Origin of the sequence: Cytobacillus solani (assembly GCF_006704205.1) — a bacterium.
Taxonomy (GTDB): Bacteria; Bacillota; Bacilli; order Bacillales; family Cytobacillaceae; genus Cytobacillus; species Cytobacillus solani.
In genome coordinates, this window is sequence record NZ_CP041305.1 from 4,959,056 (window position 1) to 5,016,726 (window position 57,671).

The following is a 57,671-nucleotide window of genomic DNA, read 5'->3' on the forward strand; positions in this document are numbered from 1 at the left end:
TGTTCATAAGAAAGACCGATTGATTGGATTAAATGTTTGATCTGATCCTTTACTGCATGTGAGTTCTCCCACTGCATACCTGCTAATTTTATGTCATTTTTCATTTGATTTATAAGTGTTTGTTCCTCATTCGAAAGATTTGTCGATAATTCAGCCTGATCCATAAATAGCATGTTATCCAGTTTTGAAAGTGACTGGTGCGTTTGGTTTAATATAGGAAGAATTTGCTTCCATACTGCCGTACCATTGGGTAATTCCATCCTGTCCGTTTCTTGTGCTAACAGTTGAAAAATGGCTTGAGCTAAAGCTTTCATATCCCTTTCATTTAAAGGAAGAGCAATGTTAGAGTTTCTTATATCCGATAGTACTTTCTGGATTTCACTCAAAGCTTTCGAGTCCATCCCGCCGTTTGCATCATTTTTAATTATATTTTGAAGCTTAGTTAAAGTTAAAATAAGTTCCTCTCTGCTGCCAGTACGATTGATCTCTACTAATTCAGGAATAATATTTAACGCTGGACTGCTTTTGGTTTGCACCAAGTCTGCTTTTGCCCATTTTTCAAGACCTTGCTGAACCATACTCTCTTCACTTGCATTAGTGGAAATGAACCCTGTATTCTGCAGGAAATGAAAGGCTGTTTTAGATTTTAGTTGATCCGGCGAACTGAGCCAGTCTTTTACTAGCTTCATTAAGGCAATATTACTTATCTTTTCTTTTTCTGTTATTGTCATTTCTGTTAATATCGCTGAAAGCTTATTACTAGATTCAGTTGGAATTTCACCCTTTATTTGAGTTAATAGATTCTCCATTAACAAGGACATCGGTTCATTTTTTAGGATAGAAGTCAGGGAATGGAAGACATCCTTTGTAAAAGGGAGCTGCTTAGTCAGCAATAATCTTATCCCTTCTAACCCTTCCTGAAAAGAGTCGCTGCTTTTAAGCCATTCAGCTGCCATATGTATTGTATCCTTTGTAATTGGAAGCTGTTCTCTCAAGAAGAATTGGAGCAAGGAGACATATTCTTTTGTAACTGGAAGGTTCAGTTGCTTTAATAGATTCTCTACCGAGGGCTGCTTTCCGTTTAAACCAGGTGATTCCAATACTTTAAGCTGTACTTGTCCATCGATCGATTGAACCTGAAAAAAGTGGCGGTCATTGACGGAAAGACCCACCTCTAATTGTGCAATAACCTTTTGAGAACCCACTTGCACTTCAGCTATCTGATTCGGAAAGAGCTTTAAAACCTTCCCGCTAATAATCTGCCCTGGCCGAAAAGTAAGGGGTCTGTTCGTCGTTCGTTTATCTTGCGTGATTAGATCCTGAACAATATTCGAAGCTCGCATGCTATCACCTTCTTCCTATTTTTCCACATACTCCTTTATCGGAGAAAAGCTTTTTCGATGATAGGGAGTAATACCAAACTGTTGAATGGCTGCAAGATGCTCTTTCGTTCCATAGCCCATATGCTTAGCAAATCCATATTCAGGATACTCCTTTCCTATATCTGACATTAGCCGGTCACGTGTTACCTTAGCAATGATTGAGGCGGCTGCAATCGATATACTTTTGCCATCGCCTTTAATAATTACTTCAGATGGATAGGGAGTGTTGAGTTTAACTGCATCAATTAGCAGAAAATCCGGCTGGACATTTAAATGGATAATGGCTGATTTCATGGCCTTTTTCGTCGCTTCATAAATATTTATGCGATCGATCTCGTCGACGTCGATCATTCCAACTCCAATGGCAATTGCTGATGATTGAAGGATTTCAAAATACTCATCACGTTTTTGCTCTGAAAGTTTTTTTGAGTCATCAAGGCCTGGCAAATAAAAATCGGCTGGTAATATAACGGCAGCTGTTACAACTGGTCCTGCTAGCGGGCCTCTTCCCACTTCATCAATTCCAGCAATATGTTGAAAGCCAAGATTTCTATATTTCTTTTCATAATTAGTCATTAGCACATACTTTTCGTGCGCCTTCTTTTCTTCTTCCTTCCGCCTGTGCCACTTTTTTAATAGCTGTTGAACACCCTTTCGTTCATCTTTGGCTAGCAATTCAATAAAGGAATCATCTAAGCGATCCTCTGCAATTATTTTTTCTTCAATTTCACGAATACTTAACTTTCCCATGATTGTTCCCCTTCATTTTCTTATAACCTATGTATCGGCGTTTAGGAAAAAAAATGAAGGCCTTCTATAAGGAGAAGGCCTTAAGTACTAGATTGTATTTATTGCTCATTGGATAATTCTAATAAGTCCTCAGGGCGCTCCAAGGTAATGGCTCCTAATTTCTCTGAGCGAAATTCTCTAATCACCAGTTCTGTTACTTTATCATAATCGATTTCGCCGCGTCCCATGAGGCATCCCCTCGACTTTCCAATTGCATCGAACAATTCTACAATGTCTTCAGGAATGACTTCAATTTGAAATCGCTCTTTCAATCGATCAGGATATTTGTTTTCCAGAAAACGAAGAGCAAAAACAGCGATATCTTGTAGGTTTAAAATTGTATCCTTTATTGCACCCGTAAGGGCCAATTTTAAGCCGACTTCTTGATCTTCGAATTTCGGCCATAAAATTCCTGGTGTATCAAGTAATTCTAGTTCCTTCCCAACTTTAATCCACTGTTGTGCTTTTGTTACTCCAGGCATATTTCCTGTTTTAGCAATATTTTTCTTGGCTAGTCTGTTAATTAACGTGGATTTTCCTGCGTTTGGAATACCTACGATCATCGCCCGTATCGCTCTAGGTCTGACACCCTTCGCTCTCATGCGGTCAAATTTCTCCTGCAGTATCTCCTCAGATGCAGCAACAATTTCCTTCATCCCTTGTCCTGCTTGAGAGTTTATCGCAAGTGCCTTTATCCCTTTCTCTTTGAAATATTTAATCCATTGCTTTGTCGCTTCTTTATCAGCCATGTCCGCTTTATTAAGAAGAACTAATCTTGGTTTATGTTGAATGATTTCATCAATCATTGGATTTCGAGAGGAATATGGAATTCTAGCATCGACAAGTTCAAAGATGATGTCTACAAGCTTTAGTTTTTCTGTTACCTGTCTGCGGGCTTTCGCCATGTGACCCGGAAACCATTGAATGGTCAAGGCTGCCACCTCCATTTTTAAAATTTTGAAATTCTTAATGATGAATAATGATACTTATTGAGGAGAGAGATGAGAGGTTGATGAGAAGCAAACAGTCTTAAACTGATTGCTTTCTCATCGTTTATTTTACAATACGAATATCTTCTATTGGCCAATAAATAATCCCTGTATTCCCTAGTACTTTTTCCATTGGAACCGCCCCAATATGTCGGCTATCCTTACTGTATCTGCGATTATCACCCATAACGAAAAGATGACCTTCAGGAACAGTTTCCGATCCTATTTTTTCTTCAAGAGTAAATGGTTCAGTTAACGGTCCATCAATTACTTGTTTTTTGTATTCATCAAGGTATGGTTCTTCATATGCTTTTCCATTCACAAAAAGCGTGTCATCTTTATACTCGATTCGATCACCTGGGAGACCAATGACTCTCTTTATGTAATCTTTATTTTCGGGTGCATGAAAAACAATGATATCGAACCGTTCAGGCTTGCCGATTTTATAACTGAACTTATTCACAATCATTCGATCCTGATCATGCAACGTAGGCATCATCGACAATCCATCGACTACTATTGGTGCAAATAAAAAGTATCGGATTACTGCCGCTAACAATACCGCAATAATAAGTGCCTTTGTCCATTCCCACAGTTCATTTTTCTTCTTAGCCATTATTTCCCCACCATTCTCTTGTAAAAATATCCATCCAAAAACAATTCGCTTTTAATTGGATCGCTTTATTCCTCTATTATATATTACAAAAATCTCCCTGAAAAATCAGGATGGGAGCCTTATATATTTATTATTGATCAAATGTGTTAATTTATTTGCTAAGAAAAAGGAGCTTGTTGAACAAGCTCCTTTCCGCTTTTCTTATTATCGAATTTCTTTAATACGAGCTTTTTTACCACGTAGGTTACGTAGGTAGTAAAGTTTCGCACGGCGTACTTTACCGCGGCGGATAACTTCAAGCTTCGCAATCTTTGGTGTGTGTACAGGGAATGTACGCTCTACGCCTACACCGTAAGAAATCTTACGAACTGTGAAAGTTTCGCTGATTCCACCACCACGACGCTTAATCACAACTCCTTCATACACCTGAATACGCTCACGTGTTCCCTCAACAATACTTACGTGTACACGTACAGTATCACCAGGACGGAAAGCAGGAAGGTCCGTACGAAGTTGTTCTTTTGTGATCTCTTCGATTAATTTATGCATCGTTTTCAACTCCTTCCAACAGATGCTCTTGCACATCATTTCTTCCAATTGCAGCGGAACATCTTTATAAGACAAAAACTGAAGTCTTCAGCCTAAGTCACAAAAAGTATTGTACCATACTTGGCAATCAACTTCAATGCTATTTATTCTCTTTTTTGATTTCTTCCAGCCATTTTTTCTGTACCGGAGATAATTCTATATGTTCAAGTAAATCCGGCCTTCTTAGCACAGTCCTTCTTAATGATTCCTTCGTCCGCCATTCATCAATAAGGCGATGATTGCCAGAAATAAGAACGTCAGGAACCTTCATTCCTCTGAAGTCTGCTGGACGTGTATAATGAGGATGTTCTAACAGACCAGTACTAAACGAGTCACTTAAGTGAGATTCTTCCTTTCCTAGCACACCAGGCAGGAGGCGAACGACGCTATCAATGACGACCATTGCACCAAGTTCTCCCCCTGTTAGCACAAAATCGCCAATAGAAATTTCATCGGTCACAACATGCTCCCGAATTCTTTCATCATAACCCTCATAATGACCACAAACAAAAATAAGGTGATCTAAATCGGCGAGCTCTTCTGCTTTTTTTTGGGTATATTTCTCCCCTTGCGGACAAAGGAGAATCACCCGAGGGGCTGAAGCACTGTTTTCACGTAAATTGGCAACAGCATCAAAAATGGGCTGAGGCTTTAATACCATGCCAGCGCCCCCTCCGTATGGGTAGTCATCAACCGTCTGATGTTTATTATCAGCATACGCTCTAAAATTCACTACGTTATATTCTACCGCTTGATTTTCCGCCGCTCTTTTTAATATTGATGACCCAAGTACTCCATCGAACATTTCCGGAAAGAGGGTAAGGACGTCAATTTTCATCATGACAGCAGCCCATCAATCGGATCAATGATTACATTCTTTGCCTTTACATCTACTTTCTTCACTACATCTTCTATATAGGGAATTAAAATGTCTTTCCCGTCTTTGCCTTTAATCACCCATACATCATTAGCACCAGGCGAGAGAATTTCACGGATTTTTCCGAGTTCCTCCCCTTCAAGTGTTGAAACTGTACAGCCAATGATTTCATGGTAGTAAAATTCATCCTCATCAAGCTGACCGAGCTGGTCTTCCGATACCTTTAATAAGCCACCCTTCATTTTTTCAATATCATTCATATTTTCATATCCTTCAAAGGTAAGTAAATCAAATGACTTATGTGTTCGATGTGACTTGATTATTAGCTCTATGGGTGCATTCGAGTCAGGCATAAACAATGTTAATTTATTTCCAGGCTTATATCGCTCATCAGCAAAATCTGTTTTTGAAATTACGCGTGCTTCTCCTTTAATTCCATGGGTATTCACGATTTTACCAACATTAAACCATTTTTCCATTCCGTATTTCACCTCTAACGTATTTCGTCAATGATGCCATCTTTTATAATGATCGTCTTTTCACTTTGCACAGCTTCCCAGCGATCGCCTACTTCTATTTCGATAATTGCCTTTACTTCCTTTTCTTTCAACTCGCTACCCAATGGTAGTATATGTAATTGTTCAATTTGAAAATCCAGCAGCTTTACTTTTTCTTCACGTTTTTGGATTTCTTGTTCGAAGTGTAGTTTTATGTTGTTTGGCTGATATTTTTTCGTTTTTTCTAGTTTTTTTAATTCAAATCGAAGCTGTTCGCACTCTTTTTTCAGCTGTTGTTTATTTTTCTCATAGCCTTCTAGCAGCGCTAATTTGCTTTTCTCTGTAAGAACTTGCTTTACCACGACAGATTGAAGTATTTTCAACTCATCAACGCCTCCCAAGGGCTGTGATCGTGTTCTAGCTTTCGTTAATTGCAAATGAAAACCTTTGATAATTGGAAAAAAAGGAGGGTATGAACCCTCCTTTCTTTCGCATTTCTTATTGTCCAGCTACAGCGCCTAGCCTCTCGAGGTCATAAGCCAATCTGCCAAGAAGGTTAAAGTACAACCTTCTCGCCAGCTCGTCTTATGCTTGTCGGGGCTGACCAAGGCGCTTTCGCATTTCTTATTCACTAATCTCTAAGAAGATTTTCTTCTGTTGTGAAGATCCTGCTGCATAGACAACAGTTCGAATTGCTTTCGCAACGCGCCCTTGCTTCCCGATTACTTTCCCCATGTCAGTCTTGTTGACAGAAAGCTGATAGGTCACGCGATTTTCATCTTCTAGAACCTTTACTTGAACATCTTCTGGAAAATCAACAAGGGGCTTCACAATCATTTCGATAAGTTCTTTCATTTGTTTATGAATTACTTACCGTTTTTTGCGTTATGGAATTTTTCCATAATGCCTTGTTTAGAGAAAAGGTTACGAACTGTATCTGATGGCTTCGCACCAGTTTGAAGCCATTTAAGAGCTAACTCTTCATTGATTTCAACAATTGCTGGTTGTGCAACCGGATTGTAAGTTCCTACTGTTTCAATGAAACGTCCATCACGTGGTGAACGAGAATCAGCTACTACGATACGATAGAAAGGAGATTTATTAGCTCCCATACGTTTTAAACGAATTTTTACTGCCATTATTAAAGCACCTCCGAATAGTTTCACACAAGATAGTATATTATCAGATTCCTAAATAGTTTGTAAAGGTTTTTTTCTTTACAGTTCAAAAAAATTTTTCTTTTTCACCTAAAAAGGATTAAATGGCAGCTTAAATCCGCCTTTTTTCTTTCCTTTTGGTGAGCCGCCTGTCATTTGTTTCATCATTTTTTTCATATCTTCAAATTGTTTAAGTAAACGATTTACTTCAGGAACGGTTGTACCGCTTCCCTTAGCAATCCGTTTACGGCGGCTAGCATTAATCGTTTCCGGATGTATTTTTTCATCCTTTGTCATCGATTTAATGATCGCTTCCACATGTGTAATTTGCTTTTCATCAACTTGGAGATTGTTCAAGCCTTTAATTTTGTTCGCCCCTGGCATCATTTTCAAGAGCTCATCAAGCGGTCCCATACTGCGAACCTGACCTAATTGTTCTAAGAAATCATCAAATGTGAAGGAAGCAGTTCGAAACTTTTGCTGCATTTCCTTTGCTTTTTCTTCATCCACATTTGCCTGAGCCTTCTCAATTAATGTCAGAACATCGCCCATCCCTAATATGCGTGAGGCCATCCGTTCTGGATGAAAGGCTTCAAGTGCATCTAGCTTTTCCCCAAGACCGACAAATTTTATCGGTGTTTCTGTTACGGCACGGATTGATAGCGCTGCTCCTCCGCGGGTATCACCATCAAGTTTTGTCAGCACAACACCTGTCAATCCAAGCTGTTCATTGAAGCTTTTTGCCACATTAACAGCATCTTGACCAGTCATTGCATCAACAACAAGAAAGATTTCATCCGGCTTAGAAAGCTCTTTAATTTGCTTAAGCTCGTCCATTAATGCTTCATCCACATGTAAACGGCCAGCCGTATCAATAAGGACATAATCATTATGATCTTCTTTTGCTTTTGCAATTGCTTGTTTTGCAATTTCAACTGGGCTTACCTGGTCACCAAGTGAGAAAACTGGCATACTCAGTTGTTTCCCTAGCGTTTCAAGCTGTTTAATCGCAGCCGGACGATAGATATCTGCTGCAACTAGCATAGGATTACGGTTGTATTTTTTTCTAAGCAAATTAGCTAGCTTACCGGTTGTTGTTGTTTTACCAGCACCTTGTAAACCAACCATCATAATCACGGTTGGCGGTCGGTTAGAAACAGCAATTTTACTTTGCTCTCCACCCATTAACTCGGTAAGTTCTTCCTTAACAACCTTAATAACCTGCTGCCCAGGCGTTAAGCTCTTGAGAACTTCTTGGCCGACAGCTCGTTCACTGACCTTTTTAACAAACTCTTTGACGACCTTAAAGTTAACATCCGCCTCTAATAGTGCAAGTCGAACTTCACGCATCATGTCTTTTACATCTGATTCATTAATCTTTCCCTTGCCGCGGATCTTCTGGATTGTATTCTGCAGTCGGTCGGCTAATCCTTCAAATGCCATCTTGCCGCCTCCTAATCTAATTTCTCAAGCTCAGCTACAGTCTCAATAATCGTTTCGTTTATAGGATTGTCTCCCTTAAGCATTTCCTTCATTTTGACAAGCAGCTTGCTCCGCTCTTGAAATTTCTGAAATAATAACAGCTTTTCTTCATACTCTTCAAGCATTGCTTCAGTTCGTTTAATATTGTCATAAACCGCTTGTCTACTTACATCATATTCCTCAGCAATCTCTCCAAGTGAAAAATCATCCAAGTAATAAAGGGACATATAGCTTCGCTGCTTTGGAGTCAACAACGATTGATAAAAATCGTAAAGATAATTCATTCTCGTTGTCTTTTCTAACATCCCTACTCCCCCTTGTTAAGTGAAAAGCCTTTACAATAGTAAGTTTACCCAGAAGCACTACACATGTCAACTAGAAAAGCGGAAGCGACTTGCTTACCCCAAACAATCATCAGACGAATAGGTGGAGAGAAGTTCTTTTCTTCCCATCAAATACTTGGGTTATGACCTATAGCCCTAGGTGCCGCAGCTATTCAAATAGAAATATATAGGAGACAGTTCTTATGATTTCTTGCTTCCAATAGTCATTTTGGCCGTTCTTCAAGTGTAATCATTTTCTCTGTCTTTGCCTTTTTTCTTTTACCTTCTATGAGAAGCTTCTTAACTAGCCCATTTTAATAAAATTAAAAACAGTCATTGAAAATTAATGCTTCATAGTCCCCGCCTGGCTATTAGTAATCAGTCAATAAATAATATGCTTTCGTTTTAAGGTTCGTTCTCGATTTCCTCCTAGGAAAGTTCAAGTGAGACGTAGATCTATTCCCATCCCCCTACTTTTGTGAATATAAAAGCAGCTGGACCATCGGTCCAGCTGCTTACATTTCTTTATTTTTTATGCTTCCTCTTCAACTAAGTCTGCAAATAACCCATATACATATTGTTCCGCATTAAATTCCTGTAGATCATCCATTTTCTCACCGAGACCAACAAATTTTACTGGAATGTTTAGCTCATTTCTAATAGCAAGAACAATTCCACCTTTTGCTGTCCCATCTAGCTTTGTCAATACAATTCCGCTCACATCTGTTGCTTCCTTAAAGGTTTTGGCTTGGATCATTGCATTTTGACCTGTTGTTGCATCAAGAACCAATAATACCTCATGCGGTGCACCCGGAATTTCACGTTCAATGACGCGCTTCACTTTTTCTAGCTCTTTCATTAGGTTCACTTTGTTTTGCAATCGACCAGCTGTATCACAAATAAGGATATCTGCATGACGGGATTTGGCAGCTTGTACGGCATCAAACATAACAGCAGCAGGATCTGACCCGGCACCTTGTTTAATGACATCAACACCTACTCTTTCTCCCCATACCTCAAGCTGTTCGATCGCACCAGCACGGAACGTATCACCAGCAGCTAACAAAACCTTTTTTCCTTCATTCTTAAATTTATGGGCAAGCTTTCCAATTGTAGTTGTTTTTCCTACACCGTTCACACCAACAAATAGAATAACAGTTAAGGCGTCATCTTGCATATTTAATTCAGCAGAACCTTCCCCGCCTGCTTCATAAATTTCAACAAGCTTTTCTGAGATCACACTTTGAACCTCTTGCGGATCTTGGATGTTCTTGCGCTTTACTTCCATTTTTAATTCTTCCACAAGCTTCATAACAGTATCAAAGCCCACATCTGCCTGGATTAAGATTTCCTCTAGCTCTTCAAAGAAATCCTCATCTACTTTGCGATATCTCGCTACTAGATCATTTACCTTTCCAGAAAAGTTATCCCGTGTTTTCGCTAATCCATCTTTAAACTTTTCTGTTACACTATCTGTTTGCTTCGTAATTTTTTCTTTTAATTTCTTAAAAAAACTCATGTTTTCACTTCCTTTTATTGGGTAACTAACTCCTTCGTTTCTTCCAAACGAACAGAAACTAATTTAGAAACGCCTGATTCCTGCATCGTTACTCCATATAATACATCTGCCTCTTCCATCGTGCCTTTCCGATGAGTAATGACAATAAACTGTGTTTCTGTGCTGAATCTTTTTAAGTATTGGCTAAATCGGGATACATTCGCTTCATCAAGCGCTGCTTCTACCTCATCAAGAATGCAGAATGGTACAGGACGCACTTTCAAAATCGAAAAGAGCAGGGCGATAGCTGTTAATGCGCGTTCCCCACCCGACAAAAGTCCAAGATTTTGTAACTTTTTTCCTGGGGGCTGAGCAACAATCTCCACACCTGTATTCAATAAATCTTCTGGATTCGTTAATTTCAGGTCGGCTCTGCCTCCGCCAAATAATGAGCAAAAAACGGTCTCAAAATGATAGCGTATTCCCTCAAATGTTTCTTGGAAACGTTTTTTCATTTCCGTATCCATCTCGTCAATTACTTGAAATAATGTATCTTTTGCTTCTTGGAGATCATTTTTTTGCTCAAGAAGAAATTCATACCGTTCAGACACACGGTCATACTCTTCAATTGCGCCAAGATTCACAGTACCAAGCTCTTCGATAGCCAATTTAATCAGTTTTACTTTTTTCCTCGCTTCATCTGCTGGAATCGTCAATGGATATTCTTCCTTCGCAGCATCGAATGATAGCAAATATTCTTCGCGCAAATGTGTTAATCTATTTTCCAATTCAACGTCAAGTCTGTTCAGCTTTACCTCTTCATCCTTTAATGCTTCAGTCATCCCTTTATGCTGTCTCTTGAGCTCTTTTGTTTCTAGCTCTATATCTTCAAGTGCAGATTGCAGCTTTAAACGTTCTTCTCTTCTCGATGAAATTAGTTTAATTGTTTCTGTTTTATCCTGAAGCTTTCTTTGGGCTGCATCTTCAAGCTGCTGTTCTCCTGAAAAGCTATTTGTCATTTCTGAAGATAATAATTGTAAATCCTCTTTAATGGTTTCTAGCTTTTCTTTGTTTAATGACAATTCTGAGGAAAGAGCCTCGAATTTATCTTTCACATGGTTCAATTGCTCTGTTTTTGAAGCAAATTTTACTTTTAAATCATTTATTTCAGTATAAAGCGTTTCCTTGGAGGTTTGCTGCATGTTTTTCTGATTAGTAAGCCTATTAATTTCTAAATCATAGGAAATTATCTGATTTTCAATTTCCGACAGCAACATGTCGAGTTCAGACTTTCTTGTTATTAATCTTTCTTTGTCCTCGGAAAATTGTGTCTTATCAAGATCATACAGAGATAACCTCTCATTCAAGCTTTTTTCTTCAAATTCTACTTCACGAAGATCGCCCTTTACAGCTTGTTCCTTTAATCGAAGCTCTTCGCCTGTTTTTCTAAGCATTTCAAGATTTTCTTCAAGCTTTTGAATATCTGACTTTAACATTTTCACTTGCTCTTCCATGCTAAGCGTTTTCGTTTCCATGTCATTAATTCTTGTCTTTAATTCCTCTAGCTCGCCTTTTCTGCTAAGGATGGAGGAAGTCTTTTGTTTTAAGGCTCCCCCTGTCATCGACCCACCAGGATTAACCACATCCCCATCAAGTGTGACGAGTCGCACACGATACTGAAGGATCTTCGCCAGTTCATTTGCACCTGGTAAATCTTTCGTTATCACTACATTCCCAAGCAAATTATGAATGGTTTCATTGTACTTTGGATCCGTTTCAATTAATTTTGCGGCAACACCAATGTATGAAGGATGATGTTGAATAGACTGAAGTTGGCTAGGGTTTATGGTCTTTCCTTTTATTACATTAAGAGGAAGGAATGTGGCTCTTCCATAAGAATTTTTTTTCAAGTATTGGATTGCATCCCTGCCATCCTTTTCGGATTCAACAACGATGTGCTGTGTTGCTCCTCCTAAGGCTGTTTCAATGGCCGTTTCATAATCCTTCGGTACTTGAATTAATTCAGCAACGGCCCCTTCGATTCCGTTTAGTTTGCTACCGCGTGCCTTAAGAACCTCTTTTACACCTTGAAAGAAGCCTGAATATTCATCTTCCATTTCCGCAAGCATTTCTTGTCTGGATTTTGCCTTTTGTAAATATTGATAAGCCTGATAAAGAGTTGTTTCTTGTTTTTGGTAATTATTTTTTGCCGCTTCCAGCCTTCTTTGTACATCTCTATATTTCTTTACTTGCTCGTCCAATTCATTCTGAACATTTAAAAGGTGAGATTGAACAGTTTCCTTCTTTTCAATGATTGCTATCCGCGTTTGAATGAACGCTTCATTGTCTTTTTCAAGCCTGGATGTCCGATAACCCAATTGATCTTCCTGCTGTTCAATGTTTTGCAGTTCATTTTTAGCTGCCGCTTGTTTACTTAAAACTTCAATGTAGTCACTTTTAAGTGTTTCAATCTTTTCCTCTGTATTCTCGCTAAACAATTTAAGCTGATCCTGCTTTTTCTTTAATTCCTTTTGCAGCATAGAGGCAGCTTGTTCTATTTCTAATAATAAGTGTGATTGTTTTTCTTTTTCTTTCGTCAATTCCAAATCTTTATCTGTCAATTCTTCTAGACTTCGATGAAGCTGATCTTTATTCTGAGAGGCATTTTTCTTTCTTTCTTTAAGAACTTCTTTTCTTCCTTCAAGCTTTTCAAGCTCCTCACTTGCATGGAGCAGAACATTCTGTAAATCATTAATTGATTCATCAATTGCTAGTGCATGATCTCTTAATTCTTCAATTTTTGCTTCCTTGCTTTGCAGTGTTGCTGAATGCTTTATTTCATTTTGCTTGTGAAGTTCTAATTCCCTCGAAAGTTTCTCCCATTTTGAATGTAAATCCTCAATTTCGAAAACAGTAAGTGCCACTTCTATTTTTTCTAGTTCTTCCTTATGTTCTAAATAATCCTTTGCAATGGATGCCTGTATTTTCAATGGTTCTACTTGAGTTTCTAATTCATACACAATGTCATTCACACGGTTTAAATTCTCTTGCGTTTCAGAAAGCTTTCCCTCTGCTTTCTTCTTTCTTGTCTTATATTTAAGGACCCCAGCTGCTTCTTCAAAAATGGTTCTTCGCTCTTCGGCCTTACTGTTAAGAATCTCTTCCACTCTTCCTTGACTTATGATGGAAAAAGCTTCTCTTCCTAAACCAGAGTCCATAAATAAATCAACAATATCTTTTAACCGGCATGACTGTTTATTTATTAAAAAATCACTTTCTCCTGAACGATAAACTCTTCTTGTCACGCTCACTTCATTATAATCAATGGGCAGACGCTGATCCTCGTTATCTAAGGTGAGCGTAACTTCTGCAAAGTTCAGTGCTTTACGCGAATCGCTCCCAGAAAAAATAATATCTTCCATTTTTGCACCGCGCAAAGATTTGGCTGATTGCTCCCCCAATACCCAGCGGATCGCATCAGTAATATTGCTTTTCCCGCTTCCATTCGGTCCCACAACTGCTGTGACACCGGGAACAAAATCAACCATGATTCTCTCAGCAAACGACTTAAATCCGACAACATCTAACCGTTTTAAAAACAACTGCTGCTCCCCCTCACTCCAGGGCATTACCTCCCTAGTACTTTTGTTTTTACGTATGACTTTTTAACACCTCAAGTGCCATCTGGGCAGCGTGCTGCTCTGCTTCTTTCTTCGACCTGCCTGTACCAATCCCTAATTCTTTTCCATTCATTGATACTCTTGATACAAATTCACGATTATGTGCAGGGCCTTTTTCTTGTAAAATTTTATATTCAATCAAACCAGTGCCATCCCGTTGAATGAGCTCTTGAAGCTGGCTTTTAAAATCCATCACATGCGAAAATGCTCCCGAATCAATTTTCGGAAAGACAACTTTTTCGAGAAAACGAATAACAGTTTGCAGCCCTTGATCCAAATACAAAGCACCAATAAAGGCTTCAAATACATCAGCAAGCAGGGCAGGTCTTTCTCTCCCCCCAGTCATTTCCTCACCTTTCCCTAAAAGAATTAATGTCCCAAACGACAAGTCATGTGCAAATGCTACTAACGAAGGCTCACATACAACAGCAGCCCTTAATTTTGTTAATTCTCCTTCACTCATCATTGGATATTTAAGGAATAGAAAATGGGAAACAGTTAACTCAAGAACCGCATCACCTAAAAATTCTAGTCTTTCATTGTCTTCATGTGGTTTACGGCGATGCTCATTTACATACGATGAATGGGTGAACGCTTGCTTTAGCAGTTTTTCATTTCGAAATTGGATTCCTAGCTTATTCTGAAATTCTTTAAATTGCTTATCTGTTGAACGAAAAATGCGTTTTTCTTTGTCTTTCCCATTATTGTGCATATTGTTTCACCCTTGTTAGTTATTAAATTGTTTTCTATCAATAGCTATTCCCGTTTTCACAGAATAAAGCCCCGTTTCGAAACGGAGCTTTAAGAATACCGTATTTACTGTCCACAATTACCTAAAAAATAACCTAGGTAATAATGGACAGGAAATACGAATTTTTTAGTGCAGTGAGGGCATGTAGCCCTCACTGAAAAAGTTTAATTGTATCCCTAGATTATTGTTTCGCTTGTATGTAGTTAACAGCATCACCAACTGTTGCAATCTTTTCAGCGTCATCATCAGAGATTTCCATATCAAACTCATCTTCTAATTCCATTACTAATTCTACAACATCAAGGGAATCAGCGCCAAGATCATCTTTAAATGAAGCTTCAAGCTTAACCTCTGATTCTTCAACACCAAGACGGTCTACGATAATCTTCGTTACGCGTTCTAATACATCTGCCATACTTATTCACCTCCCCTCAAGACATTATAGAGTATTTTTAACAATTAATAAATGCTCCATAATCAATTTTATAAAGCAAATGTTTAACAAATTTGACCAGCATTTTAATTCTGTCCTTACATCACCATTCCGCCATCAACATGAAGGGTTTGCCCTGTCATATATTTGCTGTCTTCAGATGCTAGAAATACAACAACATTCGCAATATCTTCTGGCTCACCGAATCTAGCTAATGGAATTTGCTTTAGCATTTGATCCTTTACGTCCTCAGTTAGCTTATCTGTCATATCAGTCGTAATAAATCCTGGTGCAATTGCATTAACCGTTATTCCGCGTGATGAAAGTTCCTTCGCCGTAGTCTTTGTAAGTCCAATTACACCAGATTTTGCAGCAACATAATTCGCTTGACCCGGGTTCCCGCTTACGCCTACGATGGATGAAATATTAATAATTCGTCCACTGCGCTGCTTCATCATTTGTCTTGTAACTGCTTTTGTACAAAGAAAGACGCCTTTTAGGTTGATATTGATTACATCATCCCATTCTTCCTCTTTCATTCTCATAAGAAGATTGTCTTTCGTAATTCCAGCATTATTGACTAGAATATCAAGCTTTCCAAAAGTGTCTATTGTAGCCTTTACCATATTAGCTACAGACTCGCTATTCGAAACATCGCATTGAACAGCGATAGCATTTCTCCCTAGCTCTTTAATTTCAGCGACTACTTGATTTGCCCTATCCTCGCTGCCTGAATAATTAACAACAACGTCTGCTCCTTGCTTCGCAAGACCTAGTGCAATTTCTCTTCCAATTCCGCGAGAAGCACCAGTTACAAGAGCAATTTTCCTCTCTAGCTTCATTGACTTTCCTCCTTTAAAGACTCAATAACCTCAATACAGGTTTCTTTATCCGAAACAGCATAAATTCGCACCTTTTTATCGATTTTCTTTACTAAGCCAGAAAGAACCTTCCCTGGTCCAATTTCAATAAATGTATCGACACCTAGGGAAATCATTTTTTGAATAGAATCTTCCCATAAAACAGGGGAATATAATTGTTCAATTAATCGGCTTTTTATCTCAGCTGATGAAGACATTTCAGTAGCAGAAACGTTTGCAATTACTGGAATGTTTGCATCATTTACAGAAATTTCGTTAAGGATGCCTTTAAATTTTTCAGCAGCAGGCTTCATTAGCTCTGAATGAAAAGGACCACTTACAACCAAAGGCATTACCCGCTTGGCTCCTGCTTCCTTTGCTTTTACTGATGCAAATTCGACCCCTTTTTTTGAACCAGAGATAACAATCTGGCCAGGGCAATTTAAATTGGCTAATTGAACAGGGTGTCCCTCATTAGTAATTTCTGACGTAACACCAGCCAGATTGTCACGGTCAAGTCCTAAAACAGCCGCCATTGATCCTTCTCCATTTGGAACTGCCTCTTCCATAAATTCGCCTCTTTTTCGAACAGCATACACGCCATCCTCAAAAGAAAATGCCCCTGCAGCAACAAGTGCCGTATATTCACCAAGACTATGTCCTGCAACATAATCTGGTTGAATTCCAGATTGTTTAAAATACTCCAGGATCGCAATACTAGTCGTTAAAAGGGCTGGCTGCGCATTTGTTGTTAATGTCAGCTCTTCCTGCGGACCTTCAAAAATAAGGGCAGAGAGCGGAAATTTTAGTCTATCGTCTGCTTTATCGAAGATAGACTTAACCGTTTCATCCATTTCAGCTAAAGATTTGCCCATTCCAACAATTTGTGAACCTTGTCCCGGAAATAGAAATGCTATTTTTCCCATTTCAACTCTCCTTTTTCAAATTTATTTTGAAGCTTCCTTTTCTACTGCTTCTTTGATCGTTTGAGACACTGCGTTTTCAACCATGTTTCTTGTTTGTTTTACCGCACTATATAATGCATTCGCATCAGATGAACCATGTGCTTTAATAACTGGTGCCTTTAAGCCAAACAACCCTGCACCGCCATACTCTGAATAATCCATTTTTGATTTTAATTGAGCAAGATCTGGTTTCAGAACAGCTGCAGCCATTTTGCTTTTTAAGCTGCTAGTAAGTGCTGTTTTCATCATTTTAAAAACTGATAGTGCTGTCCCTTCGATCGTTTTAAGGACCATATTTCCAGTAAAGCCATCTGTCACTACGACATCTGCCACTCCATCCAGCAAATCACGTGCTTCCACATTGCCAATAAAATGAATATTTGCTTGCTTTAACAGTTCAAAGGTATCCTTAGCTAGCTCATTTCCCTTTTTCTCTTCCGTTCCGATGTTCAATAGACCAATTCTTGGATTAGATACCCCACGAACCTTTTCAGCATAAATGGAGCCCATAATCGCGTATTGCAGCAGATGCTCTGGCTTCGCATCCACGTTTGCACCTACATCAAGAAGTAAAAATCCCTCTCCACCGATTGTTGGTAATGTCGGTGATAATGCTGGCCGTTCAATTCCTTCTATCCGTCCGACGACAAAAAGACCTGCAGCCATTAAAGCTCCTGTATTCCCAGCTGAAATACATGCATCTGCTTTACCATCTGCTACCTGCTGAGCAGCAAGAACCATAGAAGCTGTCTTCTTTCGCCGTACTGCTCTAACAGGTTCATCCGTTGGCAAAATGACTTCATCTGTATGTAAAATTTCAATTCGTTCATCGGATGTTAAATATTGTTTTATTTTTGATTCGTCTCCAACAAGGGTAATGTGAATATCTTTATATTCACTTATCGCTTTCATTGCACCAAGAACAATTTCCATTGGTGCATGGTCACCGCCCATTGCATCAATTGCTATTTTCATATATCTATAACTTCCTTTGTTATTAATTTGAAGGAAAATCTAAGACCTGTGTCCTGCTTCAGAACGGAACATATCAAATTCACCTTTAAAGACAAGTTCATTATTAACAAAGCTAGTCACTTCTACAATCGTTCTTCCCTTTTCTGTATCTATGTTGACTACCCTTGCCTTCGCAATTACCCTTTCATTTTGTTTTACAGAGCGGGTAAATTGGATATTTGCTTTGGCAGTTAATGCAAGTTCATCATTCATTAGCGCAACCGCAAGCGAATTTGCCTGAGCAAATAAGTGATGACCTCTGGCAATCTTGTTTCTTCTAAAAACATGCTCTTCTTTAATATCCAGGATGGATATTGCTGTTTTATCTAGCTCTATATCTATAATTTCACCGATTATTTCTTCTATCGGCAATGCACGAACTTCATCATCAAATCTTTTTTCAGCGACATTTTTTATACGTTCGCGCAATTCAGGGATAGATAGCTCAAGCCGGTCTAAGCGAATGGTTTGGACACTAACCATAAACTTTTCCGCAAGCTCTTCGTCCGTAACAAAAGGATTCTCCTTTATTGTTGTGCTTAATAATGCCTGCCGTTCCTTTTTATTTCTTTTCATTTAACACACCGTCCGCGATATTAAGACTAGGTACTAATAGTAGTATATAATTAAGAATCGCTTTAATCAAGCTTTTCTCCTTCTAAAACACCTGATTCCTTCAAATAATTTCTTAAATACATATATTCAGAGGAATGCCAAAACTCATTTGACTGGATCATTTGAGCAGCATCATTCCTTGCCGTTTCTAAAGCGCGATAATCATGAACCATATCTGCCACTTTAAATTCAGGTAGACCACTTTGTTTTTTACCAAAAAAGTCTCCCGGGCCTCTTAGCTCAAGATCTTTTTCGCTAAGCAGAAATCCATCATTTGTATCTGTCATTATTTTCATCCGTTCCTTACCAACTTCTGATTTAGGATCAGCAAGTAAAATACAGTAGGACTGCTCACTCCCTCGTCCCACTCTCCCTCTTAGCTGGTGAAGCTGAGCAAGTCCGAATCTTTCCGCATCATAAATGACCATCATTGTTGCATTTGGGACGTTTACGCCTACCTCAACAACTGTAGTTGATACAAGCACTTGTTTTTCATTTTGACTAAACGCCTTCATAACCGCTTCTTTTTCATCTGGAGTAAGTCTGCCATGCATGAGTCCGATTGCATACCGTCCATTAAAATAATGTGTTAAGTTGCTGTGGACATCAATTGCATTTTGAACATCTAATTTATCTGACTCTTCAATAAGGGGGCAAATGACATAAGCTTGATGACCCGCACGCAGCTCTTTTTCCACAAAAGCAAGGACGCGATCCAGCATATCAGGCTTTGCCCAATACGTTTCAATAGTCTTTCTTCCAGCTGGCATCTCATCAATTATCGACACATCCATTTCACCAAAAACAGTGATCGAAAGTGTCCGTGGAATTGGCGTAGCAGTCATAAATAGTATATCAGGATTTTCGCCCTTTTCCCTTAAGACTCTTCGCTGCTCTACCCCGAATCGATGCTGCTCGTCCGTGATCACAAGTCCAAGATTGTAAAATTCGACTTCATCCTGAATTAATGCATGCGTTCCGATTAAAATATCGATTTCGCCTGCCTTTAATAGTTGCAATATTTCTTTTCGGCGTTTCCCTTTTACAGAGCTAGATAATAACTCACAACGAAGCTGGAACGGTTCAAGCATCGCCTTCAGTGATTCCATATGCTGTTCTGCGAGAATTTCCGTTGGCACCATCAATGCCCCTTGAAACCCAGCTGTTATACTTGCATACAGAGCTATTGCTGCAACAGCCGTTTTCCCTGAACCAACATCCCCCTGTAAAAGCCGATTCATCCTAAAAGGAGATTTCATATCAGTAAGAATTTCATTCACTACTCGCTTCTGAGCATCTGTTAGCGAGAATGGAAGAGACTGTAAGAATGACTGAAGCGATTCAAGGTTATAGTCTTGAGCAATTCCTTTTGTATGGTCTCTTTCAAATTTTCTTAATGCCTGCATTTTTAACTGAAAATAAAAAAATTCTTCATATACAATCCGGCGTCTTGCTTGCTTAAGCTCTTGCTGGTCAGTTGGAAAATGCATAATTCTTATGGCTGTTCTTCTATTTAAAAGCTTGTAGTTTTTTAAGAATTGCTCAGGCAAGGTTTCTACAATAAACTCACCAAATTGATTGAAAGCTAAATTAATAAATCGTCTTAATCCTTTAACCGTTAGCTTTCCCTTTACTGTATATACAGGTTCAAAATCCTTAGACTTGGTCTGTGAACCAATATGTATTTCACTTGCCGTTATCGTTTGTCGATGCTGATCCCATTTTCCTGTTATCGACACTGTTTCATTAATCGCAATCTTATTTTTCACATAAGGCTGATTAAATAGCACAACCTGCACAAGATATCTTCCGACAAGTACTCTTACGGTCAATCTTGATCGCTTTCTTCCATAATAGACGAGAGAAGGCTCGCTATGGACCTTCCCTTCAATAGTAATTCTTTCATCGTGCTTTACATCAGCTAAATCACGAAGGCGATAATCTTCATATCGATATGGGAAATATTCCAGCAAATCATTAACGGTCCGTATCTTCATTTCACCAAGAATTTCTTCTGTTTCTCCACCGATTCCTTTAATGGCTGTTATGGACTGATTTAAGATTTCATTCACGATCCTTTAGCGGAAAAGACCATATCCGCCATACCCTCCCTTTCATTTTTTTCATGACAAAAAAGAAGGGGATCCCCCTTCTTTTCACATCACTTATTCGATCGCAAAAATGAATGCATACAGCGGCTGCTTCCCATCATGCACTTCAATTTCTACATCTTCATATTCATCTTCCACGAAGCTAACTAGGGCTTGAATGTCTTCATCAGTGGAATCTTCCCCTTTTAAAATGGTTAAGATTTCTGAATCAGCATCAATCATGTTCATTAATAAATCTTTTGCCGATAGGACCTTATCTTTATTTTTAACAACAATTTTTCCTTCATTAATACCCATGAAATCATTCTTTTCTATTTCAAGTCCATCAATGCTCGTATCTCTAACAGCAAAAGTTACTTGACCTGTTTTCACATGCTGTAATGCTTCATTCATCACTTCTTCATTTTGTGATAATTCCGCTCCTGGATTGAAAGCAAGCAATGCTGACATTCCTTGTGGAACAGTCTTCGAAGGAATAACAATCACTTCTTGATCAGACACCTCAGCTGCCTGCTGTGCAGCCATAATAATGTTTTTATTATTAGGAAGAATAATCACTTTTTTAGCGTTAACTTCATTTATTGCTTTAACAATATCCTCTGTACTTGGATTCATTGTTTGGCCACCCTCGATAACAGCATGTGCACCAATACTGCGGAACAAATCAGCAATTCCACTTCCCATTGAGACGGTTACAATTCCATATTCTTGTTTTGCTTTTTTTAATTCATTTTCAGAAACAAGCGGTGTTTGTACTTCATCTACCAAATTAGAATGCTGTTGACGCATATTTTCAATTTTCATGTTAATCAGGCTGCCGTAACGCTGACCGTATGTTAAGCAATCTCCTGGCTGTTCAGAGTGAATATGTACTTTAACAAGTTCTTCATCAGCAATAACTAATAAAGAATCTCCATACTTGCTTAAATCCTGACGGAACTTTTCTTCAGTAAATGGATTATTTGCAAGCTTTCCACTTTCAAATTTCACCATAAACTCGGTACAGTAACCGAATTCAATATCCTCAGTATTCATAAAGCTATGGACATTTTTATGGTGCTCCGCACTAACTAGCTCATCCATTTTTGGAAGAGAGGCAGGTGTATCCGGCAATTCTTCTCCTTTTAATTCGGCAAGAAAACCTTCGTATACGAATACGAGTCCTTGACCTCCACTGTCAACTACTCCTACTTCCTTAAGGACAGGCAGTAAATCAGGTGTACGGTTTAAAGAAGCTTTTGCCTCTTTCACTACCTCATCCATAATAGCGATGATATTATCTTCATTTTTTGCTATTTGGACTGCCCTTTTAGCGGCATCCTTTGCGACTGTTAATATTGTCCCTTCAACAGGCTTCATTACTGCTTTATAGGCAGTTTCAACCCCATTTTGAAGTGCTGCAGCAAACTCTTTGCCGTCTATTTCTGATTTTTGTTCAATCGCTTTTGAGAATCCGCGAAATAACTGAGACAATATAACACCTGAATTTCCACGCGCTCCCATCAGCAAACCTTTCGAAAGCGCTGACCCTACTTTACCAATATGCGGCTGAACATTATTCTTTACTTCCTTAGCACCTGAAGTCATTGATAAATTCATATTTGTTCCTGTATCACCATCAGGAACAGGGAAAACGTTAAGTGCATCTACCAATTTCGCATGAACGGATAAATGGTTCGCACCGAGTATAACCATTTCGGCAAATCGTTTTCCGTCTAAAACTTTAATTGACACAAGTCTTTCCTCCTCATTACGGGTTCGTAACACGAACACCCTGAACGTAAATATTGACCGACTCGATGGCAAGGCCAACTGTTTGATTAAGCGTGTATTTTACTTTCGATTGAACATTATGAGCAATCTCGGAAATTTTTGTTCCGTAACTAACAATAATATACATGTCGATATGTACTTCATCGTTTTCTTGGCGAACAATTACACCGCGGGTAAAATTCTCTTTACGCAAAATTTCTGTTAAGCCATCTCTTATTTGTTGCTTAGAGGCCATACCAACTATACCATAGCAGTCAACAGCCGCTCCACCTGCAAGCGTAGCAATCACGTCATTTGAGATATCAATTTGGCCGAATTTCGTTTTAAGTTCGATTGACATATTTCTTTCCCCCTTTAAAATTGTTCTACCCCTATTTTTGCTCCAAGAGCTATAACTTTCGAAGCAGCTTATCCACACACCTTAAAATATTTTACTATAAGTACATTTATTTTGAAAGCTACAGTCTATCTTTTTATTATAGCTTATTCAATCATAGTGTATGTCAAGGTTTTTTTCTTGAAAGTCAAGTATTGCATTAAAAATGGTTGTATGATAAATTATTAAAGTATCTTTTAATGTCTAAAAATAAGTTTTGCTTTTTTTAACATTAAATCACTTTGGTCATCTAACATGGCAAATGATTCTTAAAAAAGCTTTTAGCTTATGTGTTAAGGAGGGAAATGAATATGCCACGCAAATGTGTTGTAACTGGTAGAAAAACAACTACAGGTAATGCACGTTCTCATGCTATGAATGCTAACAAACGTACATGGGGTGCTAACCTTCAAAAAGTACGTATCCTTGTAGACGGAAAACCGAAACGTGTTTGGGTTTCTGCAAGAGCGCTTAGATCTGGTAAAGTAGAACGCGTTTAATTACGTGTCGGGACATCCTTATGGGATGTCCTTTTTCTATAGTTAAGCGGAAGCGCCTTGGCCATCGCCGCACAAACGCAGAAGGGCCGGTTCTTTCGATAAAGGAAACACGAAGAGCGATAGCGAGTCGATGTTGACTTATCGTAGGGAGGGGACCTGAAGTTTGATAGGGGATAGGACGCTTAGGCTAGACAATTCTCAATTAAAAAAATAAAGCACCTTTAACAGGTGCTCTTTGCTTCATGTAATGGTTCAATTTTTCTTGAAGGTCCCTAACATTGCACGGACAATTCCGCCTAAAAACTTTGGCAATTTAATGGTATAAAATCTCATTACTCATGTCCCTCCTCGATCTCACACATCCATCTTCACCATTCATCATATTCAAAATAAATAGATAAGTACTAATCATTTTTTCAGACCTAATCATTACTTCTTACAACCATTAATATGCCTTTTGAAAATGAAAAATGACCACAATCGTGAATAAGTTCATTACTTATGCATAAAGTGGAGCCTAAAGGGATCTGGCGGTCTACTAATGGATATTTAAAGCCCTCAAGTGTCATACCGTTAACTTCCATTGTAATGGGCAAGAATGAAATGTATTTAAAGCCTGTAATTTTCTTTATTGGATACTTTCCTGGCATTCGAAGAAACACAATATTTTTTTTGTCGATTATTTCCACCTGTATTTGCTGATCTATTTGCAATGGTTTCATAAGTAGTTGAATGTTTGCGATAAAATGATCGACTCTGCCTCCTGTTGCTCCGAAAACTCTAATTAAGTCAGGTTTTTGTTCAATCGCCCAATCCATCGCCAGTTCCATATCTGTTTCATCTTTTTCAGGCATGAAGCGGTTCAATTCATCAACATTTTGCTCGATTGCATCCATTTCCTCAACTGTAACGGAGTCGAAATCACCAAAAGCAATCGTCGGTTTCATTCCAATAGATAGAAGTGTAAAGACTCCTCTATCGACTCCCACCCAAATATCTTCATCTGTTTGATATCTTTCTAGATTTGGCAGTAATTCATTCGGTCCACCAGCCAATATATTTATATTCATTATTTCGACCACCTTATAAAGACTATTAAAAAAACTAAGCATTCGCCAAGTCCTTCCGGCGAATACCTTAGTTTTTCTTATGCGTTACTATAAGCAGGAAATTTATTGAACGTAGAATATCACCTTAATACGTTAACAAATTTAAATTTTCCTACTAGCTAAAAAGAAGTCAGCTAGTGACAGCTGACTTCGAATTAATTAAGTATGGTACTGCCTTTAATTGCTGCAATTGCCTTCGCACGATCCTTTTGATTGTATACGGCGGAACCAGCCACAAGCACATTCGCACCTGCTTCAATACAAAGCTTTGCCGTCTCTTCATTTACCCCGCCATCTACTTCAATTTCAATATTCAATCCTTTATCATCTGCCATCTTCTTCACAGCAGCAATTTTTCGAAGGACAGATGGAATAAACTTTTGACCGCCAAAACCAGGATTTACTGTCATCAGCAAAACCATATCAACATCTTCAATAATATCTTCAATCATCTGAACAGGTGTTGCCGGATTTAATACTACTCCTGCTTTCACACCAAAAGACTTGATGTAATGAATCGTGCGATGAAGATGTCGACAAGCTTCAACATGAACGGTAATATAATCGGCTCCGGCCTTCGCGAAAGACTCAATATACTGGTCTGGATTCTCAATCATAAGATGCACATCAAGAGGAAGCTTCGTCGTGGGCCGAATCGCTTCAACAATTAAAGGTCCGATTGTAATATTCGGAACAAAATGCCCGTCCATAACATCGACATGAATATAATCGGCTCCTCCTCTTTCAACATCTTTAATTTCCTCCCCCAGCTTGGAAAAATCAGCAGATAGTATGGAAGGGGCTATCTTCACCATAGTTAGTACCTCGGCTTTCTGTCTTTTATTTCTTGCAAAAATGTCTTATAGTGTTCATACCTATAGGATGGGAGTTCCCCATTTTCAATAGCAGCCTTAACTGCGCATTTTGGTTCTGCCATGTGAAGACATCCCCTAAATTTACATTCCTCACTCAGCTTTTCAATATCTGGGAAACAAAAGTTAAGATCAGGAATCTCTATATCCATAAATTCAAGGGAGCTAAACCCTGGAGTATCAGCTACTAAGCCTTGTCCAACTTTAATTAGTTCCACATGTCTTGTCGTATGCTTCCCTCTCCCAAGATGGGAGGAAATATCATCCGTTCTTAAATCTAAATCTGGATTAAGCGCATTAAGGAGAGAAGATTTGCCAACACCTGACTGTCCTGCAAAAACTGAAATTTCCCCCTCCAAATAAGGGAATAGTTCCTTTACTCCTTCTTCTGTTTCAGAAGAAGTTAAGAGAACGTCATAGCCTGCCTTTCGATAGTCCTCTGCATAGTGCTGTATCTCCTTATTTTGTTTCGCATTTGTTAAATCCATTTTCGTTATACAAATTATCGGCTTAATATGATTAAACTCTACTAATACAAGAAAACGATCAAGAAGGGCAGTGCTGAAGTCAGGCTCGACAGCAGAAAAAACGAGAATTGCTTGGTCTACATTGGCAATTGGCGGCCGAACAAGTTCATTCTTCCGTTCTTTTACTTCTAAAATATATCCTTCTTTATCATTTTCAGCTTGGAAAACAACTTCATCACCGACTAGCGGGGTTATTTTATTCTTTCTAAAAACCCCTCTACCACGGCATTGCACGGTCTCACTCTCATTCAATACATAATAAAAACCGCTTAATGCCTTTATGATTTTGCCCTCAGGCATAGCAACACTTCTTTCTATTATTATTCAGGATATGGTACTTCCTGCTGGTCAATGACAGTATTATCTCTTCTAACTTGATATACTGCTTTCTGCCCGTGTTGAATCTCAAGCTCTAATCTAAATTTTCTCGTTTCAGTAATGTACTCTGTTATAAAAGGATCGGTTATGCTTTGATTCATATCATTAACATAAATCTGTACTTCCTGTGGCTGGCCCTCTATTACAGGCTCATATGGAACGGTTACCTCAATAAATACTGTTTTCGGAGGGATTTCCTTTTTTCCTTTAGATATAACCACTTTAACTTTGCTTCCCTTTGAAACTTGCGAACCTGCTCCAGGTTCTTGCCTGATAACAAGGCCTTCCGAAACAGTGTCATGGTATTCTTCCTTTCCATACTCAATAACTACACCTGTAGATTTTTCATATGCCTCCAGCCCTTTTTTATTATACTCTCTTAAATCTTCTAAAGTGATAGGCTTCGGTCCCTTACTAACAGTAAAAACCAATTCAGTATCCTCTGGGACAACAAGCTCTCCTTCTGGCTTGCTTTGTTCTAATATGGTACCTGCAGCTTCACTTTCATCATTCACTTCTTCTTTCACGATCTTTTTGAAGGTATTCCTCAGCAATCGATCCACATCATCAAAAGATTTGCCTACATAGTTTTCAAGTTCATATTTTTCTTCGCCTAAACTTTCATATAGGTCAATTTTTGCTCCTTCTTTTAGAACGGTACCAGCCTTAGGATCAGTTTTAATTATTAACCCTTCATCTAATTCATCATCATTAATTGAAATCGTCTCACCAATACTAAATCCAGCTTCTTCTAGCTGCTTAATAGCCTCATCAGCCTTTTCTCCAGTTAATTCAGGTACAGATATTTCATCCGGTGCCAATATATCAGGAAGAACAAAGACCACAAAAATGCCAAGGATAATTAAGGCAAAAAAAGTAGAAACTAAGATGGTTGGCCATTTTCTTCGTTTTTTCTGATCTTTTTTTACTTTCTTCTCTTTCTTTGGCGGCGTATCCTGAGGAGAGTGATTCCCTTTCATGTCCTTATCACGAACGACCGTTTCCTCCATATTTGAAAAGGAATGGTTGTCTGTTATGATCGGAATCGCCTTAGTCGCGTCATTATCAATTGGAAAAATTAATTTTTCCTCATGAATTCGTTCAGGCTCAAGTGCTGTTCTTATATCTTCTTCTACTTCCTCTACACTATCATAACGATGAAATGGATCCTTAGCAGTTGCTTTGAAAACAATATTTTCGACACTTTGAGGGATCGATGGATTCCATCTCCGTAGTGAAGGCGTTTCAGATTGCAGGTGTTTAAGTGCAATAGATACTGCGGATTCGCCCGAAAATGGCAATCGACCAGTCAGTAATTCAAACATCACGATTCCTAACGAATAAATATCTGACTTCCGATTGGCCATTCCGCCTCTTGCTTGTTCGGGTGACAAATAATGCACAGAACCTAACACAGAGTTCGTTTGTGTAATACTTGTTGCACTCAAAGCCATTGCTATTCCAAAGTCTGTAATTTTCACATTGCCAAACTGGTCAATTAATACATTATGAGGCTTAATGTCTCGATGGATAATATGATTTTGATGAGCATGAGAAATGGCTGATGTTAATTGCTTCATAATATCAAGCACTTTGTCTAACTGAATCGGACTGTTTTGCTGTATGTATTGCTTTAATGTTTGTCCATCCACATATTCCATCACGATATAGTAGATCGAATCTTCTTCTCCAACATCGTAAATACTAACGATATTCGGATGGGCTAGACTTGTTGCTGATTGTGCTTCACGATGAAAACGGCGAATAAACTCCTCATCATTAGCAAAATCTAGTCGAAGCATTTTAACCGCTACATCACGATCTAGAATCATGTCATGGGCTAAATAAACATTAGCCATTCCACCCCCGCCAATGCTTTCAAGAATTTTATATCTACCGCTAATTCTTTTTCCAATCATCATAAGCCATCACCAGATTTACTACCATCCAAAAACTCAACAATGACTAGGGTTATATTATCTTCACCGCCGTGGTTATTAGCCAATTCAATAAGAGTAGAAGCCTTATCATCCAAGTCAGTCTCACTTTTAAGTATGTCGATCATTTCAGCCTCAGTCACTTTATTTGAAAGACCATCAGAACATAATAAGAGCAAGTCTCCATCTTCAAAAATAATCGTTTTAATGTCAATGCTCACAGATTCTTCTGTCCCCAATGCTCTTAAAACGACATTTTTCATTGGATGATGTTCGGCATCCTCTTTTGAAATTTGTCCCGTTCGAACTAGCTCATTCACAAGCGAATGGTCATCCGTTAATTGCTGAAAACCCATTTCATTTAAAATATAGCATCTGCTATCACCAATATTGGCTACACTTGTAAAACGATCGGTACATATAGCAGCAACCATTGTTGTCCCCATGCCTTCGCATTCAGATACCTTCTTTGAATGGTCATGGATAAGGATATTCCCTTGTTCAATATTTGTTTTTAGCCATTCTTCCGCCTCATCAGCGGTTTGGATTTCTTCTGTTTCTCCCCATTGCTTCTGTAAATGTGTCAGTGCCATTTCACTTGCCACATCACCAGCGCGATGGCCACCCATGCCATCTGCTACAATGGCAAGGCGCTGACCGCATTTATTCGTAAAAACTCCACCGTTATCTTCATTATGCTGACGAATTCTTCCTCGGTCTGTCCTATAAACAGCGTTCATCTTGTCACCTCGTCTCCTCTTTTCGCTCCTTTGCACGAAGTTGTCCACATGCTGCATCAATATCATGACCCTGTTCTCTGCGAACAGTTACATTAATGCCATGATTTTTCAACGTTTTTTCAAAATTAATAATCTGCTCCCTCGGTGTTCTTACATAATCTCTTTCAGGAACATAATTGACAGGGATTAAATTCACATGACACTTCAACCCTTTAATCAGTCTTGCCAATTCTTCCGCATGTTCAACCTGATCATTAACACCGCCAAATAATCCATATTCAAAGCTGACACGTCTGCCTGTCTTATTTATATAATAGCGTATGGCATCCATTAAGTCAGGCAATTTATACGCACGATTAATAGGCATTAGACGACTGCGAAGCTCTGTATTTGGTGCATGCAACGATAAGGCAAAATTAATCTGCATGTTTTCATCGGCAAATTTATAGATTTTCGGGATAATTCCACTTGTAGAAACAGTGATATGACGTGCACCAATATTCAAGCCCTTATCATGATTAATAATTTTTAAAAACGAGAGCATATGATCAAAATTGTCAAACGGTTCGCCAATTCCCATAATTACAACCGAGCTTACACGCTCGTCAGTCTTATCAAGAGCCTGCTGTACTTTTACGACCTGTGCAACAATTTCTCCTGCTTCTAAGTTGCGTTTTAATCCGCCTAATGTAGAAGCACAAAACGTACAGCCAATTCTGCATCCGACCTGTGTTGTCACACATACAGAGTTTCCATAATCATGCCTCATTAATACCGTTTCAATCGAATAGCCATCATGAAGCTCAAACAGAAATTTAATTGTTCCATCCGACGACTGCTGCTGGATGATCGTTTTTAAAGTTGTTAAGGTAAAAGCTGATTCCAGCCTATCTCTTAACTGTTTTGATAAATTTGTCATATCTTCAAATGAAGTGACCCTTTTGGTATAAAGCCAGTCAAAAATTTGCTCAGCACGAAATGCTTTTTCATTATTCTCTTTGAGCCATTCTTTAAGCTCCTGCAGTTGTAAAGAATAAATGGAGGGTTTTTGATCTATCGTTGATTGTTTCATAGCTGTTACTTGTTCCATTCTTACACCTTCTTTCTTAAACAGGCTATATAAAAGCCATCCGAACCAATATCTTGTGGTAAAATTTGAAGCTCAAATCCATTAACTAATGGACGAATCGCTGCAGGCATCCGATCCTTTATCGTAAGATCCTCTTCAAAATCTACATCATTTTTTAAAAAGGACTCAACTACAAGCTGATTCTCTTCCCTATCAACTGTACAAGTACTATAAACTAGAATACCACCTTTTTTCAACAAAGGGGAAACAGCTTTTAATAAGTTTAACTGTATCGATGATAGCTGCATTAAATCTTCTTCTTTTTTCGTATACTTCATATCAGGCTTCCTTCTCATGACACCAAGGCCAGAGCATGGAGCATCAAGCAAAATACGATCAAATGATTCCTTCTCAAAATATTCTTGAACCTTTCTGCTATCAAGTGCACTTGGTTCAATATTAGTAAGCTCTAATCTAGTTGCATTTTCCTTAATGAGCTTTACTTTATGTTCATGGAGATCAAGTGAAATGACTTGTCCAGTATTTTGCATTTTCTCTGCAATATGAGTTGATTTCCCCCCAGGTGCAGCACAAGCATCCAAGATCCTTTCATTTACCTCAGCACCTAATGCATATGCCGCAAGCATAGAGCTTTCATCTTGAATCGTTATATATCCTTCTTTAAAAGCAACCGAGTTTGCAAGATTCCCTCGGTAGCACTTAATTGCCTCTGGTAAAACAGGACTTGCTTCTACTTGGAAACCTTCCTCATTAAGCTTCAGAATGCAATCCTCTTTCGAAATCTTTGTTAGATTCACTCTTGCTGTCTGCAATGGAGCCGTTAAATTGATCTCACACATCTGCTTTGCTTGTTCGATACCGAGCTGGTCGACCCATCTTTTTACAAGCCATAGCGGATGACTTGTTTCAATTGACAGTCTTTCGATTGGATCCTCCAAAGTTTCAATAGATGGCAGACCTTGTCGCTGGATATTTCTAAGAACACCATTGACCATCCCAGAAATCCCTTTATGGCCCTTTTGCTTAGCAATCTCAACTGCCTCAAAAATAGCTGCTCGGTCTGGTATTTTATCTAAATAAACCATTTGATATAAGGTCAGACGCAATAATTGCTTAACCCAGCTTTCCACTTTTTTATTTCCATTTAAAAATGGCTCCAAATAGAAGTCAAGGCTCATTCTCCGCTGCAATGTTCCATAGGTTAATTCCGTAAGCAGGCCAATGTCCTTCTGGTTTATTTCATTTTTCTTAATCGCATTATTTAGAAGGAGATTACTGTATGCCTGATTTTTCTCAATCGTTTCTAACAAATCAAGTGCAGTCTCTCGGACATTTTTCTTCCTCTCTTTCTTCATTGCTCTTCCCCAAGGCAGTCGCCAACTTGAATTTGCGAACCAGCCCCTCTTAAAAATTGCTCGGCTGACATCTTTTTCTTGCCTGATGGCTGGAGCTGAAGAATTTTAATAGCCGTATCATTTCCGGTAGACACGATTACAGACTGTTCATTTAAACCAATAATCGTCCCTGGTACCTTATTGATATGATTATTCGTTTTCTCTGCCCACCAAATCTTAATAACTGCACCATTTAAGGTTGTATAGGCAACAGGCCAAGGATTTAACCCGCGAATGTGGTTATAAATTTCCTCCCCTGTTTTTGACCAATCAATCTTTTCTTGTTCTCTTTTAATATTTGATGCAAAGGTAGCTTCCTCGTCATTTTGAGGTATGGATGTCAATTCCCCTTTTAATAATTTTGGCAATGTTTCAGATAATAGCTGTGATCCTGCAGCACTTAATTTATCATGCAATGTGCCGACCGTATCTGTTTCAGCAATTGGCACTTCAACTTGTGTTAAGATATCTCCTGCATCCAGCTTTTCCGCCATATACATAATCGTAATTCCTGTCTTTTCTTTTCCTTGAATAATCGAATAATGGATAGGTGCGCCACCTCTAAGCTCCGGAAGCAAGGAAGCATGAACATTGATGCAGCCGTATTTCGGTGCTTCTAGCAGCGCCTTTGGCAAAATTTGACCAAAAGCAGCCGTTATGATCAAATCTGGGTCCAATGCCAATATTTTTTCAAGCTCTTCAGGCTGACGGATTTTTTCGGGCTGAAAAACTGGGATCCCGTGTTTTTCAGCTTCTACCTTTACTGGCGGCGGTGTTAACACTCTTTTTCTTCCTACCGGACGATCTGGCTGTGTCACAATCCCAATCACATCATAACCATCTTTTATTATTTGCTGCAGGACAGGAACAGAGAAATCTGGTGTTCCCATAAATACAATCTTTGTCATTCTACTTCCAACCCTTCCAACTCTTCTTTATCCAAATATCTTGTTACCTTCGAAGTGAATAATACACCGTGCAGATGATCAATTTCATGCAATATCGCTCGCGCTAAAAAGTCTTCTGCCTCAAAAGTAAAAAACTTTCCTTTTCGATCCTGTGCTTTTATTTTTACATAATAAGGCCTGCTGACTTCTCCAAATAGATTAGGAAAGCTTAAACACCCTTCCGGCCCTGTTTGTTCTCCGCTCACTTCAAGAATTTCTGGATTCATCATTTCTATCGTTCCATTTTCATCATCTATATCAACGATTGCAGCCTGCATATCAAGTCCAATTTGGGGAGCGGCAAGCCCAACCCCATCAAATTCAATCATCGTATCGTACATATCATTTAAGATTTTTGCTTGTTTTTTATCAAATTGTGTAACAGGCTTGCACTGAACTTCAAGGATTTCTGCGGGAAATTCTACTATTTTTCTGACTGCCAATTTACTTCCTCCTGTATGATCTCTATCCAACTATTTTCAACCATTTACTTCGTATTCATAACCGTTCGGTCAATTTCTACATTAGAATATATGGATTTACATCCACTGAAATTTGCAAACCGCCTAATGAGATTTCTTGTTGATATTGATCGAGTATTTTCTTCATTGCTAGATTTAGCTCTGGTTCCCGTTTGTATTTTATCAAACATTGATATCGATATCTATTATTGATTCTAGGAATCGGAGAAGCGACAGGACCTAAACAAATCGCTTCATTGGAAAGTCTCGATCGAATATATGCGGTAATTTTTTCTGTTATCGACACTGTTTTCATTAATTCTTCATGGCTGACTGTAATGAGGGAGATATAATAAAAAGGAGGGTACTTATGGATTTTCCGCACCATCATTTCTTTTTCATAAAAACGATCAAAGTCCTGTTCTCCTGCAAGTTCTACACTATAATGCTCAGGTGTATAGGTTTGAATAATGACTTCGCCTTCCTTCTCATGCCTGCCAGCCCGTCCGCTCACTTGCGTTAATAATTGGAAGGTTTTCTCCGATGAACGGAAGTCAGGTAAGTGCAGCATCGTATCCGCTGACAAAACACCAACTAATGTGATATTTGGAAAATCAAGGCCCTTTGCAATCATTTGTGTCCCTAAAAGAATATCTGCATGACCTTCCTGAAATTGATCAAGCAGCTTTTCATGTGAACCTTTACGGCTTGTTGTGTCCACATCCATTCGAATCACTTTTGCATGTGGCAAAATTTTAACTAGCTCTTCCTCTACTTTTTGCGTGCCAGTGCCAAAGTACCGAATATGCTCACTACTACATTCCGGACAAGAATTAGGTACATGTGCTTCATACCCGCAATAATGGCATTTCATTCGCTGATTGGCCCGATGATACGTTAGGGAGATATCACAATTTGGACAATTTACAACATACCCGCAGTCTCTGCACATGACGAATGATGAATGGCCTCTTTTATTAAGAAAAAGGACAATTTGCTCTTTTTTTTCTAGCCTGTCCTCGATTTTTTCTAAAAGCAGCCGAGAAAACATCGAGCGGTTACCCTCTCTTAATTCTTCCCGCATATCAATGATTTCAACACCAGGCAACGCTTGATTATTCATCCGATTCGGCATGGAGAGCAGCGTATATACACCCTTTTGTGCTCTTGCAAACGATTCAAGTGATGGAGTTGCACTTCCTAGCACAACTGGGCATTGATGTGTAGCCCCTCGTTTAATTGCGACATTTCGTGCATGATACCTCGGATTATCCTCCTGCTTGTAGCTTGTCTCATGTTCCTCATCAATGATAATAATGCCTAAATTCTCAAATGGCGCAAAGATGGCCGATCTCGCTCCAACAACGACCTTCACTTCCTTTTTCTGAATCTTTCGCCATTCATCATATTTTTCACCAGCGGATAGCCCACTATGAAGAACAGCCACCGCATTCCCAAATCTTCCTTTAAATCGTTTGACCATTTGTGGGGTCAATGATATTTCCGGGACAAGAACGATGGCCTCTCTTCCTTGCTGGAGCACTTTTTGGATCGATTGAAGGTAAATTTCCGTCTTTCCGCTGCCTGTCACCCCGTATAGCAAAAAGGTTTGATGCTTAATCTCTTTTATGGTTTCAAGAATTGGCGTAATTGCTTTTTGCTGATCCGCTGTAAGTGGAAGCGGTTCTGTATGCGAAAACACTCTTTCTCCGAAAGGATCACGATACACTTCCATCTCTTTTTCCTCAAGTATCCCCTTTTGAAGTAGACCCTTAATTGTAGAAGCGGATATGCCAAGTTCAGATAAGAGCTTGCGCAACTCTACTGGAGCATCTGCTTGTAGGAAAAAATCAATGACTTCCTTCTGCTTTGCCGCCTGTACAGGCAAGTTTTCCTTTTCTGCGGCTAATTGCTGCTTTGATCGATTAGTCCATATATGTTTTAATTTTTTCTTTTTCACACGCTCTTTTACTTCATAAATAATTTCTACAGTTCCGTTTGCAACTTCCTTTTGCAATAGGTTTAAACAGCCACTTTTCACTGCTTCCTCCCAAGGAATCATTTCATCAGGTCCCAACACAGCTCTAATCTCAGCTGGAAGATTCGTTTCTTCTGCAGACAATTTCAGTTTTTTCTCATATTTTGCTTTTAATGCTGCAGGAAGCATAACTTGAAAAGCGGAAATTTTATAGCAAAGCGTTTCATATGTCAGCCATTCTCCAAGTGCTAATAGCTCTTGATTTAATATCGGTGTTATATCCATTGGTTCAATTAATTCTTTTAATTTGCCAAAGTCTGATTCTGGCTTTACCGCAATAACAAAACCTTGTATTTTTCGAGGGCCAAAGGGAACAATGACTCTCATTCCAGGCTTGACCACTTCAACTAAATGATCAGGTATAACATAATCAAAAGGCCTGTCCGTTTGTTTAGCAGGTACATCAACAATTACACTTGCAATGGTCATTTCATTTCATTCCCTAATAATTGCGAAGCTACATTTAGGATCTTTACAGCTACTTCGTTTTTCGATAGTAAAGGAAGCTCTATTACACTCCCATCTCGCTTGAATAACGTAACAATGTTCGTATCCGTACCGAATCCAGCCCCTGCTGTCTTCACATTATTAGCTACAATCATATCAGCATTTTTCTTTAATAGCTTTTTTTGGGCATATTCAGCAACATGATCCGTTTCAGCTGCAAAGCCAATAAGAATTTGTTTTTTCTTATTTTTACCCAACTCCATAAGAATGTCCGTTGTTCTTTCAAGCTCCATGCTTTCGTCCCCATCCTGTTTCTTTACCTTATGATCATAGCTGTTTTTTGGACGATAATCTGCCACTGCTGCTGTTTTAATGACAATGTTTGCATCACTATATTCCTTCATAACTGCTTGATACATGTCCTCAGCACTTTCGACTTGAATAAGCTCTACTCCTACAGGTGCTGTTATGCTAACAGGACCAGAAATAAGAACTACCTTTGCACCTGTTCGGGCAGCCTCTGCAGCAATCGCATAACCCATCTTTCCTGATGAATGATTCGTAATATATCTGACTGGATCAATTTTTTCCCGGGTAGGACCAGCTGTAATGACGATCTTTTTTCCGGATAGCTTTAGATCCTTAGGGTGGAAAAACATCTCAATATTCTCTACAATTTTCTCTGGTTCCTCTAGACGCCCTTTCCCTACATATCCGCAGGCAAGATATCCTTCTCCAGGCTCAATAAATCGATACCCAAAGCGATATAATGTTTCAATATTTTGCTGAACCGCTGGATGACTATACATGTGGACATTCATTGCTGGGGCTATCCAGACTGGTTTTGTGGCCGCAAGCAATGTAGTCGTAATCATATTATCAGCAATGCCATTTGCTAGTTTCCCAATGACATTTGCCGTTGCTGGTGCAACTAAAATCAAATCTGCCCAGTCTGCAAGGTCAATATGTGCAATAACCTTTGAGTCCTTTTCATCAAATGTATCTGTATATACATCATTTCTTGATAATGCTTGGAACGTTAACGGGGCAACAAATTCACAGGCAGAATCACTTAAGATTACCTTCACATCTGCACCTGCCTGGGTAAGTTTGCTTGTTAAAGCAGCTGCCTTATATACAGCAATCCCGCCTGTTACACATAACAGTATTTTTTTTCCGTGCAGCATTCTATAACCCCCATCTGCTTCTATCATTTTCTCTCTTTTATTATGCAAGAAGTAACGCATTTTTTCACGTTTTAATGTCGAACGAAATAAAAATAACAACCTGAAAAGAGGTTGTTATTTCCGTCAGTTATTCGTAAGATTCGTCCTTTAGTTTAGCAGAAAGACGATAATGAAGCTGATCTGCATTGATTTCCTCAAGTGCCTTGCCCACATTCTTATGTGAAACATATTTGTCTAACTGAGGCTTTGCATTTTCTTGCATTTTTCTAGCTCTCTTTGCAGCTACTGACACAAGTGAATATTTGGAATCAATTTTTGTCATTAATGAATCAATAGAAGGATAAAGCATTTAATCTACCTCCAGCATTTTAATATATCTTGGTTCTACTCGTTCCCTGCGACAGTGTTCAGCAATAACAATGGCCTTTATTCTATCACATGCCCGTTCAATTTGATCATTTTCTACGACATAGTCGTATAAATTCATCATTTCAATTTCTTCTTTTGCAACTGTCATCCGGTTGTTAATTACATCTTCTGTTTCGGTACCTCTAGTAACAATTCGGTTTTTCAGCTCTGACAGACTAGGCGGTACAAGAAAGATAAACAAGCCATCAGGAAATTTTTCACGTACTTGTCTTGCCCCTTGAACCTCGATTTCAAGAAAAACATCTTTCCCTTGATCTAGTGTCTCTCTAACATAGTCAACAGGTGTCCCATAGTAGTTACCGACAAATTCGGCATACTCAAGGAGCTTATCTTGTTCAATTAACGCTTCAAATTCATCGCGTGTCTTGAAGAAATAGTCTACCCCATCAACTTCTCCTTCTCTTGGAGACCTCGTTGTCATTGAAATTGAATATTCAAAAGCTGTATCCGGCTGTGAAAAGATTTCCTTTCTTACCGTTCCCTTGCCGACACCAGAAGGGCCGGATAAAACTATTAATAAACCTTTTTCCTGCATTCATTCATCCTACCCTTCATCGATAATTTCATCTCGGTCATTTAAGCGATGGGCAACGGTTTCAGGCTGAACAGCTGAAAGGATAACATGGTCACTATCCATCACAATAACCGCTCTTGTTCTTCTGCCGTATGTTGCATCAATTAATGACCCACGGTCACGGGCATCTTGTATAATTCTTTTGATTGGTGCTGATTCCGGGCTGACTATTGAGATTATGCGGTTAGCTGACACAATATTGCCAAAACCGATGTTTATTAATTTAATCGACATTTTCGTCCTCCAAGCATCAGTTATATATTTTGACCCCGTAAAACCTTTTCTAAACAAACCTTATTCAATATTTTGCACTTGTTCTTTCATTTTTTCGAGACAGCTCTTTAGATCTACGACCTCTGAAGCAATTGCGGCATCATTGGCCTTCGAACCGATCGTATTTACTTCCCTGTTCATTTCTTGAATTATGAAATCTAATTTTCTGCCTACACGTTCATTCACTTGTAGGGTCGATTCAAATTGATTCATATGGCTTAGTAGCCTAGTTATCTCCTCGCTGATATCTGCCTTATCAGCAAATAGAGCAACTTCTGTTAAAATTCTTGCTTCATCTAGCTGACCTTCTAAAAATAAGCTCATTCGTTTTGTTAAACGCTCTTGATATTGTTGGACAACCTTAGGAGCAAGTTCTTTTAAATGATTAATCCGTTCAGCCATTTCATTAAGATGAAGCTTTAAATCCTTTTCTAACTCAGCACCTTCCAATTTCCGCATATGCAGTAAATGACCACTCGCCTCTTCAATAGCGGCCAGTACAACTCTTTCTATTTCCTCATTTCCAGCATCTTTTTCTTCAATTGAAATGAGCTCATCCCGTATGAAATCATGAACTGTAAGTTCCTGGTCAATGGCAAATCGATCTTTAATTTTCGATATGTATTGGTAATATTCGTCTAATAATGTCCAATCAACCTGTACTTGCCGGGTTGCTAGCCGATCACCTTCTACTGTCACAAATACTTCAATTCTGCCTCGATGAATAGACTCACCAAGCTTTTTCTTTATTTTATCTTCCATATGAAAAAGCTGTCTTGGCATTCTGATTTGGTACTCAGAAAATCGGTGGTTTACCGCCTTTATTTCTACGAATGCGGAAAATTGATTCAAACTCTTTTTGCTTCTGCCAAAACCTGTCATACTAACAACCATATGTAACACATCCTGTCTGAAAGGAATGCCATTTTTATGTAATTACTACAAGCAATTAGTTCGTATTTTATCATAAATGAAGGAAATTGTATGCAAAATAAATAGCACCAGCAAACTTTTTATATTAGATCATCCGGTTACACAGAAAAAAGTAGTAGAGAAAATCTCTACTACCTTATTTATTATAACATATTTTATTTTCTTTTTGTCATCAAAAATGACCCTGCAAGTAAAAATGTTGGAACTGCAGCAAGTCCAGTAATCATTAGCCAATCTTTCATTTCGATTGGCACAGTATGGAAAATTGGCTGTAATGGCGGATAATATATGACGACAAATAGCAATATCAAGGAAGAAATAACCGCCCAAACTAAGTACTTGTTTCCAAATGGATTCCTTGCTAACACTGATTTTTCACTGCGGCAATCAAAAACATGGATCAGCTGTGCAAGTACTAATGTGGCAAAAGCAATGGTTTGCGCATATGGTAAGTCATCTGGATTTGCATGATAGGCGAATATGAAAGCAAGTAAAGTCGCTATTCCTATTAAAAACCCTCTTGAAACAACCTTCCATCCGAGTCCTCTCGCAAAAACCCCTTCTCTCGGGTTTCTCGGCTTCCGTTTCATCACATCATCTTCAGGCTGATCAAGACCTAATGCCATAGCGGGAAGTCCGTCGGTCACAAGGTTTACCCATAGAATTTGGATAGGCACTAATGGGAGCGGAAGTCCTAATATCATCGCGAACAACATAACGAGAATTTCCCCAACATTGGATGCAAGCAAGTATCGAATGAACTTTCGAATATTTTCATATATGTTTCTGCCTTCTTTGATTGCCGCTTTAATCGTTGCAAAATTATCATCAAGCAGTACCAGTGCGGATGCTTCCTTCGCCACATCAGTACCTGTTATCCCCATTGCCACTCCGATATCTGCAGCTTTTATCGCTGGGGCATCATTGACGCCATCACCGGTCATCGCAACAATATGTCCTTTATTTTGCAATGCTTTCACAATTTTCAATTTGTGCTCTGGAGAGACGCGCGCGAATACAGCTACATCATCAACAACCTCTTCTAGCTCATCTACATTCATTTCAGAAAGAGCTTTCCCATCAAGAACCTTCGACTTATTCGTCAAAATACCGAGCTGTTTCGCTATTGCTTTCGCTGTAATCACATGATCTCCAGTAATCATCACAGTTTTGATGCCCGCTTCTTTACACTCTTTAACCGCATTCTTCACCTCTGGTCGTGGCGGGTCAATCATTCCTTGGAGACCAATAAAGGTTAATCCCTTCTCGGCTTCTTTTTCATCAAGAATGATTGTGTTGGGCGATAATTCTTTTACCCCGATCGCAATAGTTCTTAATGCTTGTGAAGCTAAATCTTCAATTGCCTTTTGAATATGTCCTATAACTTCTCGATTCAGGAATTTACGTTTTCCTTCCCAAAGAATTGATTCACAAACACCCGCTAACACGTCCGGTGCTCCCTTTGTGACAATATATTGCTTGCCTTGCTGATCTTTAACAACAATGCTCATCATTTTTCTTTCAGAATCGAAAGGAAATTCCTTCATAATTTGAAACTGGCTTAGTAATGTATCACGGTTATAACCCGCTTTCATTGCTGCAACAAGCAATGCACCTTCCGTTGGATCTCCATCAATGACGAATTCATTCTCTTTTCTTTTTATTTCCGCATGATTGCAGAGCATTCCGAACATAAGCATTTGCTGAAGTGCCTTATCTTCCTTCGGTTCCACCTGACTGTCATTTCGATAAAAATGCCCTTGAGGCTCATAGCCTACTCCATCGACAAGCCATTGTTTCCCCCCGCTCCATAAATGGGTAACTGTCATCTTATTTTGAGTCATCGTTCCTGTTTTATCTGAACAAATAACAGAAGCACAGCCAAGCGTTTCTACTGCAGGCAGCTTTCGAACAATCGCTTTTTTCTTGATCATTCGCTGAACACCAAGCGAAAGTGCTACTGTTACGATCGCCGGTAATCCTTCCGGAATGGCTGCTACTGCTAGCGAGACACCTGCAAGGAACATCGTATAAAGATCGTGACCTTGGATGACACCAGCTACAACGACAAGCACAGTAAGAATTAATGCCACAGTGATGAGAATTTTCCCTAACTGTTCCAGTCTTCTCTGTAAAGGAGTTGTCATTGTTTCGGCATTTTGCAATAAATCAGCAATTTGTCCCATCGCTGTTTTCATCCCGGTTGCGACAACGATTCCCATCCCGCTGCCGCGAGTAACTAATGTGCTCATAAAAGCCATATTTTCCATATCGCCAATCCCAATATTGGCTTTTTTTATTGCACCTGCCGTTTTTGCTACCGGTAATGATTCACCAGTTAAAGCAGATTCTTCGACCTCTAAACTATTTGATTCAATGATTCTAACGTCTGCTCCTACTCGATCACCGCTCGTAAATTTGAGCAGATCCCCAACTACTACATCTTTTGAAGGAATCTTTATCCACTCGCCATCTCTTAATACACTCACTTGCGGAGCGGAAAGCTCCTTTAATGCTTGCAAAGATCTTTCAGCTTTTCTTTCTTGAAAGAAACCAAGCAAGCCATTAATGATGACAATGGCTATGATCGCAACCGCATCAATGTATTCGCCTAGCAGTCCTGAAATAAGCGTTGCCGCAAGTAAAACAAGGACCATGAAATCCTTAAATTGACTAAAGAACAAGAGTAAGGCTGATTGTTTTTCCCCTTCTTCTAATTCATTCTTGCCAAATTGATTTCTTCGTTTTTTTACATCATCTTCAGTTAAGCCAGATGTCGAATCCGTATTCAATGCTTGCTCAACCTCTGTTTCGTTCATTTCATGGAATTTCATTCAGACATCACTTCCTCCTTCAAGCCATACTTATCATCTAAAGAAAGCTTATTCAGCCTTGTCCAAAAAAATGCTATGATATTATTAAAAGCGGAATCGGCTTGATCAGCCCCGACTAGCATAAGAAATGTGCCATTGTATCTGTGTGAAGTTATGCTAGCTGCTGACATCAAGCCAATTGGTTCCTTTATAGGGCAAATAAGAGAGGTTTGGGGAACCAATAGGAGTCATTGGTTCCCTTATATAGCAAAATAGCGTTGTTTGAGGTATCAATAGGAGTCATTGGTTCCCTTATTTGGCAAATTAGCGTTGTTTGAGGTATCAATAGGAGTCATTGGTTCCCTTATTTGGCAAATTAGCGTTGTTTGAGGAATCAATAGAGGGTATTGATTCCCTTATATGGCAGAAAAGCAGTGTTTTGAGGAATCAATAGAGGACATTGGTTCCCTAGAAGAACAAAATGAATTAATATTGGAACCAATAAAATACATTTGTATTTCTTTTAGCAGAAATACAGATAAAAAAATATACAAATAAAACTTAAATAGAAAAGGATGTTCCTAATGTCATTCGACGGTTTATTTACAAGGGCTATAACAGAAGAACTAACCCATGAATTAAAAGGGGGAAGAATTAATAAAATCCATCAGCCCTATAAAAACGAAATTATTATAGTAGTGAGAGCTAACGGAAAGAATCATAAGCTCCTGCTTTCAGCTCACCCCAGTTATGCAAGAGTACAGCTTACAAACGAAACTCATGATAACCCTTCTGAGCCTCCGATGTTTTGCATGCTGTTAAGAAAGCATCTGGAAGGATTTTTCCTAGAGGAAATACGCCAGGTTGGCTTAGATCGAATTATTATTTTCGAAGTAAAAGGAAGAAACGAAATTGGTGATACTTCTTACAAGCAGTTGATTGTAGAAATAATGGGCAGACACAGCAATATTACCTTAGTGGATAAAACAAGAAACTTGATTTTGGACAGCATTAAGCATGTGTCATTTGCCGTAAATAGTCATCGAGCAATTTTGCCAGGGCAGGAATATGTTTTGCCACCTCAGCAGGATAAGATGAATCCATTTGAGGCTAGTGAGGAGGATATCTTACGGCAAATTGATTTTAACAGCGGGAAGCTTGATAAACAGCTTGTTTCCGCATTTGCAGGAATATCGCCATTGCTAGCAAAAGAGGTGCTCTTCCATTCTGGACTAGCTAACAGGACAACTGTTCCAAAAACATTTTTACACTATATACGTTTACTGAAAAATCACGAACTCTCCCCTGCAATCACAAGTGGTGGGCAAAAGGATAGCTTCTATCTTTTTCCGTTGGAGCATCTACAAGGAGAGCCAAAGAAATTCAATTCACTAAGTGAAATGCTTGATCGTTTTTATTTTGGCAAGGCAGAGCGGGATCGTGTCAAGCAGCATGCAAATGACTTAGAGCGCTTTATTCACAATGAAAAAGATAAAAATGAAAAGAAAATAGAAAAACTGCTAGCAACCTTAAAAGAAGCCGAAAATGCTGATCAGCACCAGCTTTACGGTGAGCTGATCACCGCTAATATTTACGCGATAAAAAAAGGAATGAAAACGGTAGATGTCAGCAATTATTATGATGAAAATGGAGCAATGGTGACCATTCCACTAGATCCGCAAAAAACGCCTTCTGAAAATGCACAGAAATACTTTACAAAATATCAGAAGGCAAAAAATGCGATTACGATTGTAAAAGAGCAGATCGAAATAACGAAAGCGGAGCATGCTTATTTTGAAACTTTGCTTCAGCAAGTGGAAACAGCCTCACCGAAGGATATTGCGGAAATACGAGAGGAATTAATTGAGGGCGGTTATATTAGAGATAGACAAAAAAAGAAAAACAAGAAGAATCAAAATGTAAAACCAATTCTTGACCGCTACATCTCCACTGATGGAACAGAAATCTTTGTCGGAAAAAATAATAAACAAAATGATTACTTAACAAATAAACTGGCAGCTAGAGACGAAATTTGGCTGCATACGAAAGATATCCCTGGGTCGCATGTGGTGATTCGGAGCAAAGAGCCTGCAGAAGCAACAATATTAGAAGCTGCAAATTTAGCAGCTTATTATAGTAAGGCTCGCAATTCTAGTTCAGTTCCAGTAGACTTCACGCAGGTTCGGCATGTAAAAAAGCCTAGCGGGGCCAAACCTGGATTTGTGATTTATGAGAACCAACAGACTGTATATGTGACACCAGATGAGGAGATTGTTCTGTCGTTAAGACAGGGGTAGTATATGGGACGAGGGAGCACCTCGTCCCATTCATTTTTTTTAAAGAACAAAATATAAACTATAGAATTACAATGAGACAAATTATTGATTCACTGTTCCCCATTCTGCAGGGTTTTTCCGCCATTCTGAAAGCTTTTCCATATCCTCTGCCTGTATATAGCCTTTTTGTTTTGCAATTTCCGATAGGGTTTCAAAATCAGTCAATGTGAACGTTGAAATATTCGCTTCCTCAAGCAATTCTTTCCCTTTTTTCAACTGGTAAGTAAAGATAGCGACAACACCCAGGACTTCACAACCTGCTTGGCGCAGTGCTTCTACTGCTGTTATGACACTCCCACCTGTAGAAATTAAATCTTCTACGACAACAACCTTTTGTCCAGGTTCTGTTTTTCCCTCTATTTGGTTTCCTTGTCCGTGTCCCTTTGGCTTGGAACGTACGTAGCACATTGGCAAATCCATTAAGTCGCTGACCCATGCAGCATGAGGGATTCCTGCAGTTGCTGTTCCTGCGATTATTTCGGCTCTAGGGAACTTCGCCAAAATGGTTTCCTTCAATCCATTTGCAATCTCCTTTCGAACAGCAGGATAGGAAAGTGTTAACCGATTATCGCAGTAAATAGGAGACCTTATACCAGATGACCATGTAAAAGGTTCATTAGGCTGTAACGCAACAGCTTTGATTTCTAGTAAACGTTCGGCAATTTGTTGTTTCATTGGTGAACACCCTCCCATGATTGTTTGAATTCAATGTATTTTTCCAGCGGGTTAACTGATTTTGTGATTGGGCGTCCGACAACAATTGCTGAAGCACCTTCAGATTTTGCATAAGCAGGAGTGGCTACTCGCTTTTGATCCTGAACATCATCTGATTGCAAACGAATCCCCGGAGCTACAGTCAAAAAGGACTGACCCAGTATTTGTCGTATAGATTTAGCCTCGAAAGTAGAGCAAACAACCCCGTCAAGACCCGCTTTTTTCGTTAAAGCTGCATAATGAAGGACTGATTCCTCCAAAGGGACTTGAACAAGCTGTTCCTCACGCATTTGCTCTTCTGAAGTACTCGTTAATTGAGTCACAGAAATACAAGCAGGTCTACTCTGCCCAGCTGGCGTTCCAGCCTCCAATCCTTCAAGTGCTGCACTCATCATCTCTTTTCCGCCTGCTGCATGAACATTGACAAGATTGCATCCAAGACGGGCAAGCCCCTTCATCGCTCCTTTTACCGTATTCGGGATGTCATGAAGCTTTAAATCTAGAAAAATATCATGCCCTTTTTCTTTCAAGTCATAAATAATACTTGGCCCCTCCTGAAAGAAAAGCTCCATTCCTACCTTCAAAAAAAGCTTTTCATCATTAAAGTGATTTAAAAACTGATTGACCTCCTGTTTACCTGCAAAATCAAGCGCGATAATAAGTGATTTATCCATTTTTCCAGCTCCTTCCCGTACATTCAGAAATATGGTCAAAGCCAAGTCTTCTCACTAATTCCGGTAATTCTTCAATGATCGTCGGACAGACGAATGGATCCACAAAGTTTGCAGTACCTACAGCAACCGCACTTGCCCCTGCGTAATAATATTCAATCACATCTTCAGCAGATTGAACGCCCCCCATGCCAATAATCGGCAAGGATACGTTCTGGCTTACCTCATGAATCATTCGGATCGCAACAGGCTTAATTGCTGGTCCTGAAAGTCCTCCTGTTTTGTTTGCTAAAATTGGTTTCCCAGACTTCAAATCAATTCTCATGCCAACTAGCGTATTAATCATCGTTAATCCATCTGCTCCGCCATCTTCCACTGCTTTTGCCATTTCGACAATATTTGTCACGTTGGGCGATAGCTTCACATAAATAGGGACTTCAGATACTTCCTTGACTTTCTTTGTTAAATCCTTTGCCACTTCTGGTATGGTTCCGAAAGCAATCCCGCCTATTTTGACATTCGGGCAGGAAATATTTAATTCTAGGGCATGCACATTCGACGCTTTGGAAATTTCTTTCGCAACTGCAATATAATCTTCCTCTTGTGAGCCTGCGACATTGGCAATAATCGGAACATCAAATTGATCTAGCCAAGGCAGCTCTTCATTCATTACTTTTTCAAGTCCAGGATTTTGCAGCCCGATGGCATTTAGCATTCCTGCAGTGGTTTCAGCCACTCGAGGGGTCGGATTGCCAAAACGAGGTTCATAGGTTGTTGCTTTAATCATAATCGCACCAAGTTGGCTTAGATCAAAAAGCTGGCTGAATTCACGGCCAAAACCGAAGCAGCCAGATGCTGGCATGATTGGATTTTTCATATCTAGTCCGGGCAAGCTTATTTGTAATGATTTCATAGAAGTACCTCCCCAGCTTTAAAAACAGGTCCGTCGCTGCAAACCTTTTTATATGTGTAGCCTGTTGGATCATCACCGGTGTGGCATACACAAGCAAAGCAGGCTCCAATCCCGCAGCCCATTCGTTCTTCCAAGGAAAGATAGACCTTCTTATCCAAATAATTATTTTCAAGTGCCTTAAGCATCGGTGTCGGGCCGCATGAATAGAGGACATCAAATGTAAGCTTCCGATCTTCGATGATGTTAGTGACAAACCCTTTCGTGCCATAGCTGCCATCAACAGTCGCTACATATGTCTCCCCAAGTTTAGTAAATTCATCTTCATAAAAAACAACATTTGCTGATTGAAATCCAAGAACATGGATGACATTTACGCCCTGCTTTACAAGCTGTTTAGATAATTCAAATAAAGGTGGAATACCAATTCCTCCCCCGACGAGTAGAGCGGTTTCTCCCGGTTTCGCTTCATGTATGGGAAATCCATTTCCTAGAGGACCAAGTACATCAACGACATCCCCCGGCTTTTTCTCAGACAGTAAAGCTGTTCCTCTGCCCTCTGCACGATAAATCATTGTAAATTGATTTTTATCCTTCTGAATGTCAGAAATACTGATTGGCCTTCTAAGAAGCGGTTCAAAATGTTGGGCTATTTTCAAATGCACAAATTGTCCGGGCTCATTCATTTCGCGGACAAGCTCACCTTGGAGGGTGAGCATGAAAATATGTTCGGCTATTTCTGCTTGAGAGACGATTTGGCATAATTCTTTTTTGATCACGCGAAGACCGCCTCCTGTATATCAACTGGCTTTTCCATTGCATCTGCTGAAAAGTTCATGGATTCGATTACTTTTAGAATCGCATCCGCTGTATCAAGCGATGTAAGGCAAGGTACACCATTCTCTACAGCTTCACGACGAATGCGGAAGCCGTCTCTTTCCGGCTGTTTCCCTTTAGTTAACGTGTTGATAACAATTTGTGCTTTGCCATTTCGAATTACATCTAGTAAGTTAGGACCGTCTGATCCGATTTTATCAACGACTTCGACTGTAACACCTTCTGCTTGCAGCAATTGCGCTGTTCCGCTTGTAGCCATTAAGCGATAACCAATAGAAGCAAAGCGTTTGGCAAGCTGGAGTGATTCCTCCTTGTCCTTATCAGCAACAGTCATAAGAACCGAACCGAACGGATGAATCTTCATCCCTGAGGCCACTAACCCTTTATACAATGCCTTTTCAAGGGTAGAATCTTTTCCCATTACTTCTCCAGTTGATTTCATTTCTGGTCCAAGAGTAATGTCAACCCTTCTCAATTTAGCAAATGAGAAGACTGGCACCTTTACATAAACACCGTTTTTTTCTTGTACAAGACCCGATTGGTAGCCCTGTTCCTTTAGTGATTGGCCTAAAATCACCTTTGTTGCGATGTTCGCCATCGGCACATTGGTAATTTTGCTTAAGAAAGGTACGGTACGGCTCGATCTTGGATTTACTTCAATCACAAACACTTCTTCATTTGCAACAATGTACTGGATGTTTAATAATCCAATGATCCCAAGTCCCTTTGCAAGCTTTTCTGTATAATCAACAAGCTTATCTTTTACTTCAGCAGATATACTCTGTGGTGGATAGACTGCAATGGAGTCACCAGAGTGAACACCGGCACGCTCGATATGCTCCATAATTCCAGGGATCACGACAGTTTCTCCATCTGAGATTGCATCCACTTCAATTTCTTTCCCTGTTAGATACCGGTCTATTAAAACCGGATGCTCAGGATTAATCTTCACCGCATTTTTCATGTAGTGAAGAAGCTCTTCTTCTTTATAAACAATTTCCATTGCCCGTCCGCCAAGAACATAGGATGGGCGCACAAGAACGGGATAGCCAATTCCATTCGCAATTATGACTGCCTCTTCAACAGAGAGTGCTGTTTTTCCTTTTGGCTGCGGGATACAAAGTTCAGATAATGCCTGTTCGAATTTATCCCTATCTTCCGCACGATCAAGGTCTTCTAGAGATGTCCCAAGAATTTTCACACCTCTTTCTACTAAACTAGCAGCGAGATTAATTGCCGTTTGTCCGCCAAATTGGACGACAACCCCTTCTGGCTTTTCTAGGTCAATGATGTGCATGACATCTTCAATCGTCAGCGGTTCAAAGTAAAGCTTATCGGAAATGCTGAAATCAGTTGAAACTGTTTCCGGATTGTTATTGATGATAATTGCTTCATAGCCCGCTTCTTTAATCGCCCAAACGGAGTGTACAGTTGCATAGTCAAACTCAACCCCTTGGCCGATGCGGATCGGACCTGAACCAAGAACAACGACACTCTGCCTGTCAGTCACTGCTGATTCATTTTCTTCCTCATATGTGCCATAGTAATACGGAGTTTCCGATTCAAATTCGGCAGCACAAGTGTCAACCATCTTGTAAACAGGCACGATGCCATTTTCAGTTCTCCAAGTATAAACCCCTAATTCAGTCGTATTCCAGGCATTAGCGATGGTACAGTCGGCAAAGCCCATTTCCTTCGCTTTCTTGCCTATTTCTTTTTCAAATCGACTAGCAGCAAGCTCTTTTTCAAAAGATACGATTTTTTCCATTTTATGAAGGAAGAAAAGGTCGATTTGGCTCCATTCATGAATCGTTTCAATTGTAACACCTCTTCTGAGTGCTTCCCCAATATAGAATAGTCGTTCATCCCCAGCATTGCGGATTCTTTTTTCCATTAAATTATTGTCAATCGTATCTGCCTCATTAAGCGTTAAATGAAACACATTTGCTTCTAGCGAACGCACAGCTTTTAATAAGGATTCCTCAAAAGTGCGGCCGATGGCCATTACTTCGCCTGTTGCCTTCATTTGTGTTCCTAATGAACGATTCGCTGATTCAAATTTATCAAACGGCCAGCGTGGAATTTTCGTGACAATGTAATCAAGTGCTGGCTCGAAGCTTGCATATGTTTTACCAGTAACTGGGTTCATCATTTCATCTAACGTTAAGCCAACTGCGATTTTTGCAGCAAGCTTAGCGATTGGGTATCCAGTTGCTTTTGATGCCAATGCAGATGAACGGCTAACTCTTGGGTTCACTTCAATAATATAGTAGTTGAAGCTGTACGGATCGAGTGCTAGCTGAACATTACAGCCCCCTTCGATTCCTAACGCGCGAATAATTTTTAATGAAACATTTCTTAATAATTGATACTCACGGTCACTTAGTGTTTGGCTAGGTGCGACAACAATCGAATCTCCCGTATGGACGCCGACTGGATCAATGTTTTCCATGTTACAAACAACAATGGCATGATCACCTGAGTCTCTCATAACCTCGTATTCAATTTCTTTAAATCCGGCAATGCTCTTTTCTAATAGACATTGTGTCACAGGGCTATTTTTCAAACCACTTTTAACAAACTCAATAAGCTCCGATTCATCGTGGCAGATTCCTCCGCCTGTACCACCAAGAGTGAATGCTGGACGAACGATAACAGGATAACCGATTATATTTACAAATTCATAGGCTTCCTCTAATGTATGGATGATTTCACTTTCAGGTACAGGCTCGCCAAGCTCATTCATCAGATTTCTGAAAAGGTCACGATCTTCCGCCTGTTCAATTGCTGAAAGCTTTGTGCCAAGAATTTCTACTCCACATTCTTCAAGAACCCCTGATTTAGCTAGTTCTACTGCAAGATTTAGTCCTGTTTGTCCTCCAAGTGTTGGGACAAGTGCATCCGGACGTTCCTTGCGAATAATTCGGCTAACAAATTCTAATGTAAGCGGCTCGATATAGACAGCATCAGCAATTTCTGTATCTGTCATGATTGTCGCTGGATTTGAATTGATTAGGATGACTCTGTACCCTTCTTCCTTCAGGGCGATGCATGCCTGTGTTCCAGCATAATCAAACTCTGCTGCCTGACCGATGACGATGGGTCCTGATCCAATTACTAGTATGCTTTTTATATCTGTACGCTTTGGCATTAGTTCGCACCTTCCTGTTTCTCAAATTCGACCATTGTCAAAAATTGTTCAAATAAACCGTTGGCATCTTCAGGTCCAGGAGAAGCTTCTGGGTGGTATTGGACGGTAAATGCTGGATAATCTTTATGCTTTAACCCTTCAACAGTACCGTCATTTAATGCTATATGTGTAACCTCTAATCTTGTATTTAAAATTGAATGTTCTTCAACCGTGTAGCCATGGTTTTGTGAAGTGATGGCAACTTTACCTGTTGATAATTCTTTTACTGGGTGATTGGACCCGCGATGGCCAAATTTCATTTTCTCCGTATTTGCTCCGCAGGCAAGTGCAAACAGCTGATGGCCAAGACAGATGCCAAACAAAGGCACTTGACCCAGTAATCCATTAATCATTGTAATTGCTTCAGGCACATCTTTTGGATCCCCGGGTCCATTTGAAAGCATCACACCATCTGGGCTTAGGTTAAGAATTTCCTCTGCTGTCGTATTATAAGGAACTACGATCACATCACAGTCACGTTTATTTAACTCTCGTAAAATCCCGTGCTTCATGCCAAAATCGACAAGAACGACTCTTCTCCCACGACCTGGGCTTGGATATGGTGTTTTTGTAGAGACCTGTTTTACTTGATCATTTCGAAGATTTGTCGTACGCAATCTTTCCAGAACGGAAGCAGCATCTTCCTCAATCCCGCAAATCGCTCCCTTTAAAGTTCCATGCTGACGGATAATCCTTGTTAATTTACGTGTATCAATTCCTGCTATGCCTGGGATATTTTTGATTTGAAAATATTCATCAATTGTTTTTTCATTTCTCCAGTTGGATGGAAACTCAGCGGCTTCCTTGACGATAAAGCCTTGAATGGCTGGAGATATCGATTCAAAATCATCTCGGTTTATTCCATAGTTTCCGACGAGAGGAAATGTAAGGGTCACGATTTGACCGCAATACGAAGGATCTGAAATAATTTCCTGATAGCCTGTCATACCAGTATTGAAAACAACTTCCCCCATTGTGTTTGTATTACTGCCAAAGCCATCCCCGATAAAAATAGTGCCATCTTCTAAAATTAGCTGTTTTCTCATGCTGTTACACTCCCCTTGCTCCATGCAATTTTTCCATTTACCATTGTCAGCACTGGCCAGCCCCTACATTCCCAGCCGGCAAACGGCGTATTTTTTCCTTTTGATAAAAATTGTTCCGGGTTAATTTTCTCCGTGTGGTTCAAGTCCAATAAAACGATATCTGCTTTTGCACCGATCTCAAGCTTGCCAGATGCCAGTTTAAAAACTTCAGCAGGCTTAACTGTAAGAAAGTCGATTAGCTGCTTTAATGTAAACATTCCTTTTTCAACAAAATGTGTATAAAGAAGTGGGAAGGCTGTTTCTAATCCAACAATTCCAAAAGGTGCAAGTTGCATTCCTTCTGCTTTCTCCTCTGCTGTATGTGGTGCATGATCTGTTGCTATAAAATCAATTGTTCCATCTAAAATCCCTTCAATTAAGGCATCTCTATCTGCTTCTCCTCTAAGTGGAGGATTCATCTTATAATTCGCATCAAGACTCGGGATATCTTCCTCACATAAAAGAAGATGATGTGGTGTTACTTCAGCCGTTACTTTAATTCCAGCACGCTTCGCATCTCTTACCACTCTTACCGATTCCTTCGTGCTAATATGACAGACATGATAATGGCAATTCGCTGCCTCTGCTAAAAGCACATCCCTGGCAATATGAACTGATTCACAAACAGATGGAATGCCGTTTAATCCATTCTTTTCTGAAAAAGCACCTTCATGAACGGATCCCTTATTAATCAAAGTATTTTCTTCACAGTGAGCGACGATTGCCATATCAATTTCAGCCGCCTTCTTCATCGCTTGCAGCATCATCTCAGCAGATTGAACACCTACCCCATCATCGGTGAAAGCAAAGGCACCAGCTTCTTTCAAAGCTTGAAAATCCGTTAACTTCTCACCAAGCTCACGGATGGTGATTGATGCATAAGGAAGCACATTTACTGATGCCGTTTCTTCAATCCGTTTATTCAGCCATGCTAATTGTTCCTTTGTATCCGGGACAGGTCTTGTATTCGGCATTGCAGCTACGGTTGTGAATCCTCCCCTTGCAGCAGCTGCTGTTCCGGTTGCAATCGTCTCTTTCTTTTCACCGCCTGGCTCACGTAAATGGATATGAAGATCGAGAAAACCAGGTGTAACCAGCAGGCCATTTGCATCGATAATTTCTTCCGCTTCCCTTTTAAGAGCTTCTCCTATTTCGATGATCATCCCGGAATCTATAAAAATATCTGCAAGTTTAAATTCCCCTTCATTAGTTAGCAACTGACCATTTTTTATTAATGTCTTCATTTTGACCGCTCCCTTCCATTTGTTCGATTGTCCTTTTTAACACAGCCATTCTGATGTACACACCATTTGTCATTTGTTTAAAGATTCTCGAACGTTTGCATTCTACTAGGCTATCATCAATTTCCACATTTCGATTCACTGGCGCCGGATGCATGATGATGCTTCCTGACTTCATTCTTCTTTCTCTTTCTATCGTCAGTCCAAAGGCTTGATGATAATCATCCGCAGCTTTCATTCCCTTTTCTCCATGGCGCTCATGCTGGATACGCAGCAGCATAACTACATCTGCCGTTTCTACAGTTGAATCAATATCTTCGTACGATCCATTTTCAAGAAGTTCGTCATTAAACCATTCCACTGGGCCGGAGAAAACAACCTCTGCTCCTAAACGAACTAACGTATCTGCATTTGACCTTGCTACACGGCTATGTCTGATATCACCAATAATAGCAACCTTAAGTCCCTTAAAGCTGCCGAACTCCTGCTTAATGGTTAATAAGTCAAGAAGTGATTGTGTTGGATGATGACCGCACCCATCACCAGCATTAATGATTGAAACATCTGATTTCCCAACAAGCTCATCAAAATACCGATCTTGATTATGGCGAATCACAACTGCATCTATTCCAATAGCCTCAAGTGTTTTAACCGTGTCATATAATGTTTCACCCTTTGAAACACTTGATGTGCCTACTTCAAAAGGGATAATATCTAAGCCAAGCTTTCTCTGTGCTACTTCAAAGCTGCATTTTGTCCTAGTACTATTTTCGAAAAATAAATTGGCAATAAAAACATTCTTTTTAGGCGACCAGTTCCCGCCATCTATAAAATATTGCGCATCTGAGAGGATTTGAGAAATATCATTAATCGTTAAATCTGATGTCTGAAGTAAGTGTTTCAAGCATATCCCTCCTATTGTTTCTATAAAAAAACACCCTGAATATATTCAGGGTGTTGATACTTTGAAGCATAGCTATGGCTAAAGAAGCATGCATGTTCTTAATGCCATAGCTAAAACTTAACACCCTTATAAGCCTCTCTGGACTTCTTTAAAAGGTACCTTATTAATTTATTTCATCCTCATCTTGAACGATTTCTCTTCCTGGTAAAATAAGATTCAGAATTACACCAACTATTGCAGCAAGTGCCATTCCTTCAATCGCAAAGGTTTCAGAGAATCTTAATGCTGCTCCGCCGATTCCAATTACGAGGATTACTGACGAGATTACTAGATTCCTATTCTTGCCAAAATCAATCTTATTTTCAACAAGCATCCGCAAGCCGCTGGACGCGATGATCCCGAATAATAAAATTGAAATTCCTCCAAGCACTGCTGTGGGAATCGTTTGTATTAAAGCCATTGCTTTACCGAAAAACGCGAACAAAATCGCCAGTACAGCCGCTCCAAAAATGACATAGACTGAGTAGACTCGTGTGATTGCGAGTACACCAATGTTTTCACCATACGTCGTTTTTGGCGGTCCACCAAGTAGCGCACTGACAAATGTACCCAGACCGTCTGCGAAAATTGAACGATGTAAGCCAGGATCTTTAATGTAATTACGATTCACTACTTTTCCTAGTACTAATTGATGACCAATATGCTCCGAAATCGTAACGAGCACAATTGGCACCATCGCAAGTAATATGGAAGAGGTAATATTAAATTCATAATGTATACCTGGCAATAAGAAATCAGGCATCGCAAACCATTTTGCTTCTTTTACCGCTGTAAAATCGATAATTCCTATGATAGCAGAGTATATATATCCGATAATTAAGCCAAGTAAAATTGGCATCGCACTTAAAATATTTTTGAAGTAAACGGTAAAGACAATGGCCGCAAATAATGTGACAAGTGCTGCTGTAAAGTGTAGAAAACTGTATTCATCATTTACATTCATCGCCATATCTACAGCTGTGCCTGATAACGCTAGCCCAATAACCATAATGACTGGTCCAACAACAATCGGCGGCAAAAGCCGCATCAGCCATTTATAGCCAGCTTTCCAAATAACCAGTGAAACAAGCGAGTAGGTAATACCGACAGCCATTGCTCCGATCATTGCGTTCCCAGGATTCTCCCCAAAATTTGTAGCAATTAGTATGGGAGTGATAAAGGCAAATGATGAGCCTAAGTACGCTGGCACTTTAAATTGAGTAATGAATAAAAAGATAATTGTTGCAATCCCGCTTGTTAAGAGTGCGATAGCAGGACTTAAACCAACTAACTGTGGTACTAAAATAGTTGAGCCAAACATCGCAAACATATGCTGAAAGCTTAGTGTTATGAGCTGTGTTTTACTTGGAAAATCATTTATGTCTAATACTGGCTTATTCATATTTCAATCTCCTCGATTCCTTTTTAGCCTCTCTGGGCTATTATTTAAAGGGTTTGCCAACTAGTTTTCAAAAATACTTACATGCTCATGTTCGTCAACTTCGTTTAATTCAACGACAATTTTTTCTGAACTTGAGGTTGGGATATTTTTACCAACATAGTCAGCTCTGATCGGCAATTCTCTATGTCCTCTATCAACCAAAACAGCCAGCTGTACAGAGGATGGTCTGCCAATATCAACAAGTGCATCTAGTGCTGCCCTAACCGTTCTTCCTGTATAAAGGACGTCATCGACTAGAATGACCTTTTGATTTGTAATATCAATTGGAATTTCTGAACCCTTTACTAAAGGTTCTTCATCTACTGTCACCTTTGATAAATCATCACGGTATAGGGTAATGTCAAGCTCTCCTACTGGAACATTCGCCCCTTCTATTTGCTGTATTCGTTCAGCTAATCGACTTGCTAAATATATTCCTCTTGTACGAATGCCAACAAGGACACAGCCTTCAATTCCTTTATTTTTTTCAATAATTTCATGGGCAATCCTCGTCAAAGCTCTGCGGATTGCTTGTTCATCAAGAACAATTGCTTTTTGCGACATGTAAAACCCCGCCTTTACTTTATATATATAAAAAACCCTCTCACCGATTCAGCGAGAGGGTAACGAGCGCATAGATAAGGGAAACATCCCCTAGGCACATATCCGTTTCCTTCTCAGCCTCACGGGACTGTATTAAAGGACTCTTATTTAACTAAAATTAGTTTATTGTAATCATAGGTACTTGTCAACGATTATTTTTCATCTGGTCAACTAGCTGCTGAAAGTCAGGAGGAAGCGGCGCTTCAAACTCCATGTATTCACCTGATCTAGGATGCACAAATCCTAAGATACCTGCATGCAATGCCTGACCACCAATATCTAATGTCTTTCTTGGACCGTATTTCGGATCGCCTGCTAGCGGGTAGCCAATATATTTCATGTGGACACGAATTTGGTGAGTTCTTCCAGTTTCTAACTGACACTCAACAAATGTAAAATTGGTAAACCGATCAAGCACATGAAAATGAGTGACTGCATGTTTACCATTATCAGTTACAGCCATACTTTGCCTATCCTTTTGATCACGGGCAATTGGTGCCTCAATTGTTCCATAATCATGAGGAATCACCCCATGGACAATGGCACGATATTTCCTAGTCACAGTCTTTTCGACTAATTGATTAACGAGACTTTCGTGAGCAAGATCATTCTTTGCCACCATTAACAAACCGGATGTGTCTTTATCGATACGGTGAACAATGCCAGGTCTCATAACCCCATTGATTCCTGAAAGATCCTTACAATGAGCCATTAGTCCATTAACTAATGTACCTGTTAAGTGACCAGGAGCAGGATGGACGACCATACCTTTCGGTTTATTCACAACTAATACATCCTGATCTTCGTAGTATATTTCTAAATCCATATTCTCCGGAACAACATCTAATTCTTCAGGTTCTGGGATCGTGATCACAATTCGATCATTAAACGAACATTTATAATTTGTTTTTATTTGTTCTTCATTAACAAGAACATGCCCTTCTTTAATCCATGCTTGCGCTTGTGTTCTTGACCATTCTTTGTTTAAAGTTGAAAGAACCTTATCAATTCTCTCTCCTGCTTGTTCTTCAAGAATGGTGTGTTCCATTTTCTCCATGTGTTTTCTCCTTTTTTAACGCTCTCTCTTCTAAAAGCATTTGGATCATTAGCATCGCCACGCCAATAACTAATGCAGAGTCTGCAATATTAAAGACAGGGAAGTCATAGCCAAAAATATAGGTGTTTACAAAATCAACGACCTCATTTCGGAAAACACGATCAATAAAATTCCCAATCGCTCCCCCTAGCATAAATCCTAACGATACTCCAAATAACATTTTTCCTTTAGCAGCTTTTTGAATGTAGTAAACAATTCCAATGATAACAATGACAGTGATAATATAAAAAAACCACATTTGTCCTTCAAGAATTCCCCAAGCAGCCCCTCTATTTCTGTGGGATGTAATATAAAGGAAGTCTTCAATTACTTTTATACTTTCACCGAGCTCCATGTTTTTGACAATTAAATATTTCGTTAATTGATCAAGTGCAATAATAAATAAGGCAATTATGTAATAAAACACAAAGGCAACCCCCATATCTCTTATCTTTACCTTTGCATTTTAGCACACTCTGCATAAAAACGACAGTAAGCGCTTATTCTTATTCGTACAAAGATTTTCGATAATAATTCTCTAGCCGATTACAATCATCTAGCGTTTTTAAGGTTGGAACCGCAGCTAATATGTCGTCTGGAAGCAATTCACCTGATACTTCACATTTGCCATAAAGCCCTTTTTCAATCCTTTCTAGGGTACTTTCCACATCATATAACTCATCCAATATAAATGGTCGAATCAGCTTTGAACTGCGATCATCCATTAATTTTTCCAATAGTTCCTGTCTAGTATTACGGAGTTCGGAATAGAGCTTTTCAACTTTTGCATCCATGTCTGTTCCTCCGTTCATTGATTTTTCTTTAGTATCTCTTAAGATTCTTGTTTAGACACAGGCAAAGTTTTTACAAGGGGAACAACAATTAACGGAGATGGTATTATTTATAAAAAATGAGTCCCTGCAAAAAACAGGGACTCATACGATTATACAAGATGACTATAGTGATTTTGTACGACTTCTGCACAACGTGGACATAAGGTAACGAATTCTTCAACCTTGCCTACCTCAGGTGTAACAATCCAGCAGCGCTCACATGTTTCACCTTCAGCCTTTGTAACAACAATCGCTGTATTTTCAAATTTAACAGCATTTTCAGGAGCATCCTCTAATTTTCCAGCAAGTTCAAAAGCGGAAACAATAAATAGCTGCTCTAAATTCT

56 protein-coding genes (2 of these 56 running past the window's edge) are annotated in these 57,671 nt (G+C 39.3%); 2 read left to right on the forward strand and 54 right to left on the reverse strand.

Annotation, left to right across the window (positions count from 1 at the left end):
- The 23 genes from FI644_RS24910 to FI644_RS25020 form a co-directional block, all read right to left on the reverse strand.
- Positions 1-1,343, reverse strand: partial view of a TP0910 N-terminal domain-containing protein gene (locus FI644_RS24910; RefSeq protein ID WP_056684161.1) — the 5' portion only. The gene continues 577 nt to the left of window position 1, outside the view; only the first 1,343 of its 1,920 coding nucleotides appear in the window; the start codon lies at positions 1,341-1,343; its stop codon lies off the left edge, out of view.
- A gap of 15 nt (positions 1,344-1,358) precedes the next feature.
- On the reverse strand, positions 1,359-2,132 hold the full coding sequence (gene rnhB / locus FI644_RS24915; protein WP_053475647.1) for a ribonuclease HII: 774 nt from the start codon (positions 2,130-2,132) through the stop codon (positions 1,359-1,361).
- 98 nt (positions 2,133-2,230) lie between these two features.
- Positions 2,231-3,103 carry a ribosome biogenesis GTPase YlqF gene (gene ylqF / locus FI644_RS24920; protein ID WP_053475646.1) on the reverse strand — a complete coding sequence of 291 codons (873 nt, stop codon included), beginning with the start codon at positions 3,101-3,103 and terminating at the stop codon, positions 2,231-2,233.
- A 121-nt stretch (positions 3,104-3,224) separates the two neighbouring features.
- Positions 3,225-3,776 carry a signal peptidase I gene (gene lepB, locus FI644_RS24925; RefSeq protein ID WP_053475645.1) on the reverse strand — a complete coding sequence of 184 codons (552 nt, stop codon included), beginning with the start codon at positions 3,774-3,776 and terminating at the stop codon, positions 3,225-3,227.
- Between the two features lie 204 nt (positions 3,777-3,980).
- Positions 3,981-4,325, reverse strand: a complete 345-nt coding sequence (gene rplS / locus FI644_RS24930; protein WP_053475644.1) for a 50S ribosomal protein L19 — start codon at positions 4,323-4,325, stop codon at positions 3,981-3,983.
- A gap of 139 nt (positions 4,326-4,464) precedes the next feature.
- A complete protein-coding gene (gene trmD / locus FI644_RS24935) occupies positions 4,465-5,202 on the reverse strand; it encodes a tRNA (guanosine(37)-N1)-methyltransferase TrmD (RefSeq protein ID WP_181758224.1) in 738 nt (245 codons plus the stop codon).
- Positions 5,202-5,720, reverse strand: coding sequence for a ribosome maturation factor RimM (gene rimM / locus FI644_RS24940; protein WP_053475642.1), 519 nt, complete (start codon positions 5,718-5,720; stop codon positions 5,202-5,204). The genes trmD and rimM overlap by 1 nt, the downstream gene beginning before the upstream one ends.
- 14 nt (positions 5,721-5,734) lie before the next feature.
- Positions 5,735-6,121 carry a YlqD family protein gene (locus FI644_RS24945; protein WP_056684086.1) on the reverse strand — a complete coding sequence of 129 codons (387 nt, stop codon included), beginning with the start codon at positions 6,119-6,121 and terminating at the stop codon, positions 5,735-5,737.
- A gap of 241 nt (positions 6,122-6,362) precedes the next feature.
- Positions 6,363-6,593, reverse strand: a complete 231-nt coding sequence (locus tag FI644_RS24950) for a KH domain-containing protein (RefSeq protein ID WP_053475640.1) — start codon at positions 6,591-6,593, stop codon at positions 6,363-6,365.
- Between the two features lie 11 nt (positions 6,594-6,604).
- Positions 6,605-6,877: a 30S ribosomal protein S16 gene (gene rpsP / locus FI644_RS24955; protein ID WP_053475639.1), complete on the reverse strand. Its 273-nt coding sequence runs from the start codon at positions 6,875-6,877 to the stop codon at positions 6,605-6,607.
- Positions 6,878-6,985: 108 nt separating this feature from the next.
- The gene (ffh, locus tag FI644_RS24960; RefSeq protein WP_053475638.1) at positions 6,986-8,338 is read right to left on the reverse strand and encodes a signal recognition particle protein; all 1,353 of its coding nucleotides are present in this window, start codon (positions 8,336-8,338) and stop codon (positions 6,986-6,988) included.
- 11 nt (positions 8,339-8,349) lie between these two features.
- On the reverse strand, positions 8,350-8,682 hold the full coding sequence (locus FI644_RS24965) for a putative DNA-binding protein (RefSeq protein WP_053475637.1): 333 nt from the start codon (positions 8,680-8,682) through the stop codon (positions 8,350-8,352).
- Between the two features lie 550 nt (positions 8,683-9,232).
- A complete protein-coding gene (gene ftsY, locus FI644_RS24970) occupies positions 9,233-10,219 on the reverse strand; it encodes a signal recognition particle-docking protein FtsY (RefSeq protein ID WP_053475636.1) in 987 nt (328 codons plus the stop codon).
- Between the two features lie 14 nt (positions 10,220-10,233).
- Positions 10,234-13,800 carry a chromosome segregation protein SMC gene (gene smc / locus FI644_RS24975; RefSeq protein ID WP_053475635.1) on the reverse strand — a complete coding sequence of 1,189 codons (3,567 nt, stop codon included), beginning with the start codon at positions 13,798-13,800 and terminating at the stop codon, positions 10,234-10,236.
- A gap of 49 nt (positions 13,801-13,849) precedes the next feature.
- Positions 13,850-14,590 (reverse strand): ribonuclease III, encoded by a 741-nt coding sequence (gene rnc, locus FI644_RS24980; RefSeq protein WP_053475634.1) that lies wholly within the window; start codon positions 14,588-14,590, stop codon positions 13,850-13,852.
- Between the two features lie 220 nt (positions 14,591-14,810).
- Positions 14,811-15,044, reverse strand: a complete 234-nt coding sequence (locus FI644_RS24985; protein WP_053475633.1) for an acyl carrier protein — start codon at positions 15,042-15,044, stop codon at positions 14,811-14,813.
- Between the two features lie 116 nt (positions 15,045-15,160).
- A complete protein-coding gene (fabG, locus tag FI644_RS24990; RefSeq protein ID WP_053475632.1) occupies positions 15,161-15,904 on the reverse strand; it encodes a 3-oxoacyl-[acyl-carrier-protein] reductase in 744 nt (247 codons plus the stop codon).
- Positions 15,901-16,848: an ACP S-malonyltransferase gene (fabD, locus tag FI644_RS24995; protein WP_053475631.1), complete on the reverse strand. Its 948-nt coding sequence runs from the start codon at positions 16,846-16,848 to the stop codon at positions 15,901-15,903. Before fabD ends, fabG begins: the two co-directional genes overlap by 4 nt.
- 21 nt (positions 16,849-16,869) lie before the next feature.
- The gene (plsX, locus tag FI644_RS25000) at positions 16,870-17,862 is read right to left on the reverse strand and encodes a phosphate acyltransferase PlsX (protein WP_053475630.1); all 993 of its coding nucleotides are present in this window, start codon (positions 17,860-17,862) and stop codon (positions 16,870-16,872) included.
- Positions 17,863-17,901: 39 nt separating this feature from the next.
- On the reverse strand, positions 17,902-18,477 hold the full coding sequence (gene fapR, locus FI644_RS25005; protein WP_053475629.1) for a transcription factor FapR: 576 nt from the start codon (positions 18,475-18,477) through the stop codon (positions 17,902-17,904).
- Positions 18,478-18,539: 62 nt separating this feature from the next.
- On the reverse strand, positions 18,540-20,588 hold the full coding sequence (recG, locus tag FI644_RS25010; RefSeq protein WP_056684078.1) for an ATP-dependent DNA helicase RecG: 2,049 nt from the start codon (positions 20,586-20,588) through the stop codon (positions 18,540-18,542).
- A 93-nt stretch (positions 20,589-20,681) separates the two neighbouring features.
- Positions 20,682-22,361 carry a DAK2 domain-containing protein gene (locus FI644_RS25015; RefSeq protein WP_053475627.1) on the reverse strand — a complete coding sequence of 560 codons (1,680 nt, stop codon included), beginning with the start codon at positions 22,359-22,361 and terminating at the stop codon, positions 20,682-20,684.
- Positions 22,362-22,377: 16 nt separating this feature from the next.
- Positions 22,378-22,740, reverse strand: coding sequence for an Asp23/Gls24 family envelope stress response protein (locus tag FI644_RS25020; RefSeq protein WP_053475626.1), 363 nt, complete (start codon positions 22,738-22,740; stop codon positions 22,378-22,380).
- A gap of 347 nt (positions 22,741-23,087) precedes the next feature.
- Here FI644_RS25020 and rpmB point away from each other — a divergent pair, with 347 nt between their 5' ends.
- Positions 23,088-23,276: a 50S ribosomal protein L28 gene (rpmB, locus tag FI644_RS25025; RefSeq protein ID WP_053475625.1), complete on the forward strand. Its 189-nt coding sequence runs from the start codon at positions 23,088-23,090 to the stop codon at positions 23,274-23,276.
- A gap of 252 nt (positions 23,277-23,528) precedes the next feature.
- On the opposite strand, the gene spoVM is transcribed toward rpmB, so the two are convergent.
- The 17 genes from spoVM to FI644_RS25110 form a co-directional block, all read right to left on the reverse strand.
- Positions 23,529-23,609: a stage V sporulation protein SpoVM gene (spoVM, locus tag FI644_RS25030; RefSeq protein ID WP_053475624.1), complete on the reverse strand. Its 81-nt coding sequence runs from the start codon at positions 23,607-23,609 to the stop codon at positions 23,529-23,531.
- Positions 23,610-23,698: 89 nt separating this feature from the next.
- Positions 23,699-24,346 carry a thiamine diphosphokinase gene (locus tag FI644_RS25035; RefSeq protein WP_053475623.1) on the reverse strand — a complete coding sequence of 216 codons (648 nt, stop codon included), beginning with the start codon at positions 24,344-24,346 and terminating at the stop codon, positions 23,699-23,701.
- Positions 24,347-24,540: 194 nt separating this feature from the next.
- Complete coding sequence (gene rpe / locus FI644_RS25040) at positions 24,541-25,200, reverse strand: ribulose-phosphate 3-epimerase (RefSeq protein WP_056684075.1); 660 nt, start codon at positions 25,198-25,200, stop codon at positions 24,541-24,543.
- A 2-nt stretch (positions 25,201-25,202) separates the two neighbouring features.
- A complete protein-coding gene (gene rsgA / locus FI644_RS25045) occupies positions 25,203-26,084 on the reverse strand; it encodes a ribosome small subunit-dependent GTPase A (protein WP_053475621.1) in 882 nt (293 codons plus the stop codon).
- Between the two features lie 20 nt (positions 26,085-26,104).
- Positions 26,105-28,084: a Stk1 family PASTA domain-containing Ser/Thr kinase gene (gene pknB, locus FI644_RS25050; protein ID WP_053475620.1), complete on the reverse strand. Its 1,980-nt coding sequence runs from the start codon at positions 28,082-28,084 to the stop codon at positions 26,105-26,107.
- Positions 28,081-28,839, reverse strand: a complete 759-nt coding sequence (locus FI644_RS25055) for a Stp1/IreP family PP2C-type Ser/Thr phosphatase (protein WP_053475619.1) — start codon at positions 28,837-28,839, stop codon at positions 28,081-28,083. The genes pknB and FI644_RS25055 overlap by 4 nt, the downstream gene beginning before the upstream one ends.
- 4 nt (positions 28,840-28,843) lie before the next feature.
- Complete coding sequence (rlmN, locus tag FI644_RS25060) at positions 28,844-29,929, reverse strand: dual-specificity RNA methyltransferase RlmN (protein ID WP_053475618.1); 1,086 nt, start codon at positions 29,927-29,929, stop codon at positions 28,844-28,846.
- 2 nt (positions 29,930-29,931) lie between these two features.
- Positions 29,932-31,284 carry a 16S rRNA (cytosine(967)-C(5))-methyltransferase RsmB gene (gene rsmB / locus FI644_RS25065; RefSeq protein WP_056684071.1) on the reverse strand — a complete coding sequence of 451 codons (1,353 nt, stop codon included), beginning with the start codon at positions 31,282-31,284 and terminating at the stop codon, positions 29,932-29,934.
- Positions 31,281-32,231, reverse strand: a complete 951-nt coding sequence (gene fmt, locus FI644_RS25070) for a methionyl-tRNA formyltransferase (protein WP_056684069.1) — start codon at positions 32,229-32,231, stop codon at positions 31,281-31,283. Before fmt ends, rsmB begins: the two co-directional genes overlap by 4 nt.
- Entirely contained in the window at positions 32,228-32,713 is a 486-nt protein-coding gene (def, locus tag FI644_RS25075) for a peptide deformylase (RefSeq protein ID WP_056684067.1), read from the reverse strand. The genes fmt and def overlap by 4 nt, the downstream gene beginning before the upstream one ends.
- Before the next feature lie 76 nt (positions 32,714-32,789).
- The gene (gene priA / locus FI644_RS25080; protein WP_142108943.1) at positions 32,790-35,198 is read right to left on the reverse strand and encodes a primosomal protein N'; all 2,409 of its coding nucleotides are present in this window, start codon (positions 35,196-35,198) and stop codon (positions 32,790-32,792) included.
- Positions 35,195-36,403, reverse strand: coding sequence for a bifunctional phosphopantothenoylcysteine decarboxylase/phosphopantothenate--cysteine ligase CoaBC (coaBC, locus tag FI644_RS25085; protein ID WP_053475613.1), 1,209 nt, complete (start codon positions 36,401-36,403; stop codon positions 35,195-35,197). The genes priA and coaBC overlap by 4 nt, the downstream gene beginning before the upstream one ends.
- A gap of 127 nt (positions 36,404-36,530) precedes the next feature.
- Positions 36,531-36,752, reverse strand: coding sequence for a DNA-directed RNA polymerase subunit omega (rpoZ, locus tag FI644_RS25090; protein WP_053475612.1), 222 nt, complete (start codon positions 36,750-36,752; stop codon positions 36,531-36,533).
- Positions 36,753-37,367, reverse strand: a complete 615-nt coding sequence (gene gmk, locus FI644_RS25095) for a guanylate kinase (RefSeq protein ID WP_053475611.1) — start codon at positions 37,365-37,367, stop codon at positions 36,753-36,755.
- A 9-nt stretch (positions 37,368-37,376) separates the two neighbouring features.
- Complete coding sequence (gene remA, locus FI644_RS25100; protein WP_003350261.1) at positions 37,377-37,640, reverse strand: extracellular matrix/biofilm regulator RemA; 264 nt, start codon at positions 37,638-37,640, stop codon at positions 37,377-37,379.
- A gap of 60 nt (positions 37,641-37,700) precedes the next feature.
- Positions 37,701-38,573 (reverse strand): YicC/YloC family endoribonuclease, encoded by an 873-nt coding sequence (locus FI644_RS25105; protein ID WP_142108944.1) that lies wholly within the window; start codon positions 38,571-38,573, stop codon positions 37,701-37,703.
- 194 nt (positions 38,574-38,767) lie between these two features.
- Entirely contained in the window at positions 38,768-41,446 is a 2,679-nt protein-coding gene (locus FI644_RS25110) for a calcium-translocating P-type ATPase, SERCA-type (RefSeq protein WP_056684064.1), read from the reverse strand.
- A 563-nt stretch (positions 41,447-42,009) separates the two neighbouring features.
- Between FI644_RS25110 and FI644_RS25115 the strand changes: the two genes are divergently transcribed.
- Positions 42,010-43,722, forward strand: coding sequence for an Rqc2 family fibronectin-binding protein (locus FI644_RS25115; protein ID WP_142108945.1), 1,713 nt, complete (start codon positions 42,010-42,012; stop codon positions 43,720-43,722).
- Between the two features lie 81 nt (positions 43,723-43,803).
- Here FI644_RS25115 and pyrE read toward each other — a convergent pair whose 3' ends face one another.
- The 14 genes from pyrE to ileS form a co-directional block, all read right to left on the reverse strand.
- Positions 43,804-44,436: an orotate phosphoribosyltransferase gene (gene pyrE / locus FI644_RS25120; RefSeq protein ID WP_053475607.1), complete on the reverse strand. Its 633-nt coding sequence runs from the start codon at positions 44,434-44,436 to the stop codon at positions 43,804-43,806.
- Positions 44,433-45,149: an orotidine-5'-phosphate decarboxylase gene (pyrF, locus tag FI644_RS25125; protein ID WP_053475606.1), complete on the reverse strand. Its 717-nt coding sequence runs from the start codon at positions 45,147-45,149 to the stop codon at positions 44,433-44,435. Before pyrF ends, pyrE begins: the two co-directional genes overlap by 4 nt.
- On the reverse strand, positions 45,142-46,059 hold the full coding sequence (locus FI644_RS25130) for a dihydroorotate dehydrogenase (protein ID WP_053475605.1): 918 nt from the start codon (positions 46,057-46,059) through the stop codon (positions 45,142-45,144). Before FI644_RS25130 ends, pyrF begins: the two co-directional genes overlap by 8 nt.
- A complete protein-coding gene (locus FI644_RS25135) occupies positions 46,056-46,835 on the reverse strand; it encodes a dihydroorotate dehydrogenase electron transfer subunit (protein WP_053475604.1) in 780 nt (259 codons plus the stop codon). The genes FI644_RS25130 and FI644_RS25135 overlap by 4 nt, the downstream gene beginning before the upstream one ends.
- Positions 46,832-50,044, reverse strand: coding sequence for a carbamoyl-phosphate synthase large subunit (gene carB, locus FI644_RS25140; protein WP_056684061.1), 3,213 nt, complete (start codon positions 50,042-50,044; stop codon positions 46,832-46,834). Before carB ends, FI644_RS25135 begins: the two co-directional genes overlap by 4 nt.
- The gene (locus FI644_RS25145; protein WP_142108946.1) at positions 50,044-51,129 is read right to left on the reverse strand and encodes a carbamoyl phosphate synthase small subunit; all 1,086 of its coding nucleotides are present in this window, start codon (positions 51,127-51,129) and stop codon (positions 50,044-50,046) included. Before FI644_RS25145 ends, carB begins: the two co-directional genes overlap by 1 nt.
- The gene (pyrC, locus tag FI644_RS25150) at positions 51,126-52,412 is read right to left on the reverse strand and encodes a dihydroorotase (RefSeq protein WP_142108947.1); all 1,287 of its coding nucleotides are present in this window, start codon (positions 52,410-52,412) and stop codon (positions 51,126-51,128) included. The genes FI644_RS25145 and pyrC overlap by 4 nt, the downstream gene beginning before the upstream one ends.
- Positions 52,375-53,313, reverse strand: a complete 939-nt coding sequence (locus FI644_RS25155) for an aspartate carbamoyltransferase catalytic subunit (RefSeq protein WP_142108948.1) — start codon at positions 53,311-53,313, stop codon at positions 52,375-52,377. The genes pyrC and FI644_RS25155 overlap by 38 nt, the downstream gene beginning before the upstream one ends.
- A gap of 163 nt (positions 53,314-53,476) precedes the next feature.
- Positions 53,477-54,754 (reverse strand): solute carrier family 23 protein, encoded by a 1,278-nt coding sequence (locus tag FI644_RS25160; RefSeq protein ID WP_056684056.1) that lies wholly within the window; start codon positions 54,752-54,754, stop codon positions 53,477-53,479.
- A 60-nt stretch (positions 54,755-54,814) separates the two neighbouring features.
- Entirely contained in the window at positions 54,815-55,357 is a 543-nt protein-coding gene (gene pyrR / locus FI644_RS25165) for a bifunctional pyr operon transcriptional regulator/uracil phosphoribosyltransferase PyrR (protein WP_053475598.1), read from the reverse strand.
- Between the two features lie 184 nt (positions 55,358-55,541).
- A complete protein-coding gene (locus FI644_RS25170) occupies positions 55,542-56,453 on the reverse strand; it encodes an RluA family pseudouridine synthase (RefSeq protein WP_053475597.1) in 912 nt (303 codons plus the stop codon).
- Positions 56,425-56,919: a signal peptidase II gene (lspA, locus tag FI644_RS25175; protein ID WP_053475596.1), complete on the reverse strand. Its 495-nt coding sequence runs from the start codon at positions 56,917-56,919 to the stop codon at positions 56,425-56,427. The genes FI644_RS25170 and lspA overlap by 29 nt, the downstream gene beginning before the upstream one ends.
- Positions 56,920-56,998: 79 nt before the next feature.
- A complete protein-coding gene (locus FI644_RS25180) occupies positions 56,999-57,286 on the reverse strand; it encodes a hypothetical protein (protein ID WP_053475595.1) in 288 nt (95 codons plus the stop codon).
- A 149-nt stretch (positions 57,287-57,435) separates the two neighbouring features.
- On the reverse strand, positions 57,436-57,671 hold the end of the coding sequence (gene ileS, locus FI644_RS25185) for an isoleucine--tRNA ligase (protein ID WP_142108949.1). It continues 2,536 nt past the right edge of the window; only the last 236 of its 2,772 coding nucleotides appear in the window; its start codon lies off the right edge, out of view; the stop codon is at positions 57,436-57,438.

Coding starts and splice junctions, on each gene's coding strand:
- rnhB (WP_053475647.1), bottom strand. CDS start 2,132: ATGGGAAAGTTAAGTATTCGTGAAATTGAAGAAAAAATAATTGCAGAG.
- lepB (WP_053475645.1), bottom strand. CDS start 3,776: ATGGCTAAGAAGAAAAATGAACTGTGGGAATGGACAAAGGCACTTATT.
- rplS (WP_053475644.1), bottom strand. CDS start 4,325: ATGCATAAATTAATCGAAGAGATCACAAAAGAACAACTTCGTACGGAC.
- trmD (WP_181758224.1), bottom strand. CDS start 5,202: ATGAAAATTGACGTCCTTACCCTCTTTCCGGAAATGTTCGATGGAGTA.
- rimM (WP_053475642.1), bottom strand. CDS start 5,720: ATGGAAAAATGGTTTAATGTTGGTAAAATCGTGAATACCCATGGAATT.
- FI644_RS24950 (WP_053475640.1), bottom strand. CDS start 6,593: ATGAAAGAACTTATCGAAATGATTGTGAAGCCCCTTGTTGATTTTCCA.
- rpsP (WP_053475639.1), bottom strand. CDS start 6,877: ATGGCAGTAAAAATTCGTTTAAAACGTATGGGAGCTAATAAATCTCCT.
- ffh (WP_053475638.1), bottom strand. CDS start 8,338: ATGGCATTTGAAGGATTAGCCGACCGACTGCAGAATACAATCCAGAAG.
- FI644_RS24965 (WP_053475637.1), bottom strand. CDS start 8,682: ATGTTAGAAAAGACAACGAGAATGAATTATCTTTACGATTTTTATCAA.
- ftsY (WP_053475636.1), bottom strand. CDS start 10,219: ATGAGTTTTTTTAAGAAATTAAAAGAAAAAATTACGAAGCAAACAGAT.
- rnc (WP_053475634.1), bottom strand. CDS start 14,590: ATGCACAATAATGGGAAAGACAAAGAAAAACGCATTTTTCGTTCAACA.
- FI644_RS24985 (WP_053475633.1), bottom strand. CDS start 15,044: ATGGCAGATGTATTAGAACGCGTAACGAAGATTATCGTAGACCGTCTT.
- fabG (WP_053475632.1), bottom strand. CDS start 15,904: ATGAAGCTAGAGAGGAAAATTGCTCTTGTAACTGGTGCTTCTCGCGGA.
- fabD (WP_053475631.1), bottom strand. CDS start 16,848: ATGGGAAAAATAGCATTTCTATTTCCGGGACAAGGTTCACAAATTGTT.
- plsX (WP_053475630.1), bottom strand. CDS start 17,862: ATGAAAATAGCAATTGATGCAATGGGCGGTGACCATGCACCAATGGAA.
- fapR (WP_053475629.1), bottom strand. CDS start 18,477: ATGAAAAGAAATAAAAAGGAACGGCAGGCATTATTAAGCACAACAATA.
- FI644_RS25020 (WP_053475626.1), bottom strand. CDS start 22,740: ATGTCAATCGAACTTAAAACGAAATTCGGCCAAATTGATATCTCAAAT.
- rpmB (WP_053475625.1), top strand. CDS start 23,088: ATGCCACGCAAATGTGTTGTAACTGGTAGAAAAACAACTACAGGTAAT.
- spoVM (WP_053475624.1), bottom strand. CDS start 23,609: ATGAGATTTTATACCATTAAATTGCCAAAGTTTTTAGGCGGAATTGTC.
- FI644_RS25035 (WP_053475623.1), bottom strand. CDS start 24,346: ATGAATATAAATATATTGGCTGGTGGACCGAATGAATTACTGCCAAAT.
- rpe (WP_056684075.1), bottom strand. CDS start 25,200: ATGGTGAAGATAGCCCCTTCCATACTATCTGCTGATTTTTCCAAGCTG.
- rsgA (WP_053475621.1), bottom strand. CDS start 26,084: ATGCCTGAGGGCAAAATCATAAAGGCATTAAGCGGTTTTTATTATGTA.
- pknB (WP_053475620.1), bottom strand. CDS start 28,084: ATGATGATTGGAAAAAGAATTAGCGGTAGATATAAAATTCTTGAAAGC.
- FI644_RS25055 (WP_053475619.1), bottom strand. CDS start 28,839: ATGAACGCTGTTTATAGGACAGACCGAGGAAGAATTCGTCAGCATAAT.
- rlmN (WP_053475618.1), bottom strand. CDS start 29,929: ATGGAACAAGTAACAGCTATGAAACAATCAACGATAGATCAAAAACCC.
- rsmB (WP_056684071.1), bottom strand. CDS start 31,284: ATGAAGAAAGAGAGGAAGAAAAATGTCCGAGAGACTGCACTTGATTTG.
- fmt (WP_056684069.1), bottom strand. CDS start 32,231: ATGACAAAGATTGTATTTATGGGAACACCAGATTTCTCTGTTCCTGTC.
- priA (WP_142108943.1), bottom strand. CDS start 35,198: ATGACCATTGCAAGTGTAATTGTTGATGTACCTGCTAAACAAACGGAC.
- coaBC (WP_053475613.1), bottom strand. CDS start 36,403: ATGCTGCACGGAAAAAAAATACTGTTATGTGTAACAGGCGGGATTGCT.
- rpoZ (WP_053475612.1), bottom strand. CDS start 36,752: ATGCTTTATCCTTCTATTGATTCATTAATGACAAAAATTGATTCCAAA.
- gmk (WP_053475611.1), bottom strand. CDS start 37,367: ATGCAGGAAAAAGGTTTATTAATAGTTTTATCCGGCCCTTCTGGTGTC.
- remA (WP_003350261.1), bottom strand. CDS start 37,640: ATGTCGATTAAATTAATAAACATCGGTTTTGGCAATATTGTGTCAGCT.
- FI644_RS25105 (WP_142108944.1), bottom strand. CDS start 38,573: ATGGTTGTTAGTATGACAGGTTTTGGCAGAAGCAAAAAGAGTTTGAAT.
- FI644_RS25110 (WP_056684064.1), bottom strand. CDS start 41,446: ATGAAATTCCATGAAATGAACGAAACAGAGGTTGAGCAAGCATTGAAT.
- FI644_RS25115 (WP_142108945.1), top strand. CDS start 42,010: ATGTCATTCGACGGTTTATTTACAAGGGCTATAACAGAAGAACTAACC.
- pyrE (WP_053475607.1), bottom strand. CDS start 44,436: ATGAAACAACAAATTGCCGAACGTTTACTAGAAATCAAAGCTGTTGCG.
- pyrF (WP_053475606.1), bottom strand. CDS start 45,149: ATGGATAAATCACTTATTATCGCGCTTGATTTTGCAGGTAAACAGGAG.
- FI644_RS25130 (WP_053475605.1), bottom strand. CDS start 46,059: ATGAAATCATTACAAATAAGCTTGCCCGGACTAGATATGAAAAATCCA.
- carB (WP_056684061.1), bottom strand. CDS start 50,044: ATGCCAAAGCGTACAGATATAAAAAGCATACTAGTAATTGGATCAGGA.
- FI644_RS25145 (WP_142108946.1), bottom strand. CDS start 51,129: ATGAGAAAACAGCTAATTTTAGAAGATGGCACTATTTTTATCGGGGAT.
- pyrC (WP_142108947.1), bottom strand. CDS start 52,412: ATGAAGACATTAATAAAAAATGGTCAGTTGCTAACTAATGAAGGGGAA.
- FI644_RS25160 (WP_056684056.1), bottom strand. CDS start 54,754: ATGAATAAGCCAGTATTAGACATAAATGATTTTCCAAGTAAAACACAG.
- pyrR (WP_053475598.1), bottom strand. CDS start 55,357: ATGTCGCAAAAAGCAATTGTTCTTGATGAACAAGCAATCCGCAGAGCT.
- FI644_RS25170 (WP_053475597.1), bottom strand. CDS start 56,453: ATGGAGAAAATGGAACACACCATTCTTGAAGAACAAGCAGGAGAGAGA.
- FI644_RS25180 (WP_053475595.1), bottom strand. CDS start 57,286: ATGGATGCAAAAGTTGAAAAGCTCTATTCCGAACTCCGTAATACTAGA.